Source organism: Cupriavidus sp. 05N38, from assembly GCF_056397345.1.
The window spans coordinates 1-43268 of record NZ_JBFTNF010000062.1 but is presented as its reverse complement, the minus strand read 5'-3'; the positions used below and the strand labels follow the sequence as shown (position 1 = coordinate 43268).

Here is a 43268-nt window from a genome sequence, read left to right as displayed (position 1 = left end):
AGCGTGTTGGCCATCGCCTGGACGTAGTGAATGCCGCAATGCACGCCGGAGGGGCCCAGCGGATAGAAGCCGTTGTCGGCCAGGCTGAGCGCCGTGTAGTAGAGCGCGGCGTCGCGCACCTCCTTGCCGGCCTTGTCTTTGAAGGGGAACTTGAACGAAGGCATGGTCACTCCCGTGCGCTTACGAAGCGTCCGAGAAAGACTGGGAGAACTCGCCGTCCGGCGGTCTGCCGGATGCTGGAGCGCACGCTAGCGGCGGTGAGTTACCAGCACAGGCGACGTTGAAACGCAGGGCGGAATGATTGGGCATGGCCGATCTCTTTGGAATGCCAAAGGCGATACAAGCCATGCTTCAGGTAAACAGCGCCCCCGTATATAGGCCGTTTCCCATTCATGCGGCTGAAAATTCAGAAAGCGCACGGATTTCGTCGCGGCTGGCTTCCGCGATGGCGAGATGCTGCCGCCGTCCGGCAATGGGGCCGGAGCGCGCCGGCGCGAACGTGGAGTCAGGTTCGCGCCGGCAACATGAAAAATCAAATCACCAGTTCAATCAAGAACGGCCCCGCCTTCGCATTGGCCGCCGTGAACAGCGCCGCAAACCCCTCCATGTCCACCGCGCGCGCAGCCTCCACGCCCATGCCATTGGCCAGCTTCACCCAGTCGAGATCGGGGTTGCCGATGTCGAGCATGTCGAGCGCGGTCTTGCCGGGATTGGCGCCGACACCGGCGAGTTCGCCCAGCAGGATGGCGTACTTGCGGTTGGCGAGCACCACCACCGTCACGTCGAGCTTTTCGCGCGCCATGGTCCACAGCGATTGCAGCGTGTACATGCCGGAGCCATCGGCCTGCAGCGCGACCACGCGGCGGCCGGGCGCGGCGACGGCGGCGCCGGTGGCCAGCGGCAGGCCTTCGCCGATGGCGCCGCCGGTGAGTTGCAGCCAGTCGTGCGGCGCGGCGTGCACGGTGCCGGGATAGAAGGCGCGGCCGAAGCTCACGCTTTCTTCCACCACGATGGCCTGCTCTGGCAGCAGCGCGGTCAGGGTCTGCGCCACGGCTTCGGAGGTCACGGCGCCCCTGGCGATCTCGTGCATGGAGACGGAGGCGGGCAGCGCCACGACGGGCGCGCCAAGTTCGTCGGCCAGGCGCGCCAGCGCTTCGGCGAGGTCCTGCTCGGGGCGGGCGAGCACGAAGACTTCGGCGTCTTCCGGATACGGGCGCGGCGACTTGCCGGGGTAGGCGAAGAAGGTCACGGGCGGCGGCGCGCCGACCAGGATCACGTTGCGGATGCCGGCCAGCTTGGCGCGCGCCGCGTCGCCGGAGTACGGCACGCGGTCTACGTTGAAGCGGCCACGGCCGCGCGACACGCGCGCATTGGACATCGGCGTGATCAGGCGCGCGTCGGTGGCGGCGGCGATGCGATGGGCGTCCGCCAGCGCGGCTTCGCGCAGCGCGGTGCCGGCCAGCACGATCAGCGTGGGCTGGCCGGAGCGCAGCACGCGCGCGGCCTGCTGCACGGCGTCGGGCGAGACCTTGGGCACCGGCAGCGGCGCCAGCGGGGCGGCCACCTTGCCGCCGGCGTCCCAGCACACGTCCGAGGGCAGGATCAGGCTGGCCACGCCGCCCGGCGCGGCGCAGGCCGCCTGCACGGCGGTGGCCGCATCGGCGCCGACCGAGGCAGCGTGCGTGGCGGTGCGGGTCCACACCGAAACCGGGCGCGCCCAGCCTTCGGTGTCGGCGGTCAGCGGCGCGTCGAACGGCCGGTGATAGGTAGCCTGGTCGCCGATGATGTTGATCACCGGGGTCTGCGCGCGGCGCGCGTTGTGCAGGTTGGCCAGGCCGTTGGCCAGGCCCGGGCCGCAGTGCAGCAGGGTGGCCGCGGGCTTGTCGGCCATGCGCGCGTAGCCGTCGGCCGCGCCGGTGACCACGCCTTCGAACAGGCCGAGCACGCAGCGCATGCCGGGGATACGGTCGAGGGCGGCCACGAAGTGCATTTCACTGGTGCCGGGATTGGCAAAGCAGGTGTCCACGCCGCACGCCAGCAGCGTCTTCACCAGGCTCTCGGCGCCGTTCAGTTCGCCCTGCCCGTGGTCTCCATGATTCGCCTGGTTGCGCTCGGTAGTCTGCATTTGCTTGTTTTCCGGTTGGGTTGCTGGATGGGGATGTGGATGTGAATCGGGATGCGGAATCGGGTTGCTGGCCCGCTCACGGTTGCGTGGCCGCGCGTGCCGGATAGGCCGGGGCAGCCCCCGCGCCCGGCGCGAGCAGGTCGAAATCCAGGCACACGAACTCGCTCGGGAATTCGATGCGTGCGTAGTAGACGATCACGCCGTCCACGCAGGCATGGCGGCGCAGTTCGGCCACCGGCGCGCCCACCGGCAACGCCAGCCGGGCTGCGGTTTCGGCGCCGGCGGCGATGATCGACAGGCGCTGGCGGGCGGCCGTCACCTTGAGATGCGGAAAGCGGTCCAGCACCGGCACCGAGGCGCCCTGGCGGAAGGCCTCCGGCTCGCGCGCGAACACGCTGGCCTCGATATAGACCTCGCCAAGCGCGAACGGCCGTTGCTCGATACGGTGCAGCCGGCGCAGGAAATGATAGCCCGGCGCGCGCGCGGCGCTGCATGGCAGCCCCAGTTCGTCGGGCAATGGCACCAGGCCGTCGGATTCGCTGAGCGCCTCGGTGCCGAGCCGGTCGCCTACCGCCACGGCCTGGTCCCAGCTCACGGGCAGCATCAGCGGGCGCCGCTCGCGGTAGCCGGTCTTGACGAAAGTGCCGCGCCCGCGCTCGCGGGTCAGCAGGCCCTCCTCGTCCAGCAGCGACAGCGCGTTGTGCATCGTCATGCGCGCCACGCCGAACTCGCGGCAGAGCTGTTCCAGCGAGGGGATGCGGGCGCCCGGCCGCCATTCGCCGCTCTCGATATGGCGGCGGAAGATGGTGGCAAGCTGGAGATAGACGGGCTGGCGGCTGCGCGAGAGGAGATCGCTGGCAAAGGCCGGGTTCGGCGGAGGGTTCTGCATGGGCGTCCGGGTGCGCGGGCTGGCCCGGCGGCGGCTGGCGCAGCCGTGGCTGCAAGCGAGCTACTTTAGTAAGGTCTACAAAGCTAGACTACTAGGGTTAACTAGGGGGTCGGGGCCGAGCAGGGGCCGGAAATGAAAAAAGCGCGGGATGGCTCCCGCGCTTCGCTTGCAGTCCATGTCGTGCGGCATGGCGCCGCGTGGCTCACGCCGCGAGCGCCTGCGCGTATTGCGGCGGCCTGACCTGCCTGAGGTCGGGCGCCGGGATGACCGCCGACGCCGCCACGGGCGCGGCCAGCCAGCCTTGCACCGTGGCCTGGACGCCGTCGGCCTGCGCCTGCTTGCGCCGGTAGGCCGAGCGCTTCTTGGACGGCAGTTCCATTGCATCGCGGCGCGGCAATCCGACCGGCATGCCCACGTTGCCGCCCTCAAGCACCTCGCCCCCGCACTCCATCCAGAAACTCTCGTAGTCGCACAGGATCTCGCGCGGCGTGTGGCGCTGGCGCCCGACGTGATTGGCCCGGGACACACCCACGATGCGCTGCACGTCCAGCGCGGCGGCAAAGCCCAGCAGCGCTTCCATCACTGCGTCCTTGGGGCGCAGACCGTCGCAGGCCTTGGTCGACTCGCGGATGAGGTCCCGGCTGTTCTCGCCCATCGGGCCCTGCAGGCCGCCGACGAAGATCTCCGCGCCATCCTTGCCCCGCCTGAGGTAGAAGCTGATCTGGCTCAGGCAGGTGCCGCTGGCGATGTCCTGCCAGTAGAAGGCCAGTTCGCCTTCCTTCGGATTCGGCCCGGCATCGGCCAGGCGCAGCACGTAGCGGCCCTCGCCGAAGGCACATTCCAGGCCGCCTTGCACGTAAATGCGCTCGCACAGCGCCAGCGGCACCAGCGCGTTCAAGGTCCGGTAGTGGTCCAGTACCGTGCCCATGCGCTCGCGAAAACCAAGTCCGGACACGCCCAGCGGGCGGTACGGACGCTCCAGCAGCGCCGGCTTGGCCGCGGCCACGCGCCGCATCAGCGCACACGACTCCACGGCCTGCAACCAGCCGCGCACTGCGGCGAAACGGAACGCCGAACGGCAAATCAGCTTTATCCGCTTGAAGCGCCAGCGGCCACCTTGTTGCGGATAGCAGAATGCCGCCAGCGCCGTCAGCGTAGCGAGATAGCGAAGATAGAAAAACGGCCCGAGGTTATTGAAATAACCACGGGCATGGATGGCCGACAGCCACTGAAGGCTAGACATGGGTCCCTGCACGACTTGATGCTCCCCTGTTCCTGATGCAGCTAGCCGGTATCCGGTCTTATGCTGATTGCTGCCCTTGACACGAATTTCACGAAACGGCCGGATCCGGACCAGGGGCCAGAACCGGGCAAATGTATCCATCTCGTAATAATTCGTAACGGATGGTAATACGTCTCGTTGACCGGGAGATGAAGAATCTTTGGCCGCAAGAAAAAAAGCCGGCTGATGCCGGCTGGGGGTCTCTCGGGACCTCCGGGGGGACCTTCCGGGATGCGGGGGGCTTGCTGGCCGCGACTCAGCGGTGCGCCGCCGGCCGTTGTTGCCGCTCCGTGGCGAAATACAAAACCGCCAGCACCGGCAGCCCGAACCCGATCCAGCTGGTCAGCGCCCAGCCGCCGTAGGCGAACGCCCAGGCACCCAGCGCGGAAGCAACGGCGCCACCCGTGAAGAAGATCGCCATGAAGATGCCGTTGAGCCGGCTGCGGATGGTGCCGCCGAGCGCGAAGATGGCGCGCTGGCCGACCACCAGGTTGGCGGCCACGCCGAAGTCCAGCGTGATGGCAGCCAGGGTCAGTGCCGCCAGCGCCGGCGTCGATCCCGGCGTGCCGGCCATGCCCAGCAGGAAGGCGCCAGCCGCCAGCGCCATGGCCAGCGTGGTCATGCGGCGGCCGAGTCCGCGATCGGCCGCGCGTCCGGCGAGCGGCGCCGCCACGGCGCCGGCCACGCCCGCCAGTGCGAACAGGGCGATGCCCTTCTGGCTCATGCCGAATCCGGGCCCGGCCAGCCACAGCGGCACGGTGGTCCAGAACAGGCTGAAGGCGCCGAACATGCACGCCTGATAGGCAGCCCGCCGGCGCAGCACCGGCTGGCTGCGCAGCAGTTGCCACATCGAAGCCAGCAGCGCGCCGTAGCGCACCGCCGGCGCCGGGCGGCGGTCCGGCAGCAGGCGCGCCAGCACCGTCGTCAGTACGGCCATGCCCACGGCCGAGCCGGCGAAGATGGCATGCCAGCCCCACAGGTCGGTGACCAGGCTGGACACCGGCCGCGCCAGCATGATGCCGAGCATCAGCCCGCTCATCACATTGCCCACCACCTGGCCGCGCGCATGCTCGGGGGCCAGGTGCGCGGCGAACGGCACCAGCACCTGGGCCGCCACCGAGCTGAGCCCGATGCACACGGCCGCCGCCAGGAACACGCCGGCATGGCCGGCCAGGGCCGCGGCGGCCAGCGCCACCGCGCTGGCCGCCAGCAGCGTGCAGATCAGCCGGCGGTTTTCGATGATGTCGCCCAGTGGCACGATCAGCAGCAGGCCGACGCCGTAGCCGGCCTGGATCACGGTCACGATCAGGCCGGCGGCCTGCGGCGACAGCCCCAGCGCATGGCCGATCGGGCCGACCAGCGGCTGGGCGTAGTACAGATTGGCCACGATCAGGCCGCAGGCGGTCGCCAGCAGCAGCGTCATCCAGCTCGCGCCGCCCACGGGGCCCGCCTGCGCTGTCGCCGCGCAGTCCGCTCTTGTCGTCATGATCGTATTCCTGCAGCTGACCTCGGCCGGCGCCCGATACGGGTTAACCAGAGGTCGAAGGGCGTGATCATGCCTCAGATGGCGCAAGCTTGCAGGCGGCGGTCCGGCTCACGGCAGGTAGCCCAGCAGCCGCCACCAGACATAGTCCAGCGGCATCAGCACCAGCAAGGTCGGCACGGCCAGCGCCAGGCACAGCCGGGTGCCTGCGCGCAGCCCCACCCCGCCAAGCTGCATGGCGATCACGATGGGCGGCGACTGATAGGGAAAGAACACCGTGGAAAAGACCGGCACCTGCAGCATCAGCACGGTTTCCAGCGGCAGGCCGGTGGCCTGCGCCAGTTCCCTGGCCAGCGGCGTCAGCACCGCCGGCAGGCCCGGCAGCGTGGTCACCAGCCCCAGGGCCGCGCCCACCGCGCCGAGCGCCGCCACATTCGCGGCGTTATGTCCCGGCGACAACGGCAGCCACTGCAGCAAGGCCTTGCTGATGGCCGTGCCCAGCCCGGTCGACTCCACCACCGCACCCAGGCCGAGGAAGCCGGCTACATAGATCAGCGGCGTCAGGTGCACCTGCTCGGCCAGCATGCGCGGCGACACCAGCCCCACGCCCGGCAGCAGGCACACGATGCAGGCCGCCAGCGAAATCCAGGCAGGCGAGATACCGTGCAGCGCATCGGTGGCAAACCCGGCCACGGCCAGCGCCAGGATCGCCGCCAGCACGGTCTCCTGCCGGCCCGGCGTGCCCAGGTCCTGGGGCGGCAGCGCGGCGAGCTGCCCCTTCTCCGGGAACAGCCGGCACACCAGCCACACCAGCAGCACGGTCTTGAGCGCGCCGAGGATGGGGAAATGCAGCAAGAGATAGCTGCCGTAGCTCAGGTTCACGCCGTACAGCGAACTCGCCGCGCCGAGCAGCACGCTATTGGGGATATTGGCCGGCAGGATGGTGGTCGGCGGCATATAGCTGGCCGCGGCCACCGTGAGCACCATGCCGATGCGGCCGTTGGAGCCGGGGCCATAGCCCAGGCGGTCGGCCAGCGCCAGCACGATGGGCATCAACAGCAGCACCCGCCCGGTGGTCGACGGCATCAGGAAGGCCAGCCCGACCGCGCTCAGCGCCACGGTGGCGATCACCTGCCGGTAGCTGCCCACCCGCCCACGGAAGATGATCGCCGCCAGGCGCTGCGCCAGCCCGGTCTGGCGCAAGGCCACGCCGGTCACGGCGCCGCCGAACATCAGCCACCAGGCGGTGGAGGTAAAGCCGGAGAACACCACCGGGGGCGGCGCCACGTGCAGCAGGACGGCGCACAGGAAGAACAGCAGCGTGGTGGTGGGCTCGGGCAGCACGCCGAGCGCCCAGCAGCACACCGTGGACAGCACCAGCGCCGCCGCCAGGACAAGCGGGCCGGGCGCGCCGAGGGCGTGCCCCGCCAGCCAGACCGCGGTGACGCATACGGCAATGACGGCGGCGGCGCGCGCGCTGTCGGAGAGATTGCCGGCTTGCGGCGGGCTGGGCGCGGGCTTCGGCGGGGCCGCGGCGGCTGCGCCGGCCGCGGGATAGCCTGGCTGGGGGCTGGTATGGCTCATGGGGGCGAACTCCGGGGTGCCTTGGGATGTGCGCCATGCTAGGGCGATGCGCCGTGGCCGGGTTACACTTTCCGGGCAAGTTCTTACGAATTCCAGCCACCATCGGCAATCCGGTTCCATCACTTCGCCCCGCATGCCACGTCCGACTTACCAGCCCATACCGCTGACCGAGCCCACCGCCGAACAACCGGTCATCGTGCACCTGCGCCTGCCGCCACCCAATGCGATCATTCGCCGCCACCGGCATGCTTGGGGCCAGGTCTCCCTGCCGCTGCGCGGCAGCATGCGCGTGACCGCGGCCGGCACCACCTGGGTGGTGCCGGCCATGCGCGCGGTATGGATCCCGCCGGACGTGGAGCACGAGGTGGTCACGCTGGGCGACGCCGCGCTGCATGCCTGCTATGTGCTGCCGGCGGCGTCGCCGCTGTCGTTGTCCACCTGCACGGTGCTGGAGGTGTCGGCGCTGATGCGCCAGTTGCTGGTCACGCTGGCCGATGCCGCCCGGCTCTCGCCGCGCCGGCGCCAGCTCAGCGCCGAACTTCTGCTCGAGGAACTGCGGGTGGCGCCCACCCTGTGGCCAGGGCTGGCGCTGCCCACCGACCGACGCCTCAAGGCGCTGTGCGATGCGCTGATGGAAGCCCCCGGCTCGGCCCTGAGCCTGGCGCAATGGGCGGCGCACACAGGCGCCAGCGAGCGCACGCTGGCGCGCCTGTTCCGCACCGAGCTGCACACCAGCTTCGCGGCCTGGCGCCAGCAGCTGCGCCTGGCCCACGCGGTCGACCTGATGAGCCGTGGCAAGCCGCTGGCCCATGTGGCGGCGGAAACCGGCTACGCCAATGCCGGGGCCTTCTCCACCATGTTCCGCCGCGCCCTGGGACAGGCACCGCGCGACTTCCTCGCGCACCGGGCCGAAGCGTAGACGGGACCGCCAGGGGACGGCAGCCGGGCATGGACGAGCGCCACCGAAACCGGGTAGATTCGCCTGCGTATCAACGTATGCGGCCAAGCTCGCGGAGGCAGCCTTTGGGCGAGAAAACACATCTGGGACGCGCCATCCACTGGTCCGCCGGTCCGCAGGCACATGCCGGCGAGATGCTGGCCGCCGGCCTGGGCATGGCCGCACCGCTGCTGCTGGCCGGCGCCATGGGGCACCAGCCCCTCGGCCTTGCCGCGGCGCTTGGCAGCCTGGCCATCGGTTCCGGCACCACGCCGGCCGCGCCGGGCAGCGAAGCGGAGATGGCCCGCAGCGCCGGCGCCCAGGCGCGCGAACTGGCCGCGTTGCTGGCGCCGTTCGCTGCGGCGGCGGCCGTTGCCGCGGCCTGCTCCGGCCATGGCGCGGCCAGCGACGCCATCGTCATCCTGCTTGCCGTCGCGGCCGCGGCCATCGGGGCCTATAGCCGCCCGCTCGCCGTTGCCTCGACGCGCTTGCTGCTGTTCCTGGTCATCGCCGCCAATAGCGCAGGCGCGGCGCCGTACCGCGGCGGCTTCCTGCTGCTCGCGCTGGCCGGCGCGCTCGCCGCAGCCGCCGCGCTGCGCTGGCTGTTTCCCGGCCATCACTTCGACTGGATCGCGCTGACGGTGGCCCTGCTGATCCAGCGCCAGCCCGGACTGCCTTCGCTCAAGACCACGCAGCGCGTAGGCGGCACCGTGCTGGGTGTGCTGCTGGCCGCCCTGCTGCTCGGCCACCAGCTGCCGGCCTGGGTCATCGCCGTCAACGCCGGCTGGCTGGCCGGCATGCGGCCCCTGCTGCGCAGCCGCAACTACCTCGCCTACTCGGCGGCGATGACGCCGCTGATGGTGCTGATCACGGGCGCGGGCAATGCGTCCACGGCCGGGGCCATGAGCGGCATGCTGGCCGACCGCGTGGCGGCGACCGTGATCGGCGCCGCCCTTGTCATCCTCGCCGACGGCGTTGCGCTGCGCCTGCTGGCGAAGCCGCTCAGCCGAACCTCGCCAGGTTGAGCGCGGGCAGCGAGCCGCCCGGTCCTTACTCGAAGGCGCTCTTCACCGGCGGCGCCAGCAGGGCCAGCAACTCGCGCACATCGTCCAGCTGTTCGAGGTTCATCACCATGGCTTCGATGTCGGACTGGCGCTTTGCATCGATCAGGCCGCCGGTCAGCGCGCGGTACTTCATCGCCACCTCGGCATTGGACTGCGGCGACTCGATGGCGCGCGACATCTGCCGGTTGATCTCGATGCGCTGACCGTCCGTGAAGGTGACCGCCAGGCGCACGCGCCCGCGGCCATGCTGGCCGGCGGCGTCGAACCCGGGATCGTGCCTGACCGCGATGCGCGGCAGCAGCGCCCAGACATCGTCGGCGTCGATGCGCGAAGGAGCGAACTGCGGCACCAGCGCGGCGCCGTCGAGCACCGCCACCGCCAGCGCGTAGCCGATGTTCATCTGCGCGCCGATCGGCGTGAGCGGGCGCTCCGGCACCCACCAGCCGTGGTGGTAGACGGCGTGCGACACGTCGACCTCGATGCGCGCGATCTGCTCCGCGCGCAGCGCGCGCTGCGCGCCCACGTCGAACAGCGCGTCCAGCGGCGCGTGGATGCCGCCCATGGCCGCATATGGCTTGATCACGATGYGCTCGACTTCCCAGCGCTCGCCCAGGCCATCGGTGATCTGCGACGCATCGGGCGCATGCCCTTCGCCGAAGGTGGAGAGAAAGCCGCCGTACTCCCGCTCGAACACGCGCTTGATGCCCGTGTAGCCGCCCGCCGCCAGCACCGCCGCATAGAAGCCGTTGCGCGCGGAAAAGCCGTGGTGCATGCGCTTGCACATGGCCTCGTACTGCGCAGCCATCAGCCCGGCCGACTGCGTGCCCGCCAGCCCCAGCGCATCCTCGAAGCGGGCGGCGTCCAGGCCCAGCAGCTTGCCCACCGCGGCGGCGGCCGCGTGCGTGCCGAACACCGAGCCGGAATGCCAGCCGCGCGAGAGCATCTGCCCGCCGTGCAGCGCCATGCCCACGCGCGGCCCGACCTCGTAGCCGGCCAGGGCCGCCTGCAGGAATTCGCGGCCGCTCACGCGTTGCTCGCCGGCTGCCGCCGCCCATAGCGCCGGCAACACCAGCGAGGCGCTGTGTAGCGGGCCTAGCGGATGATAGTCGTCGAGCTCGAAGCCCTGGATGAAGGTGCCGTTAAGCAGCGCCGCGCCCGGCGCGCTGGTGCCCGCGCCCCAGCCCACGATGGTGTGGCTGCCCTGGCCTTCGGTCTTGCGCACGATTTCCACCGCGGTGCGCGACCACGGCAGCCGGGCGCCGACGATGGCGCAGGCGATGCCGTCCAGCGTCAGCGCCTTGGCGCGCTCGCGGGCCTTCTCCGGTGCATGCGCCAGGTCGAAGCCGGCGAGCCAGAGCGCGAGCCGGCCGGTAGGGCCGGCCGGATCGGTGGGGGCCTGGGCCTGGGACTGCGGTTGCGGTTGTGATTGCTGTTGGGACATGGCAGGGCGGAGTGATCGCACGGAGCGGTTGGACGGAGCGGGTGACGGGAACGGACCAAGCTTGCGCTGGCCGTGTCCGCCCAGCACAGTACTGTTGTTATGTGTTTATATTCTAGGTACAACCGTTCCTGCCTTGCAAGCGATTTTTTTGCGCCGATGCCTGGGCACGGCCGCGCGCGGGCATTCCGCTCCGGCGTGGCGGAGGGAAAGGAAACGGAACGCGGAACGCGGAAGGGAGGAAAAGCCGGAAGCGGTGCGCTAACGGGACGCACCGGCACCGCGGCGTGCTTGATAGAATCGGCCAGTCAGCGCCCTGACCCCACGATACGAGGCCCCCGATGCCCATCGCAGACACCAAAGCCACGCCCTACTACGCAGTGATCTTCACCTCCATCCGCACCGATGCCGACGGCGGCTACGGCGCCATGGCCGACGCGATGGAAGCCTCCGCATCGCAGCAGCCCGGCTTTCTCGGCGTCGAGTCGGCGCGCGAGGAAATCGGCATCACGGTGTCGTACTGGGAGAGCCTCGAAGCGATCGCCGCATGGAAGCGCGACGCCGCGCACCTGATGGCGCAGAAGCTCGGCCGCGAACGCTGGTACGAGGCGTACAAGACGCGCATCTGCAAGGTCGAGCGCGACTACGAGTTCGCGCGGCCCTGAGGCGCCGCGGCCAACCCCAGGCTCAAATGCTCCCGTCCCGCCGCAGCGCGGCAACGACGCCCGCGTCCACACCCCATTCACGCAGGATCGCCTCGCTATCCGCGCCAGCCTCGACCGGCGCCCGGGGCACGCCGGCCGGCGTGCGGCTAAAGCGCGGCGCCGGCGCCGGCTGCACCACCCCCTCGATCTCCAGGAAAGTCTCGCGCGCGCGGTTGTGCGGGTGTGCGGGAGCTTCGTCCCAGTCCAGGATCGGCGCGAAGCAGGCATCGCTGCCTTCGAGCAATTCGCACCATTCGTCGCGCGTGCGCGTGAGGAACATTTCTGTCATGCGAGCCTTGAGCGCGGGCCACTGGCGTTTGTCCAGCTGCGCATCGAAGGCCGGGTCGTCCAGGCCGCAGCGCTCGCGCAACAGCGCGTAGAACTGCGGCTCGATGGCGCCCACCGCCACGTACTTGCCGTCGGCGCAGGCATAGGTGTCGTAGAAATGCGCCGCGCCATCGAGCAGGTTGTCGCCGCGCTTGTTGGTCCAGCGGCCGGCGGCCTTGAAGCCGTACATCATGGCGCCGAGCAGCGCGGTGCCGTCGGTCATGGCGGCGTCCACCACCTGCCCCTTGCCGGACTGGCGCGCCTCGTTGAGCGCGCACATCACGCCGAACGCCAGCAGCATGCCGCCGCCGCCGAAATCGCCGACATAGTTGAGCGGCACCGCGGGCGGCTCGCCCGCGCGGCCGATGGCGTGGAGCGCGCCGGCAATGGCGATGTAGTTGATATCGTGGCCGGCGGCCTGCGACAGCGGCCCGTACTGGCCCCAGCCGGTCATGCGGCCGTACACCAGCGCCGGGTTGCGCGCCAGGCAGGCCTCGGGGCCCAGGCCCAGGCGCTCCATCACGCCGGGGCGGAAGCCTTCGATCAGCACGTCGGCTTTCGCGATCAGGTCCAGCACCACCTGCGCCGCGCCGGGCTTGCGCAGGTCGATGGCCAGCGAGCGCTTGCCGCGCGCGGTCACGTCGCAGCGCGCGCGGCCGGCGCTGGTGGCGGCCGGCTCGCCCGCGGCGGCGGGCCTGGGCCGGTCGATGCGGATCACCTCGGCGCCCTGGTCGGCCAGCATCATCGCGCAGAACGGCGCCGGGCCGATCCCTACCATCTCCACCACCTTCAGTCCTGCCAAGGGTCCCGCCATATCCTGTCTCCGGTTGTCTGTGTCCGGGTGCGCCCCGGATGTGCCTTGGCGGGCAGTTTGCCACGGGCGCCGGGCGGGCGAATCGTCAATAGCGACGAATCGGGCTGCCGGTGACGTCAGATGCCGGGCACGGCGAAAGCCGGGGGGTTGGCGCGAAGCGCGTGCCGCAGCGCGTCCGCGGTCAGCTCCGGCAGCCCGGCGGGCACGGCGAGCCCGTCCTGCGCCAGCGCGCCGGCCACGCTCACCACCTTGTCGGCACGGTACTGGCGCCCGCTGCCGATGGCGGCCTCGAACGCGTTGGCGCGCTGGTTGATCTCTTCCGGGTCGGCGCTGACCAGCAGCACGGCGTGGGCCAGCACCACGTGCAGGCTCGCATCGGCCGCGCCGGCCACGCGGCGCCAGTACTGCGCCGTGCCGGCAATCTTGCGCGCGTCCGCGGCCGGGCCCCAGGCCAGGTTGAAGCGGCCGTCGCAAAAGGAGCCGTCCACGGCCTGCCAGTGCGTGCGCAGCCCGAGCTGCGACAGCGCGCCGGCCAGCACTTCGCACAGGTGCAGGTAGACCGCCTCGGCATGCGTGCCGGCGCCGCCGCGCACCGGATAGGCCAGGCTCAGGTTGAGGATGCCCGGACCCTGCGGCACCAGTCCGCCGCCGGACAGCCGCAGCCACACCGGGCAGCCGCGCGCGGCAAAGGCGCTGCGCCCGGCCTCGAGTTGCGCGTGGCGCAGGTAGCTGCGCGGCACCACCAGCGACACTGGTGCCTGCCAAAGGTGCGCCAGCCAGCGGCCGGCGGCGGCCTGCTCGAGCATGGCCTGCTCGGCGCGCAGCGGATCGGGATCGGTGGGGTCGGGAGTGAGGTAGGCGAAGGACATGGGTTGCATCGTGACGACGTTGCACAAGTACCGCCGGCCAATACTGCCACGTCCCCGCCGAGATACAAAGATGGCCAGGCGCTGCCACGGCGGCCACGCCCGGACCCAACGCCAGGCTTCACCCTCCCAGGTGCGCCTTCAGCAAGGCATTGAACTCATTGGCCCGCTCCATCTGACTCATATGCCCGGTGTCGTCGAAGACCTTGACGGTCGCCTGCGCCGGCGCGTTGCGCGCATGCGAGGCCGGCACGATGCGGTCCTGCGCCCCCCACACCACCAGCACCGGCTTGCCGCCGAGCTTGCGCCCCGGCTGCTCGGTCTGCCGGCCGCCACCGAACAGGCTCTCGCCCAGGCTCGCCAGCGCCTGCGTCACGCCGTCCAGGCGCTTGTACTTCAGGAGATCGTCCAGCATCTGGCGGCTGACCAGCCCGGTATCGGCGAACAGCTGCTCCACCACCGGCTTGAGATCGCGCCGCGACTGCGCGCTGACGAAGCCTTCGGTGTAGCCATTGTTGATCTCGTCGCCGAAGCCGACCGGCGAGATCAGCGCCAGCGAGCGCACCCGCTGCGGCGCGTCCACCGCCAGTTGCGTGGCCACGCCGCCGCCCATCGAATGGCCCACCAGGTGGGCCTGGCCGATATCCAGCGCATCCATGAACTGCGCGACAAAGCCCGCCAGCGCGGCCAGCGTGGTGCCGGGCAGCCGCGGCGTGGACTGGCCATGCGCGGGCAGGTCCAGCGCCACCACGGTATGGGTGCCGGCCACCGCATCGAGATTGAACAGCCACGCGTCGAGGTCGCCGCCGAAGCCGTGCAGGAAGAGCACGGTCTCGGCGCCCTCGCCGCGCTTCGCGTAGCGCACGCGGATGCCGTCGATATCGATGAACTGATAGGCGGCCGCCGCGGCAGCGTCATCGTCCTCATCCGCCGCCGGGGTCTCGTAGGCGGCCACGTAGGCATCGATCTCCGCGTCGCTGACCCCGGCGGGCGCCAGCACGCCGAGCAGGGCCTTCACCGGCAGCACATCGCCCACCGCCGCCACCTTGCGGCGCAGCGTGCCGGCGTCGGGCGCTTCCACCGCGTTGGCGATCTTGTCGGTCTCCACGTCGAGGATGGGCATGCCCACGGTGATCTGCGCGCCCTCTTCCACCAGCCAGTCGTTGACGGTGCCTTCTTTCATCGACAGGCCCCATTTGGGCATGACGATCGGGGTGATCTCGGCCATCAGTGTTTCCCTCCTTTCACGGTCTTGCGCGCGGCATCGGCGATCTGCGCCGCGCTGGGGATGTAGAGGTCTTCCAGCGCGGGCGAGAACGGCACCGGCGTGTGCGGCGGGCACACCATCTCGATGCCGGCCTTGAGCGCGCCGAAGGCTTGCTGCGCGACCTGGGCGGCGATGTCGGTGGCGATATTGCAGCGCGGGCTGGCTTCGTCCACCACCACCAGGCGGCCGGTGTTTTCCACGGTCTCCAGCACGGTGTCGATATCGAGCGGCGAGAGCGTGCGCAGGTCCACCACCTCGGCCTCGATGCCTTCCTTGGCCAGCGTGGCGGCGGCTTCCAGCGCGCGGTGCACCATCAGCCCGTAGGTGACGATGGACACGTCCTTGCCGTCGCGCACGATATTGGCTTCGCCGAACGGGATCGCATACGAGTTCTCCGGCACCTCGCCTTCGAAGCCGTACAGGTTCTTGTGCTCGCAGAAGATCACCGGGTCGTTGTCGCGGATGGCCTGGATCAGCAAACCCTTGGTGTCGTACGGCGTGGACGGGCACACCACCTTGAGCCCGGGGATATGCGTAAACAGCGGCGTGAGCATCTGGCTGTGCTGGGCCGCCGCGCGGAAGCCCGCGCCCACCATGGCGCGGATCACCACCGGGGTCTCGGCCTTGCCGCCGAACATATAGCGGAACTTGGCCGCCTGGTTGAAGATCTGGTCGAAGCACACACCCATGAAGTCGATGAACATCAACTCCGCGATCGGGCGCATGCCGCAGGCCGCCGCGCCGATGGCCGCGCCCACGTAGGCGGACTCGGACAGCGGCGTGTCCAGCAGGCGGTCGCCGTGCTTGGCGTAGAGGCCCTTGGTGACGCCGAGCACGCCGCCCCAGGCGTCTTTCTCGCCGTCCGCGCCGGCGCCGCCGACGATATCCTCGCCGAGCATGATCACGCTCGGGTCACGGGTCATTTCCTGGTCGATCGCCTCGTTGATCGCCAGCTTCATGCTGAGTTTGCGGGACATGGTTTGGTCTCCTGTTCGTGCTGTTCGTGCTGTTCGTTCGTGCGGTCCGGTCTGCGCCGCGCTCAGTAGCTGACGTACACGTCGGTCAGCAGGTCGGCGGCGGTCGGGAACGGCGCGGCCTTGGCCTGCTGCACCGCGTCTTCGATCAGCGCGGCGACCTGTTCGTCGATGGCCTTGAGCTCCTCCGGCGCGATCACGCCGGCCTGGGTCACGGTGGCGGAGAACTTCTTCAGGCAGTCCTTGTTGGCGCGGATGTCGTCGAGCTCGCCGCTTGCGCGGTAGGTCTGCGCATCGCCTTCGAAATGGCCGTAGAAGCGCACCATCTTGCATTCGAGCAGGGCCGGGCCGCCGCCTTCGCGGGCGCGCTTGATGACTTCGCCGGCAGCCTCGTGCACGGCGAAGAAATCGGTGCCGTCCACGGTCACGCCGGGAATGCCGAAGCCGGCGGCGCGGTCCACATAGCTGTCCACCGCGGTGCCGTAGTCGCGCGCGGTCGATTCGGCGTATCCGTTGTTCTCGATCACGAAGATGACCGGCAGGTTCCATACGGCGGCCAGGTTCAGGCTCTCCAGGAAGGTGCCCTGGTTGGAGGCGCCGTCGCCGGCGAAGGTGATGCCGATCTCGCCCTTGCCGCGGAACTTGGCCGCCAGCGCGGCGCCGCAGATCAGCGGCGCGCCCGCGCCGAGGATGCCGTTGGCGCCCATCATGCCCTTGGACAGGTCGGCGATATGCATGGAGCCGCCCTTGCCGTTGCACGAGCCGCCCTTGCGCCCGTAGATCTCCTTCATCATCGCCACCGGGTCCACGCCCTTGGCGATGCAGTGGCCGTGGCCGCGGTGCGTGCTGGCGATGCGGTCGCCGTCGCCGAGGTGATGCAGGATGCCAACGCCGGCGGCTTCCTCGCCGGCATAGAGGTGGACGAAGCCGGGGATGTCGCCGCGGCCGAAGTCCACGTGCAGCCGCTCCTCGAAATCGCGGATGGTGCGCATGCGGCGGTAGACGGCGAGCAGGTCTTCCTTGCCGAGGGGCAGCGTGTTCTGGCTGCTTGAGGTTGTCGTCATGTCTGTCTCCTTCACGGTTTTTGCAGTGGCGGTATGTGAGCGGGGTTACGACTGAGGGTGCGGATGCGGGTGCGGGTACGGCTGCGAGACTGGCCGGGACGCCAGGGGCGGCGCCGCATGCGAAGGCGGCGCCTGCGCGCTCGGCGCGCGGCCGCCGCGCATCAGCCCGGCGGCGGCGGCGTAGCGCATGCAGGCCGCCACGTCGATGCTGAGGAAGGCGCGCTCGCGCAGCGTCACGGTGACTTCGTCTTGCTCGCCGAACACCAGCTCGCGCTCGCCGTCCAGCGCGACGACGCCGCTGCGCTGGCGCACGCGGTGCGGCACGCCGTCGGTCAGGCGCTCCCAGCCTGCGATGGGCACCGCGCTGAGCAAGCCAGGCGCGATCGGCGCGCGCAGTTCGAAGCGGCCTGCGCCGGCAGCCGCCAGCTCGATGGCCAGCCCGCCGGATTCGTGCCGGCCCACCGGGTCGAGCAGGCCGCCGATGGCGGACAGGCCGATGGCCTGCGGATCGGCGAAGGCGAGGTACACGGCGCCCAGCGTCTCGGTCTTCCACAGGGCGCGCGCGCCGATGAAGTGCTCGTGGGAGATGACCGCATCCACCAGCGCAATATCGCGGCGCACCTCGTTCGTGCCGGCGATGCAGATGTCCAGCCGCTTGTTGCCGGCCAGCGAGTGCGCCGCCGGAATGCGCCCGCTGGCGAACAGGCCGGTGGCGAGCCCGGTGATGGTGGCCTCGCGCATTTCGGGATAGGCGTTGTTGGTGCCGGTGGAGATGCCGGCGATCGGCACGTCGCCGCATTCGCGCACCACGGCGCGGTGGGTGCCGTCGCCGCCGAGCACGATGATGGCGGACACCCCCGCTTCGCGCAGCATGCGCGCGGCCAGGAAGGTGTCGTCCACGCGGGCGGTGACCGGCATGTCGAGGTACTCCACCCCGGGCAGCGCTGCGTCCGGCCCCTGGCGACGCGCGAGGTGCCGCGCCAGCAGCACGCGCATGCCCTCGCGGTCCGGCATCATCAGCACGCGACCCACGCCGCAGGCGGCCAGCGCGGCCAGCAGGCGCAGCACGATATTGACGCGGTCGGCCAGTTGCAGCGTGTTGGCGTTGGCGATCACGCGGCGGATATCGCGCGCCGAGACCGGATTGGCGATGATGCCCACCAGGGGCCGTTCGGCCAGCGTCTGCTCACCCATGCGTGTCTCCTGCCGTCTTGTCTTGTGACAGGCATATCGCAATGGGCGTGCCACCCGYCGGACACGCGCGCAGGGCAGGAAAAGCGCGGGATTACCCGCAGGAAAAAGGGACTTTGGCCGGGCGTGGCGGCGCACCGCGTGACAGGTGTCACAGCATCAGGTGTACGGCCGCTGGACAGGTGTCGCGAGGCGCGGGGCGCAGCGCGGCGCCGCGCTCAGTCGTGCGCCGCGTCGCGCTGGTTGGGGGACGCGATGCCGTAGCGCGCCATGCGCCGGTACAGCGTCATGCGGCTCACGCCGATCTGGCGTGCCACCGCGCTGAGGTTCCAGCCGGCGGCGCGCAGATATTGCATCAGCAACATCGCTTCGGGCGGCAGCTGGTGCGGATCGAAGCCGGGTGCCGGCGACGCCATCGCCGGCACCTGGACCGGGACCGGCTGCGCCATGGTGGCGGCCGGCGCCGCCGGCGCGGCCGCCGTGGCAAGCAGGCCTTGCTGGCGCGCCGCCGCGCCAATGCCTTCGGGCAGGTCTTCCACCTCGATATGTCCGTCGGTGCAGATCGCGCGCGCATACTCGAGCGCGTTGCGCAGTTCGCGCAGGTTGCCGGGCCAGGCATGCGCGTGCAGGCGCGCGCGCGCCGCCGGCGACAGGCTGACGGCGCCGGCGCCGGCGCCGATGCCAGTGCCAGTGCCAGTGCCAGTGCCAGTGCCAGTGCCAAGCATCTTGCCGATCAGCCAGTCGAGGTCCGAGCGCTCGCGCAGCGGCGGCAGCATCAGGCGGGCGCCGTTGAGCCGGTAGTAGAGGTCTTCGCGGAAGCGGCCGCTGCTCACCAGCTGGTCCAGCGGATGGTGGGTGGCGGAGATCACGCGCACACTGACCGGCACCGGCCGCGCCGCGCCGATGGCCAGCACCTCGCCTTCGGCCAGCACGCGCAGCAGGCGCGATTGCAGCTCGCGCGGCATGTCGCCGATCTCGTCGAGGAACAGGGTGCCGCCGTCCGCTTCCTGGATGAGGCCGCGCTTGGGCCGCGAGCCGGCGCCCGAGAAGCTGTTGGGCAGGTGGCCGAACAGCTCGCTCTCGATCAGCGATTCGGGGATCGCCGCGCAGTTCACCGCCACGAAGGGCCCCTGGCGGCGTCCGCTGGACTGGTGCAGCGCCTTGGCGAGATATTCCTTGCCGCTGCCGGTCTCGCCGTTGATCAGCAGGTTGATCGGGGAGTCGACCAGCTTGGCGGCGCGCAGCAATTGCTGCTGCAGCGCGTCATCGCCGCCGCACAGGGCCGCCAGCGGCGCTTGCAGCGGCGGGCTGCGCACGGCGGCGGCCGGCTGCCAGCGCAGGGCCGGCGGCATCACGCTCAGGTAGAGCCGCGTGCCGCTGCGCGACAGGGCCAGCGCGCGCTGCTCGCTCGGGCGCGAATGCACGAAGCGGCCCAGTTCGTCGAGGCGCGCGTCGAACAGCGCCTCGAAGGCCATGCCAAGCAGGGGCGCCCCGCCCAGGCCGGGTTCGGCCCCCAGCATCTGCTGCGCGCGGCGGTTGTGCCCGACCACGCGGCCGCCGGCGTCGAGCGCGAGCAGGTATTCCGGGTTCACGTCGACGAATTCCGGCGCGGCATTGAGCTTGAGGATCCAGTCTTCGCGATGGCTGCGCAGGAAGCTGGCGTTCTCGATATGGCTGGCGTAGATGCGCACCATCTGCAGCGCCAGGCCCTGGCTGTCCTTGGCCTGCGGCGAGGTCAGCGCGGAGATGTCGAGGATGGCGCAGAGGCTGCCGTGCGAATCGAACAGCGGCGCGGCGGTGCAGGTCAGCGGGATATGGGTGGCGTCGAAATGGTCGGCCTGGTGCACGGTCAGCGCCTGCCCGGTGGCCAGCGCGGTGCCCACCGCGCAGGTGCCGGCGCCGGCCTCGCTCCACTGCGCGCCCAGGTACAGGCCGGCGCGGCGCAGGCGCGCATCGGCACTGGCGTCGCCGAGGTAGTCCACCGTCACGCCCTGCGCGTCGGTGAGCAGCACCACGTAGCCCATGCCGGCGACCTGGCTGTACAGCGTCTGCAGCCCGTGGCGCGCGATGCGGGCGAAATCGTCGATGCGCTGCTGGTGCTCGCGCAGGCGCGTCTGCGGCAGGATGCAGGCCTGCTGCATGCGCGCCGGGTCCAGGCCGTACTGGTGCACGCAGCGCCGCCAGGAGTTCTGGATGATGGTCTCGGGCGCGCGCGGCAACAGCGCGCCGGCGTGCGTGGTGAGCTGCACTACCGCATCGATGTGCTCGCGTTGCCGCAGGTCCATCGTCGTCTCCTTGTCGTCTCCCGGCCTGGCGCCGTCGCCGGCTCTATGTGCCTCTGGAATGACGGGCGGCCGGGAATCCTAATGTATCCGACAGGGAGCCGCTTGGGCAAACCGCTTGGGCAAACCTCTTCATGCGATGTGCGGCCTGCACTTCATGCGCCGCGCACGCGCGCGGATCTCCGCCCTGGATGTGCGCGGGCCGGCGCATGCGACGACCCGCGCGAAACGGAAAGCACGAAACCGGGCGGATCAGCAGATCCGGTCCGCCAGCTCGGTCATGCTGCTCACCACCACATCCCAGTCGGATTCGGCGGCAAGATCCCTGGACTGGTTCGGGCCATATTCGGCAGGCCGGTTGACGTAGGCGGTGCGCATGCCGTGCGAGCGCCCGTGGCGCAGGTCGTCGTTGTGCGCCGCCACCAGCATCACCTCGTGCGGGCGCAGGCCGAGAAAGCCGATCACGCCCCGGTAGATCCTCGGGTCCGGCTTGAAATGCCGCACGATATCGGCGCTGAACACCGCGTCCCAGGGCAGGCCGGCATGCCTGGCGGTATTCACCAGGCAGGACACGCTACCGTTGGAAAACGTGGAGATGATGTAGCGCTGCTTCAGGCGCGTGAGGCCCGGCACGGTGTCGGGCCAGCCCGAGAGCCGGTGCCAGGCGCGGTTGAGATAGTCCTTCTCCACTTCGTCCAGGCCTTCGATGCCGAACTCGTCGAGCAGCACGTCGAGCCGCTCGCGGTGCAGCACGTCGATATTGGCCCAGGGCCGCTCGCCCTCGCGCACGCGGTCCATGCCGGGCACGTAGCCGGCGCGCCAGGCATCGGCGAACGCCACCCAGTCCGCCTCGATGCCCTTGCGCTTGCCGAACGCGGCGAGGTCGGCGCTGACGCTGCTGCGCCAGTCCACCACCGTGCCGAACACATCGAACACCAGCGCCTTGACCTCGCCAAGCCCGTGGCCCTTGCTGTCTTCCTTCTTGCTGTCCATGTCCGCTCCAGGTTCGGCCGCGCTCAGGCGCTGGCCTTGTCGAGCAATGCGATATCGTCCGCGCCCAGTTGCAGGCGCGTGGCGGCGATCAGGTCGTCGAGCTGCGCGACCGAGGTGGCGCTGGCGATGGGCGCGGTGATGCTGGGACGCGCGATCTGCCACGCCAGCGCGACCCGCGTGGGATTGGCGCCGTGCCGCGCCGCCACATCGTCCAGTGCGGCCAGGATGCCCAGGCCGCGCGCATCCAGGTAGGCCTTGACCCGCTGGCCGCGCGCGCTGCTCTTGTCGAGATCGGCCTCGGAGCGGTACTTGCCGCTCAGGAAGCCGCTGGCCAGCGCGTAGTAGTTGAACACCCCGATCCCTTCGCGCAGTACCAGCGTTTCCAGCTCGCTCTCATACTCATTGCGGGTGTAAAGATTGTAGTGCGGCTGCAGGCTCTCGTAGCGCGGCAGGCCGAGGCGCCGGCTGGTCTCCAGCGCCTCGGCCAGGCGCGCGGCGGTGTAGTTGGAAGCACCGATGGCGCGCACCTTGCCGGCCTTGATGAGACGGTCGTAGGTGTCCAGCGTCTCCTCCAGCGGCGTGTCCTGGTCGTCGGTGTGCGATTGGTAGAGATCGATGTAGTCGGTCTGCAGGCGCTGCAGCGAGGCGTCCACCGCGCGCTCGATATAAGCGCGCGACAGGCCCTTGCGGCCTTCGCCCATGTCCATGCCGACCTTGGTCGCCAGCACGACATCGGCGCGCTTGCCGCTGCGCCTGAACCATTTGCCGAGGATGGCCTCGGATTCGCCACCCTGGTTGCCGGGTACCCAGCGGGAATAGACGTCGGCCGTGTCGATGAAATTGAGTCCGGCGCCGACGAAGGCATCCAGCAACCTGAACGAAGTGGCTTCGTCGACACTCCAGCCGAACACATTGCCGCCGAATGCCAGCGGCGAGACTTCCAGCCCGGACCTGCCCAGTTTGCGCCTGGTGATGCTGTTGGTGATGCTTGAGGTCATCCGTGTTGCTCCGCGAGTTGCATCGAACCGCCCCCGTCAGACCGCTGTCGGGCCGCTGCCCTGCCCGAACCCCATCTGGCATGACTGCCGGCGGCAAAGGTGCCGCGCCGGTCCAGGCGCGGCGAAAAGCACATTGTAGGCAGGGAACGCAAAGCTTGCCGGCGGCAGCGCGCCAGGCCGGCGCGCTGGCGGTGAATGCACCGGAGATCGCGCGGCGTGGCGGCGAGAACAGACCACCGGCATCGGGCAGGTCGGGCAGGCGGTCAACCAGATGGATGCGGTGCCGCAGCAGGACGCCGCGCTGGTGAAACAGGCCGCGGCAGCGGCCCAGGCGCTGGCGGAGCAGGCGCAGTCGATGATGCGCGCGGTCGGCGTGTTCAAGCTCGCCGCCTGGCGCGTCTTGTTCCGCGCCGGCGTGCGAGCCGGCAAGGGCGGCCCGGCCGCCCTGTCTATTTTCCGGCGCGCCTCAGATGGCGGCGCGCGCGGCGGGCTCCAGTTCCTTCATCACTTGCGCCGCGATTTCGAACGAGCGCAGCCGCGCTTGGTGATCGTGGATCTGCGCGGTAAGCATCAGCTCGTCCGGGCGCAGGTCGTCGACAAAGCGCTGCACGCCGGCGCGCACGCCCTGCGCGTCCCCCACCACCGAGCATGCCAGCGAGCGGCGGATATGGGTGGCCTCGGTCTCGCTCCACAGCGATTCGATATCGTCCACCGGCGCGCGGATCGGGCCCGGCGTGCCGCGCACCAGCGCCAGGAACTGCTGCTGCAGCGAGCTGAACAGCCGGCGCGCCCGCGCATCGCTGTCTGCGGCGAAGACGTTGAGGCCAAGCATGACGTGGGGCCTGGCCAGTTGCTCGGAGGGCCGGAAGGTCTGGCGGTAGAGATCCACCGCCTGGCGCATGAAGCCCGGCGCGAAGTGCGAGGCAAAGGCGAAGGGCAGGCCCATGGCGGCGGCCAGCTGCGCGCTGAACAGGCTCGAGCCGAGCAGCCACAGCGGCACCTTCAGGCCCGCGCCTGGCACGGCGCGCAGCCGCTGGCCGGGGCGCGGCGCATCGAAGTACGCTTGCAGCTCTTCCACGTCCTGCGGGAAGGCGTCGGCGGTATCCTGCGTGGCGCTGCGGCGCAGCGCGCGCGCGGTGGACTGGTCGGTGCCGGGCGCGCGGCCCAGGCCGAGGTCGATGCGGCCGGGAAACAAGGCTTCGAGCGTGCCAAACTGCTCGGCCACCACCAGCGGCGAGTGATTCGGCAGCATGATGCCGCCCGAACCCACGCGGATGGTGGAAGTGCCGTTGGCGACATAACCGATCAGCACGGCCGTGGCGGCGCTGGCGATGCCGGGCATATTGTGGTGCTCGGCCAGCCAGAAACGATGGTAGCCAAGACGCTCGGCGTGCTGCGCGAGCGCCAGCGAGTTGCGCATGGCCTGGCCGGCATCGCCGCCTTCCACGATGGGGGACAGGTCAAGCAGGGAATAGGGAATCATGGCGACGAAGATTGACTGCGACGGATGGCGGCAAAACGTCCCGCGGAAGGTCCGGCGGAAGAACGGCGGCCAGCCCGGCAATTTATTGAACGATCGCTATATTAATCACACGCTGGTGCGACTGGCAACGGAAAAATATAATGACCACTATGAAAAAGAGTGTTTCCGGTGCGGGCCGCGGACGGCCCAGGCAATTCGATCGCGAGACGGCGCTGGGCCAGGCCTTGTCGCTGTTCTGGCGATATGGCTATGAATCCACTTCGATCGCCACGCTGACCGAGGCGATGTCGATCACGGCGCCGAGCCTGTACGCCGCGTTCGGCAGCAAGGAGCAGTTGTTCTACGAGGCGGTGGAGCGCTATGCGCAGACGCATGGCGCGCTGCTGTACGGGCCGCTCGAGGCCGGCGGCAGCGCCCGCGACGCCGTGCACGGGCTGCTCCGCGGCGCGGCCGCGCTGTTCAGCGCCAAGGGCAATCCGGCCGGCTGCTTCCTCATGAGCGGCACCAGCCATTCGGCGGACTGCGCCTATATCGAGGACACCCTGCGCCAGCGTCGCCGCGAGAAGGAACAAGCCATGCAGGCGCGCATCGAGGCCGGCATCGCACAAGGCGAGCTTGCCGCGGACGCCGACGCCGCAGCGCTCGCGCGCTTCTTCAACGCAGTGATGCAGGGCATGTCGATGCAGGCGCGCGACGGCGCCACGCGTATCGCGCTGGAACAGATGGCGGAGATGGCGATGCAGGCGTGGCCCGGCAAGGCCGTGAAAGCGGCGCGCGCCACCAGGGCCACCAGGGCCGCCAGGGGGCGGGAGGTGCAGGCGGCCTAGCCCGGCGGCTCGGGACGGCACCACAGCCAGGCCAGCACGCACGCCATGCAGGCAATCGCGCCATAGGCCAGCCAGGGCCGGTGCATGCCGAACAGCAGCACGCCGGCGCACACCGTCATCGCGGCCGTGGCGCTCCATTTGGCGCGCCGGCTGACCATGCGGCCGTGATGCCAGTTATAGAGCATGGGCCCGAACACGCGATGGCCCAGCAACCATGCATGCAGGCGCGGCGAGCCCTTGGCCGCGGCCCACGCGGACAGCAGCACGAACTCCGTGCTCGGCAGCCCCGGCACGAACAGCCCCAGGATGGCCACGCCCAGGCTCAGCAGCGCCAGCGCCGTCAGCAGCGCGCGCGCGGTGCGCGTGCGCGCCAGCCGCAGCGGGGTGTCTTGGGAAGCCTCCGCGGCGGCGGCCCTCGTAGGCGGCACCGCGTCGCGCGCGCAGGCTGCGTCGGCATCATCCAAGGCTTGTCACCACAGTGAGGAATGGCGCCGCAGCAACGCGCCGAAGCGGTCGAAGGCATCCTGCGCGGCGGTCTCGTGCTTGAGACGCTGCGGCAGCGTAAGTCTGTCTGGAGAGGCGGCAAGGGCCGGCAGCATGTCTCGGTTTCTCTCGGTTTGGCCGGCGCGGATGCTTCGGCGACTGGACGCGCCCACTGCGCCAGCACGCGGCCGTGCCCATTGTCGCGCGCCGCCACGGCAGGGGGCAAGGTGAGACCCTGACGCCCGTGCTGGCTTTCGCACACAGGCAAGGCCGGAATCCGGCGCGAATTCCCGTACGCGGCACACCGCACGGCACGGCATATAGTAGCGCTTCGGCGGCAGTCGCCGGCGCCAGTGCCTTGGCCTGGGACAGACGCTGCCAACGAGGTCGGAATCAGGGCGAGGTTCATTCACCTAGCTGGAGGGATTGCGCGGCTACCCGCCGACGTCCGATGGTTTGCCGTCGCGCTGCCCGGCGACGCCGTGGCGGTTGTGAAATGCTGCCCGTGCGGCATCCTTGCGCTGCGTCATGCCGCGCATGCAATGCGCAGGAATGGCACGCGATAAATGCTGCCGCGCACGGTCACGGCCGGTATACTCGCAGGCACGTCTACCCCTGCCTGCAGACCGCTCATCGTGTCCTCTTCCTCCGCGCACAAGACCGCCGCGCAAGCACCCGCCGCCGCACCCTACGATTTCACCGAGCAGGTCGGCCACCTGCTGCGGCGCGCCTACCAGCGCCATGTGGCGATCTTCCAGCAGACCATTGCCGATTCGCAGCTCACCGCCGCGCAGTTCGTGGTGATGTGCGCGGTCAACGACCGCGGCTCCTGCTCGCTCAGCGAGATCGTGCGCGCCACCGCCATCGACCAGGCCACCGTGCGTGGCATCATCGAGCGGCTCAAGGCGCGGGCGCTGGTGGCGGTATCGCACGATGCCAACGACCGCCGCAAGGTGGTGGTCACCGTCACGCCGGGCGGTCTCGCGCTGATCGAGGAAACGGTGCCGTTCGCGCACCGCATCTCCGAGCAGACCTTCGGCGACCTCAACCCGGCCGAACGTGTGGCGATCCTCTACCTGCTGCGCAAGATGAGCGAGTGCGACGAACGCGGCGAACGCGACGCCGCGCCGGACGCGCAGGCGTAGCCGGCGTCAGGCCGGCTGCGCGATGCTGCCGGCCAGCGCCGCCAGCACCGCCTCCGGCGTGAAGGGCGCGCGCCGCAGCCGCACGCCGGTGGCATCGAACAAGGCATTGGCAATGGCCGGCGCGCCCGGCAGCGAAGCCGACTCACCGGCGCCCATGGGCGCTTCCTCCTGCCGTTCCAGCAACAGCACCTCGATCGGCGGCAGTTCCGGGAAGGCCAGCAGCGGATAGCTGCCCCATTCGCGGCTTGCCACGCCCGCCGCGTCGAAACGCACCTGTTCCTTGAGCACGCGGCCAAGGGCCTGCACCACGTTGCCCTGCACCTGGTGGCGCACGCCGTCGGGGTTGACCATCATGCCCGTGTCCTGCGCGACCACCAGCCGCTGCACGACGATCTCGCCGGTATCGGGCGCCACCGTGAGGTCTACCACCCAGGCCGCCCAGGCGGCGCCGAAACCGGGAAACCGGCTATGGACATAGCGGGCGTAAGCCACGCCGCGCCCGCGCAGCAGGCCGTCCGCGCCAGGCGTGCCGCGCGTGCCGCGCGCGCCTTCGCGCCAGCCGGCGTGCGTCGCCAGTTCGCGCAACAGCGCGCTGGCGCGTTCGTCGGGCAGGTGGCGCAGGCGGAAGGCGAGCGGATCGGCGCCGGCTTCGTGGGCGATCTCGTCGATCAGGCACTCGTGCGCGAACACATTGGGCAACGCCGAGACGCCGCGCAGCCAGGAGGCCCGCACGATGGCCGGCGTGTCATCGCAGGCGATGCGCGCACTGGCGTAGTGGTACGGCGGCACCGCGGTGCGGTCGCCCATCTGCAGCGTGCGCGGGGCATTGTCGACGATGCCGGTGAGCAGCAACGCCAGCGTGGGCGCGTCATTGGACGGATAGCGGCTGACGAAGTCATAGGCAAGCAGGTCGCCGGCGGCGCCGATGGCCGCGCGCACGTCCATCAGCTGCGCCGCGCCCTTGGGCTCCCACAGGTGTTCCTGTTCGCGGCTGAGCTGCACGCGCACGGGCCGCTTCACCGCGCGCGAAAGCAGCACGGCGTCGGCGCAGACGTCGTCGGCGCAGTTACGCCCGTAGCACCCGGCAGCCTCCATGCGCACGATCTCGATACAGCCTTCGTCGAGACCGGTGAGGCGCGCGAGATCGATGCGCAGGACATGCGGGTTCTGCGTGCCGGACCACACGGTGAGGCCGTCGTCGCGGTAGTCGGCCACGGCACACGAGGGGCCGATCGATGCATGCATCTGGAACGGCCATGCATAGCTGCGCGACAGCACCTTGCCGCTGCCCCGCGCGGCTTCGAGCGCGCCGGCCACGTCGCCTTCGTCCACCAGCTGGCGGCGCGTGGCGGGGTTGGCGCGCAGCGCGGCCTCCGCCTCGCCCGGGCCATTGAGCGCGGGCAGCGGCGGCACCGGCTTCCAGTCCACGCGCAGGCGGCGCGCGGCCTGCATGGCCTGCTCCTCGCGCTGCGCCACCACGCCGACGAAATCGCCCTGCACCACCACGTCGATGACGCCGCGCACGCCCTCGAGCGAGGCGCGGTCCACCCCGCGCAGGCTGGTGCCGACGAAGTCGCCGCAATCGCGGCCTGCGTAGGGCGGACGCACCACGCGGCCGTGCACCATGCCGGGTACGCGCACGTCATGCACGAAGGCCAGTTGCGCCGTGGCCTTGGCGGGAATATCGACACGCGCCGCGGCGCGGCCGACCACGCGGTATTCGGAGACCGGCTTGGTGTCGAACTGGTCGGCCAGCGGCAACTCGACATGTTCGCCCGCCAGCAGTTCGGCATACGACAGTGCCTGGTCCGGCGCGCCCTTCACGTGCAGCCGGCAGTCGTCGGCGGCCAGCGTGGCGGCGGGCACGCCCAGCCGCTGCGCGGCACGTTCGCGCAGCCAGGCCATGGCCTGCGCCGCCGCGCGCCGCAGCGGCAGCGCCGAGATCTGGATGGTGGCGCTGGCAATGGTGGGGCCCTGGTTGGGCGTGGCCTCGGTATGGCCCAGCGTCATCGCCACGCGCGCGGCCGGCACGTCGAGCTCCTCGGCCACGATCTGCGCCAGCGAGGTGCGGATGCCGGTGCCGAGGTCCACATGGCCGTTGAAGGCGAGGATCTCGCCGTTGTCGAGCAGCGCCACGAAGATGTCAGGCTGCGCCGCCACATAGTCCGATGCCGCGCCGGGCTGCCCCGGCGCCGGACGCGGCGCGGCCTGTGGCGCGCGCGTCACCAGCAAGGCGCCTTGCCTGCGCAGCAGCGCGTCGCGCAGCGCGCCGGGCGAGGTCGCGGAGGCGGCCACTGACGATGATGCGCGCGCATCGGCCTGCGCGGCGGCGGGGTCGGTTTGCATGGCTTCCCTCACTCGTCCATCCCTTGTCCATCCCTTGTTCATCACTTCGGTGCGCGCGCGGGCGCCGCGTTTGCGGCGCGCCATGCCCTGCCCGTTATACTCCCAGCCTTGATCAGCACAGCAACGCGGCTTCAGGCCCCAGACATATGAACACCCCGACCGCTAGGAAGAGCGCGGCAGCCGGAACCCGGGCCCGGCAGGCTCAGGACACCCGGGCCAAGATCCTCAAGGCAGCCATCAAGGTCTTCGCCATGGGCGGCTACGAGGGCGGGCGCGTGGAACGCATCTCGTCGCTGGCCAAGACCTACGACCGCATGATCTATTACTACTTCGGCAGYAAGGAAMAGCTSTWCGTCGARGTGCTGGAAACCATCTACACCCAGCTCAACGAGGCCGAACAGGCACTCAAGCTCGACGCCGGGGACCCCGTGCGCGCACTGACGCAACTGGTCGACTTCGTCTGGAACTACTACCTGGAGCATCCCGAGTTCGTCGCCATCCTGTCGAGCGAGAACATGAGCCAGGGCAAGCACGCCAAGAAATCCGGCCGGCTCAGGGACATTTCCAGCTATGCCTTGTCGGTGCTCGACGGCATCCTCGAGCGCGGCAAGGCCGCCGGCCTGTTTCATGCCGATGTGCGCGCCCGCGATGTCTACCTGGTGATCGCCTCGCTGGGCTACTTCTACAACTCGAACCATCATACGCTCAGCGCCTTCCTGGGCGAGCCGATGATGAGCAAGGCCGCGCTCGAGCACTGGCGCAACATGATGCAGCGCACCGTGCTGAGCACGGTCTGCGTGGTCCCGTCCGGCAGCGCGCCGGTCGCGGCGCCGACGGAGCCCGCGCCTCCCAGGAAGGCCGCGCGCGCCCGGCGCGCCTAGCCGCCCCGGCTCAGCGCGCATCGCCACCGGCGCGCGCCAGCAACGCCAGCGCCTCGTCGCGCGGCATCACGCTGGCGTATTTCTGCGCCATGTCGAACAGGTTGGCGTCGTGCGGGCCGATAGCGCGGTCGCCCACGCAATCGGACAGCACCAGCGGGCGAAAGCCCAGCGACATCGCATCGACCACGCTGGCGCGCACGCAGCCGCTGGTGACGCAGCCCGCCACCAGCAGCGTCTGCACGCCACGCTGCGTCAGCCACGCCGCCAGCGAGGTGCCGAAGAAGGCCGAGGGCACCGTCTTGCGCACCACCAGCTCGCCGGCGCGCGGCGCGAGCTGCGGCACGATGGCGCTGTCGTGGCTGGCTTCCTTCAGGCCCAGCATGCCGGGCACCTTCAGGGTGAAGATATTCTGGTCGCTGTCGTCGTCGGCGAACACGATGCGGCTGTGCGCCACCGGCCAGCCCTGCTCTCGCGCGGTGGCCAGCAACGGCACGGTGTTGGCGATGGCGGCAGGGATATTGCCGCCGCCGAACACCTCCGGATTGGCGAAGCCGTTGACGAAGTCGATGATCAGCAGGCCGTAGGGCGCCCTGGGCGCCAGCGTGGCGCCAAAGCCCTGGCGCTGGTAGGTGGTGGCTTCATCGTGCATGGGTGGCTCCGCTCTCGTGTGTTTGCCCCTGGTTCGACTGCGCCTGGCCGGCCTGGTGCCAGCCGTCCAGCACCTTGCCGCGCTCGACCACCGCCTCACCATCGAGCCGCACGGTGCAATGCCGCACCGGGATATCGATATGGCAAGCCGTGGTGCGGCTGCCGCCGGCCTCGTTGTTGGGACCGAAGGAGCACAGGAAATTGCCTTCGAAGGCGCGTGCGTCCATGCCGATGGTGGCCTCGCGGTCGTACATGGCCAGCGTGGACCAGCGCGCGCGCGGCTGCAGGCCCCAGCCGATATGCGACATGGCGTAGGCCTCCGGATCGTTGAAGGAGGCCATGTAGTCGCTCAGCAGGTCGGCGTCGAGGCCGCCTTCGATATGCGTGACATAGCCATTGCGCACGGTGATGTCGACGGGCGCCTGCACATAGGACTTCATCGGCAGCAGGATGTCGCCGCGGTCGAGCACGATGCGTCCGCTGGTGCCGCCCTCGTTCGGCCAGGTCAGCACGAAGCCACTCGGCCAGTGGTCCCAGCGCCCGGGCTTGTCGACGAAACCGTACTCGCTGATGGCCGGGAACTCGCCCAGCGCGCAGCGCAGGTCGGTGCCGGCGCCGGACGTGATGTGCATTTCCCTGGCGCGCCCGAGCCGCGCGGTGGCGGCCATGACGCGCGCGCGGTCGTCCTCGGTGGGCACCAGGCGCACCAGCACTTCGGGCGGCTCCACCGCCAGCAGGATCTTGGTGCCGCCGGACAGGATCTCGTGCTGCTCGGGCGAGAACAGCAGCGTCATCAGGTCCAGCACCAGGTCGCTGGCCTTGAGCGCGGCGATGGCGGCCGGGTTGCCGGTCAGCGGCGTGGTGCCGAGATAGGCCAGCGCGTCGCGGCTGAGCGCGCGCTCGCCGTTGACGGGCGGCAGGTCGAGCCGGTTGACGATGGCGCCCATCGACGCCGCCGCGAGTTGCGCGGTGCGCAGCGTCTGCGGGTGGGTGGCGGCGCCGGTCAGCACCGTGACGGTCTGTCCGGGCTGCAGCCTGGACAAGGTGAGCACCTGGCGCCAGGCCTGGGTCAGGTCGTGATCGCTTACGGGCATGGTTTCTCCTTGGTTGGCGGTGGCGCGCTCAGGCGGCGGTCTGGTCGCACACGAGCGGCGCGCCGAGGAAATCGCCGAACGCGCGGTAGAAGCCGGCTTCGTCGTCCCACGGGATCATGTGGCCGGCATCGGGCACGCGCGCCACCAGCACGGCGGGCAGCAGGCCGCGGATCTCCTCGATATCTTCCGCGCGGATGACATCGCCGCGGCCGGCCACCATCAGCAGCGCGGGCACGCGCAGCGCCGGCAGGTCGGCGTGGATATCGTCGCGATGGAAGTCCTCGAAGCTGGCCACCACCGCGCGTTCGTCGCAGGTATGCAGCCACTCGGCGCGCAGGCGCAACTGGTCCTGCGTCCAGGTCGGGCAGAAGCGCCGCATGCCCTCGGCATCGATGCCCTGCCGCGCCAGGCGGATCGAATCGACATACCAGGGCAGTTGCGACGGATAGGCGCGGCGGCCCGGACCGGACACCGGCGGGTCCACCATCACCAGGCGGGTCAGCCCGGCGGGATTGGCGCGCGCCGCACGGATGCCGATGCGCGCGCCCATCGAGTGGCCGACGATGGCGTAGCGCGCAAGGCCGAGTGCCCGGGCAAAGGCAAGCACATCGGCGCCCTGCGCATCGAGGCCGTAGTCAAGCGTATCGCCCGCGGCCGACAGGCCGCGGCCGCGCACATCGAGGACATAGGTATCGAAGTGCTGGCCGAACCGTTCGCCGACGAAGCCCCAGGTGACGGCCGGGCTGGTGATGCCGGGCACGATGATCACCGCGTCGCGCTGCGCGCGCGCGCCGGCGTTGCCGCCGTAGCGCAGGTAGTGCTGGCGGATGCCGTTGGCGGACACATGGCCGCCGTAGAGAAACTCGCTCATGGCTGGCTCTCTCGCGCTCAGTAGGCGCCCGACAGCAGCGCGCCCGCGCCGGGCACCACCGGTTCGAGATCGAGCTGCCTGAGGATGGCGTAGGTGGTGGCGATGGCGGCGGTGATGACAGGCTTGCCGGTCATGGCTTCCACCTTGGCCACGGCCGGCAGCGAGGGCATCTGCACGCAGGCGGACAGCACGATGGCATCCACGTCCTTCGTATTCATCTGCGCGACGATGCCCGGCAGGTTCGCAGGGTCGTGGCGGCCTACCTCCAGGTTGTCCGCGATCTCCAGCGCGCGCCAGTCCACCACCTCGTAGCCCTCATTGCGGATGTAGTCCACCACGAGCTCGGTCAGGGGCTTCATGTACGGCGCGACCACGGCGATGCGCTTCGCACCGATCACCTTGAGCGCGTCCACCAGCGCGCCGGCGCTGGTGATCACCGGCGCATCGGCGCCATTGGCCGCGGTATGGGCCTGCAGGCGCTTCTCGGAGACGCGGTGGTAGCCGTGTCCCATCGCCATGATCGCCACCAGGCAGGCGTAGCCCAGCACGTCGACGCGCGCGTCGCTCAGCTCCAGCGCGCAGCGGTCGGATTCGGCGTCCATTGCCGCCAGCTCTTCCTTGACCACTTTCTTCATGCGCATGCGGCTGGAATGGAAGGTGAAGCGTTCGGGCCGAACCAGCTGGCGCGCCGCGAGCATCGCCGGGATTTCGGTTTCCATCGTGGTGTTCGAGCTCGGCACGATCTGGCCGATACGGAAATTTTTCTGCACTGTCGACTCCATCATCCATCTGTTTTGTCCACCCGCCCAGGCGCTGCGCTTGCGTGGCCAGCTCCTTGCACGGCGGCCCGGCGGCTTGCCAGCGCCCCGGTACCTTGCGAACGATTGTAGTGTACACACTGTAATTTCACAACAAATCAATGCGCCGCGCGTGCCGCACTTATTCAGTGCTCGCTTAACGAAATGATGCCTGAAAATGGGCATATTTTCCCGTGTACAGTGCAATGCACCGCTGCAATCACATCCGGATAAGGGTTTTCCATAGGACGCGCATATCGTTCCTTTACTTCCATTTTTATGGTGTGTACACTCGATTTCACCAACTGGCCGAAAGGCCGCTCCAGACCCACATACATCGCCAGGAGAAATATCGTGCAAGGCAAACCACGGATCGCAATCATCGGGGCCGGACTGGGAGGGACCGCTGCCGCGGCGCTGCTGCAGCGCAGCGGCTTCGAGGTCAGGCTGTATGAGCAGGCTCCGGCGTTCTCGCGTCTGGGCGCGGGCATCCATGTGGGGCCCAATGTGATGAAGATCATGCGCCGCATCGGCATCGAGGATGCGCTCAACCAGATGGGCTGCCACCCGGATTTCTGGTACAGCCGCGACGGGCAGAGCGGCGAAGTGGTCGCGCAGATCCCGCTCGGCGACTACGCGCTGTCGCACTACGGGGCCAGCTACCTGACCGTGCACCGCGGCGATTTCCACGCCCTGCTGACCGAGGCGGTAGCGCCGGGCACGCTGCTGTTCGACAAGAAGCTGGACAGCGTGGAAGACCTGGGGCACGCGGTACGCCTGCGCTTTACCGACGGCACGGTGGACGAAGCCGATATCGTGATCGGCGCGGACGGCATCAATTCGCGCATCCGCGAGACCTTGYTGGGTGCCGAGCCGCCCCGCTACACCGGCTACGTGGCGCACCGCGCCGTGTTCCCGATCTCGCGCGTGAAGGGCTTCACGCACGACCGCTGCACCAAATGGTGGGCCGACGACCGTCACATGATGGTCTACTTCGACACCGGCAAGCTCGACGAGATCTACTACGTGACCGGCGTGCCCGAGCCCACCTGGGACCTGAGCAAGAGCTGGCTGCCGAGCAGCATCGAAGAGATGCGCGCTGCCTTCGACGGCTGGCACACAGGGGTGCAGTCGCTGATCGAGGGCACGGTGGAAGTCACCAAGTGGCCGCTGCTCGAGCGCGACCCGCTGCCGTTGTGGAGCCGCGGCCGCCTGGTGCTGCTGGGCGACGCCTGCCACCCGATGAAGCCGCACATGGCGCAGGGCGCGGCCATGGCGATCGAGGATGCCGCCATGCTGACGCGCTGCCTGGAGCAGACCGGACTGTCGGACTTCGGCACGGCCTTCTCGCTGTACGAGGCCAACCGCGCCGCGCGCGCCAGCAAGGTGCAGCTTGTTTCGCACAACAATACCTGGCTGCGCGCCAACGAGAACCCGGACTGGTGCTTCGGTTACGATGTGTTCAACGTGCCGCTGGCGCAAGCCGGGCAGGTGGCGATCGCCGCCTGAGCCAGATCCGGCAATACCGCCAGGCCCCCGGGGCCTCCGGCCGCACATGCCTGCCCACGTCGCAGGCATGGCGCCGGAGCCGGGGACCGGGCCTCGCAGAGTGATGTTCTGGAACGCCCCCGCCCCACTGGAATGCACACGCCCCGCCCCCTCACCCTCCGGGTCAACCGGACCACGCACCTGCTCGATGCCGAGGTCGACCCCGACACGCCGCTGCTCTATATCCTGCGCAACGACCTGGCATGCAACGGCCCCAAGTATGGCTGCGGGCTGGGCCAGTGCGGAGCATGCACGGTGCTGGTCGACGGCGTCGCGGCACGCTCGTGCGTGATCCCGGTCAAGGCCGTGGCGCAGCGCGCGGTGACCACGCTCGACGGATTGGGCACGCCGGAGCGGCCCGACCCCGTGCAGCAGGCCTTTATCGACGAGCAGGCGGCGCAATGCGGCTACTGCCTGAACGGCATGATCATGACCGCCAAGGCGCTGCTGGCGGAGAACCCGTGTCCCGATGAAGCGCAGATCCGCGAGGCGCTGCGCTTCAACCTGTGCCGCTGCGGCACGCATGTGGAAATCCTGCGCGCGGTGCAGCGCGCCGCCGTGCTGCTGCGCCAGGCTGCCGGACCGGAAGGCGCGCCATGAGCGGGCGCGACGAGATCGTCGCCGGCCAGGCCGGCGCGGCGCCCTGGATGCCACCGGAAGCAGCGGATTGCCTCGCCTGCCATATGGTGCGGCCCCCGCAGCTTGCGTGGCAGGCCGGCACCCTGCGCAGCGCCCGGCTGGTCGATTGCGATGAGGCCGCCGCGCGCGCGGTGGCCGGCGTGGCCGCGGTGGCGCGGCGCGCAAACTTTCTCGGCATTGCCGCCGGCACCGCGCAGCAGGCGGCCCAGGCTGCCAGCGCATTGCGCGCACGCTGGCGCGCGCCGGATACCGGCAAGCCGGAGCTGCGGCCCGGCGCCCGCGTGATCGCCGCGCACGGCGATGCCGCCCAGGCCACGGCGAGCGCCGCGGGCGGGAGCACGCAAGACTACCGCTGGCCGTTGGCCGGCACGCAGCCCGGTGGCTGCACCGCCATTGCCGACTGGCGCGGCGGCGCGCTGCGCGTCTGGCTGCCCAGCCGCACGCCCGGCGCCCTGCGCGCCGAACTGGCCGCGCTGCTTGGGATCGGCGCGGACCGCATCACGCTGGTCTGCTGGCAGGCCATGGACGATGGCGCGTCCGGCGAAGACCCGCTTTACGCCCACCATGCCGCCGCCGACGCAGCGCTGATGGCCCACGCCGCCGGCCGCCCGGTGCGCGTGCGGGTGCAGGCGCATGAACTCGGCGCCACGCAGGCGTGGGCCGGCATCCATCTGCAAAGTGCATGGGCGAGCGATGGCCAGATCACGGCCTATGCTGCCGATGCCACCATTGACGCGCGCCACAGCGCGGCGCTGGCAAGTGCGCCGCCGCTGGCGCTCTGGCTGACCGGCACGCCGTCGCCCGTCAGCGAGATCCGCCCCGATGCGCATGGCGGCGCTGCGCAACCCGACGCGAGCGACGCCATCCTGCCACCCTACCGTTTCGCCAGCCTGCGCGTGACACAGGCCGACGCGCCGGGCCAGCCGCCTGCCGCGGCGCCGGCGGAACAAGCGGGGCAAGCAGGACAGACGGCGCGCGCGCACGTCTTCGCGCGCGAATCGCATCTGGACGAGATCGCGGCCGCCAGTGCGCAGGATCCGGTGGCATTGCGCCTGCGTCATCTCGAAGACGCTCGCGGCGCCGCGCTGGTCGGCCGTGTCGCCGCCCAGGCCGGCTGGCAGCCGCGCGCCACGCGCGCGCAAGGCAGCGGCAATGTGCGGCGCGGGCGTGGCTTCGCCTACGCCAGCACCATCGACGCCGGCGACGCCCATGCCGGGCGGAGCTGGTCCGCATGGGTGGCGGACGTCGAAGTCGACGCGGCCACGGGCGAGGTCAGCGTGACCGGCATCACGCTGGGCCACGACGGCGAAGCTGCGGGCAAGCCTGTCCCCGCCGACGCGCCGGCACTGCAGCAGCAAGCCATGCGCGCCGCGCAGCGCCTCACCGCCGGCGGCGGCTTCGACAGCTGGGGAGAGACGCAGGCCTTGCAGCAGGAGGATCACCTGCCGGCGCTTGCCGACGCGCCCTTGCCCACCGTGCGCGTCGCCGGCACGCTCGGCCCTGCGACCCTCGGCACCGGCGCGGCGACGACACTGCCGGCCGCGCCCGCCGTGGCCAATGCCATCTTCGACGCAACCGGCGTGCGCCTGCGCGAGCCGCCCTTCAGCGGCGAACGCCTGCGCGCCGCGCTGGCCGCGCAGGCAGGCGGCACGGATGCGCGCGGCGCCAGGCGCAAGCGCAACTGGCTGCTTGCCGCCGCAACCACCGCGGCGACGACCGCCGCCGGCCTGATCGCAACCGCCATGCCCTGGCGCGCGCCGATCGCGCCGGTGGCGCCGCCCGCGCCCGGCTTCTACTCGGCGGCCACCATCGAACGCGGCCGCCTGGTGGCCGCCGCCGGCGACTGCGCGGTCTGCCACACGGCGCCCGGCGGCGTGCGCAACGCCGGCGGGCTGGCGCTCGATACGCCGTTCGGCACCATCTACAGCACCAACATCACGCCGGACCCGGAAACCGGTATCGGCAACTGGTCCTACGGCGCCTTCGAGCGCGCCATGCGCGAGGGCATCCACCGCGACGGGCGGCATCTGTACCCGGCCTTTCCGTACACCGCCTTCGCCAAGGTCAGCGACCCCGACCTGCAATCGCTCTACGCCTACCTGATGGCGGCCGAGCCGGTGCGCGCCAGGGCGCCGGAAACGGCGCTGGCCTTCCCCTACAACCTGCGCCCGCTGATGGCCGGGTGGAACCTGCTGTTCCATCGCGCCAAGCCCTTCGAAGCCGACCCCGCGCGCAGCGCGCAATGGAACCGCGGCGCCTATCTGGCCGAAGGCCTGGGGCATTGCAGCGCCTGCCATTCGCCACGCAATGCGCTGGGTGCCGAGCGTGGCGGCCGCGCTTACCTCGGCGGCGGCGAGGCCGAAGGCTGGGAGGCGCCCGCGCTGAATACGCTGTCGCGCGCGCCGGTGCCGTGGACCGAACAATCGCTGTTCGCATACCTGCGCCAGGGCTACGCGCCCCATCACGGCGCAGCGGCGGGACCGATGGCGCCCGTCGTCGAGGAGCTGGCGCTGTTGCCGGAAGAGGATGTGCGGGCTATCGCGCACTATGTCGCGTCCTTCGGCGAGAACGCGCCGGACGCGGCGCAGGCAGCCGCGCAGGCCGCGCTGCTCGAGCAGCGCAGCGCCGCTGCCGCGCGCGCGCTCGCCGGGCCGGCGCAGCGCCTGTACCAGAGCGCCTGCGCGGTGTGCCACCAGGGCGAGCAGGGCATCCGCCAGTTCGGCATCAAGCCTTCGCTGGCGCTCAATACCAATCTGCATGGCGACAAGCCCGACAACCTGATCCGCGTGCTGCTCGACGGCATCCCGGCGCCGGCGGCCAGCGCGCTGGGCTATATGCCGGCGTTCGGCGACAGCCTCGACGACGCCCAGCTGACGCAACTGGTGCACTACCTGCGCGCCCGTTTCGCCCCCGACAAACCCGCCTGGGACAACGTCGACGAGACGCTGGCCAGGGCCCGTGCCACGCCTTCGCACTGAGAAGCACTATCGAGGCGGTCCCGGCTTCGCCGCACGGCCATGGCAGGTACGGCTTGCCTGCGGCAGTTACGCCTGGCCTGGACCGCTTCGCTTGACCCTGATAGCGCCTCCAGGCGGGAAAACCCCGAGGAGAAAACCACGCCCTCGCCCTTGCACGGCTGTTTCATGTAGCTTACGCTGAATGATCATGTAGCAGGCACTACATGAGTGCGGCGTGAAGGAAAGCGGTGCCGGCCCTGCACAAGGACGGCGCCACGGCAGACGGCCAATGTGCCCTGCGGCCCGCATCAAACCATAAGAAAACGACCCAGCCATCACTGCACAGGCGCTGGCCCGCAGCTTGCATAGCAAGACGGCGGCCCGCCGCCGGCAGCACTGGCGAAGACACCCAACGGCAGACAACGGTAGAAAACAAAGGAGTGAACATGTCGTATCAGTATCAAGACGGCGCGGCGGGCGTACTGCCCGCCGCGTCCCGGCCCGACGTCTACCGCAAGGTGACGTGGCGCCTGATCCCGTTCTTCTGCGCCTGCTATCTCGCAGCCTATCTCGACCGCATCAACGTCGGGCTGGCCAAGCTGCAGATGCTCGACGACCTGCACTTCAGCGAGACGGTCTATGGCCTCGGGGCCGGCCTGTTCTTCGTCGGCTACATCCTGTTCGAGGTGCCGAGCAACCTGGTGCTGCAGAAGGTGGGCGCGCGCCTGTGGATCGCGCGCATCATGATCACGTGGGGCCTGCTGTCCGGCGCGACCATGTTCGTCACCACGCCGACCCAGTTCTACGTGCTGCGCTTCCTGCTGGGCGCGGCCGAGGCGGGCTTCCTCCCCGGCGTGCTGCTCTACCTGACCTACTGGTTTCCCACCCACAAGCGCAGCAAGATCATCGCCCTGTTCATGATGGGCCTGCCCCTGGCGAGCATGATCGGCAGCCCGCTGTCCGGCTGGATCATGACGGCGTTCGCCGGCGTGCACGGCTGGGCCGGCTGGCAATGGCTGTTCTTCCTGGAAGCCATTCCCTCGGTGCTGCTGGGCGTGATGGTGTTCATCTACCTGCCCAACGGCATTGCCGACGCCAAATGGCTGCAGCCCGACGAGAAGCGTGTCCTGCAGCGCAACCTGGAGTCCGACGTGCTCACGGAAAGCAGCCATTCGCTCAAGGCGGCCTTCACCGACCGCCGCGTGTGGATGCTGGGCCTGATCGACATGTGCCTGCTCATGGGCACCTACTCGATCGGCTTCTGGATGCCCACCATCATCCGCGACACCGGCGTGGCCAGCCCGCTGCATATCGGCCTGCTCACGGCCATCCCGCACGCGGTGGCGGTCGTGGCGATGCTGCTCAACGGCGCCCATTCGGACAAGACCCGCGAGCGCCGCTGGCATATCGTGATCCCCATCCTGGCGGGCGCGGCCGGCCTGGTGGGCAGCACCTTCGTCACCGGCTCGGCCTCCGCCACCGTGATGATGCTGACCCTGGCCAACGTGGGCATCGTGGCGACCTTCCCGGTGTTCTGGTGCCTGCCGTCGACGTTCCTGAGCGGCACCGCGGCCGCCGCCGGCATCGCGCTGGCCTGCTCCATCGCCAACCTCGGGGGCTTCGCGGCCACCTACCTGCTGGGCTGGCTGAAAGACACGTTCCACAGCCCCAGCGCCGGCCTGATCCTGTTCGCCGGCTGCCTGCTGGGCGCCTGCTTCCTGGTGCTGGCCATGCCAGCCAGGGTGGTCAACCGCTAAGCCGCGGCGACACGGGCGGCGCGCGGACATTGAGCCGCGCGCCGCTTATCCGTACCATGCTGCCCATGCAAAGCGGGAACATGGTATGACTCTCAAGACTCTGGACGGCGCGCTGGCCCTGCTGACCTACTTCACGGTGCGGCAGCCCACCTGGGGCGTGCGCGAGCTGGCCAAGCACAGCGGGGTGCACCACGCGGTGGTGCACCGCGTACTGGCGACCTTCGCCGCCAACGGCTTCCTGGTGCAGGACGCGGCCAGCGGCAAGTACTCACTGGGGCTGCGGCTGTTCGAGCTGGGCCAGGTGGTGCGCAAGACCTTCTCGCCGGCCGAGGTAGTGCAGCCGGTGCTGGAAAAGCTTGCCGCGCAAAGCGGCGAGACGGTATTCCTGTCATGGCTGGACGGCCATGAAGGCCTGTGCGTGGGCATGGTGCAAGGCCAGCACCAGCTGCGTTTCTCGATCGAGCTGGGCCAGCGGTTCCCGCTGCATGCGGGTGCCCATGCCAAGGTCATCCTGGCTTTCCAGGACGACACCTTCCGCGCCCGCGTGCTCGCGCACGCCAGCGACCCCGCGCATGCGCAGCCGGGCCTGGCCACGACGGATCCGGCCGTGATCGAGCCCCAGCTGGCGGAGATCCGCGCGCAGGGCTGGGCCCACACGCGCGGCGAGGCAGCCGCCAGCGTAGCCGGGCTCGCCTTGCCGCTGTGGTCGCGCGACCACGGCGCGGTGGTCGGCTCGCTGGCCATCGCCGGGCCGCAGCAGCGCCTGGATGAAGAGGCGGTGCCGCGCATGCTCGATGCCCTGCGCGACGCCAGCCGGCGGCTCGAGGAAGTCGTCGGTTTCGGACGCTAGGGTCTGCTCAGCGCGCCCACAGCGCGCGTGCCACCGCATCGCCCGCCGCGCCGCCGCCGAACACGCGCTGGCCGATGGCGAAGCCAAGTTCGCGGTAGCTCTCCCACTGCGCCTCGTCGAAGAACTGGTCGCTGGTGGGTTCCTGCGGAAAGGCCGGATGGCTGCCACCGTATTGCCGCACGTCCGCCGGTGCGCTGGCGACCTGGCAAGGCTTGAGCAGGACGATGCGCGTCACCGGCCTGCGTGTGGCGGCAGGCTCGTCGGCGCGATAGACATCGAGCAGCAAGGCGCATTTCTCGCAGGCCGCGGCGCGGGCCTGCGGCGTGAAATCCGCTGGCGTGCCGAACACGCTGCCGAGCACGGGATCCCCGGCGGCGGCGGTGTCGACCACGATCTCCAGCCCCATGTCGATGCGCGCCAGGCGGATCAGGTTGGCAAGGTCGCCGAACTGGTAGTTCGGATCCGCCCCGCAATCGCACAGCACGATCATCGACACCGCGCGCTCCGGCCGCAGCAGYTCATACACCGCGGTGTTCTCGAAATGGCCGCCGTCCGACAGGTACTGCCAGCCGCGGCGGGTGCCGTGAAAGCGCGCGCTCAGCTCGCAGGCCAGGTAGTAATGCGTGCGGAACAGCGAGATGAAGGCACCCAGCCAGGGCCGGTCGGGGCGGTCGTCCTGCACGCGGTCGCGCTCGGCACCGCCGGCGCGCGGTGCGCTGCCCGCATCGAGCGGATAGGACGGCCACCACGTGCCCAGGCGCAGGTTGGCCAGGCCCAGCAGCAGCGAGGTACCAAGTGTGGTGGAGCGGCCAAGGCCGGTGGAGATGGCCGCGCCCGAGGTGGCGATCCAGTCGCCAAGCGTGCGCGCCTGCGAGAGTTCGCTGCCGCCGGCCTTGTGCGTTTCCGGAAAGTAGCGCTGCCCGTCCACCGTGAAGCGCACGAAGGCGTCGGCGGGCAGCCCGCGCGCCGTGGTGGCCGGCAGCGTGAACGGCCCGGGCGCGATGCACAGCGGCTTGCCCTTGCGGTCGCGCTGCACCAGTTGTTCGGCCGGATCCACGGTCAGGTTGAGCGTGATGTTGATCAGGTGCAGCGGCGCCAGCATGGCGGGATCGTAGTAGGCGTTCAGGCTGAGCGGATCGCCATCGGCGGGCTCGGCGACGCTGAGGCGGGCGCGCTGGATGGCGTGCTGGCGCGCCGCCGTTCCCTCGCCCGCGGCAGGCGCGAAGCGCTGGCCGTTGGAGCCGCCAAGGTAGGCGCGCGTCAGCCGCGCCGAGTAGAACTGCTGCAAGGTCGACAGGTTCAGGAAGCCGGCGAAACGCCCGGCGATCAGCGTCAGCCCGAGCGCCAGGGCGCTCAGCGTGCCCAGCACAGGCGTGGTGTAGGCATTGCCGAACACCAGCCAGTCGACCGGCTCGCCGCCATTCCAGCGCACCCACAGGACCAGCCACGACCACAGCACGAAGACCAGCATCGCCACCACGGCCGCGGCGATGCCGGCCAGCAGCGATACCGGCAGCCGCGACAGCCAGCCGGTCACGCCAGCCTTGCCGTCGCCGCCCTTGCCGTCGACCAGGCCCGCGCCGTAGCGGATCAGCCAGACCACGCCGCCCAGCAGCCCGGCCGGGCCGAGTGCGCCCCAGGGATGTCCGGTGGACTGCGTGTACAGGTAGAACGTGCGCGCCACGGTATCCGCCACGCCCAGCGCCGCCAGCCATAGCACGGTGCCAACGGCGCCGCTGAGCAAGCGCGTGGCACGCACGCGGTAGGCCTGCACGGTGGCCGGCCGCACGCGGCACAGCGCAAAGCAGCAGGCTACGCCGAGCAGGGCCAGCACCGCCGCGCCCAGCAACAGGCAGGCCACCGCCAGGCCAGGCCCCATGCGGTGCAGCCATGCCGCCAGGCCCAGCATCACGACGCCCGCCAGCGCGGCCAGGCGCGTGGCCAGGCTGTCGAAGCGCAGCGCCGGGCGCGCATCGGCGGGATGCGGGTAGACCAGCCAGTACGCCACGGCAGGCGGCACCGCGAACAGCAGCAGCGCGGCCAGCGGCAGCCACATCAGTTCACTCCACCAGATCGCCAGGCCGCCTTCGTTGAAGACCTGCCGTGCGTCATGCAGCAGGTCCATCTCGTGCCGGCCCAGATCGATATAGGTGCCCACGGCCAGGTGACGCAGCAGCGCGAGTACCGCCAGCAACAGCAGCAACGCGCTGCCGATCACGTATTGCATGGCGAACCAGTTGCGCACCACCAGCGATGCCGCGTACAGCGAGTCGCCGGCGCCGGTCGGCGTCAGGTAGCGCCCGTTCTCGCGCAGCCACGCCACCGCGGCGCGGCCGGGATCGCCGGCGTACGACACCGAGGAACGGATGCGCCCGGGTGGCTCCTGCTGCAAGGTCCGGTAGGCCAGCGTCGCGGCCTCGACGCCGTTGGTGCCTGGCTTCAGGCGGCCCGGCACGAACAGGCTGCAGAAGAAGGCGCCGAGGTAGCCGCCGCCGCTGACGGTGGAGAGGTAGTCGAACTGGCCGAGCAGCGAGGCGGTGGCCGGCACGGCGGCAGGCTCGATGGCGTCGGGACCGTCGCCCTCCTGCACATCGGCGCGCGCCGCCCCGGGCGGCGGCGCGTGCGCGGCTTCGTGCCCGGCTTCGTGCCCGGCTTGGTGC

The 43268-nt window shown here is 70.1% G+C and carries 35 protein-coding genes; 11 read left to right on the top strand and 24 right to left on the bottom strand.

The genetic code is table 11. The annotated features are described in order from the left end of the window. Positions 1-532: 532 nt before the first annotated feature. The 5 genes from AC1DK4_RS32185 to AC1DK4_RS32165 form a co-directional block, all read right to left on the bottom strand. The gene (locus AC1DK4_RS32185) at positions 533-2071 is read right to left on the bottom strand and encodes an acetolactate synthase large subunit (protein ID WP_441617385.1); all 1539 of its coding nucleotides are present in this window, start codon (positions 2069-2071) and stop codon (positions 533-535) included. Positions 2072-2201: 130 nt separating this feature from the next. Beyond that, the gene (locus AC1DK4_RS32180) at positions 2202-3014 is read right to left on the bottom strand and encodes a GntR family transcriptional regulator (protein WP_441650443.1); all 813 of its coding nucleotides are present in this window, start codon (positions 3012-3014) and stop codon (positions 2202-2204) included. Between the two features lie 202 nt (positions 3015-3216). Continuing rightward, the gene (locus tag AC1DK4_RS32175; protein ID WP_477115670.1) at positions 3217-4257 is read right to left on the bottom strand and encodes a DUF535 family protein; all 1041 of its coding nucleotides are present in this window, start codon (positions 4255-4257) and stop codon (positions 3217-3219) included. 295 nt (positions 4258-4552) lie between these two features. Beyond that, the gene (locus tag AC1DK4_RS32170; protein WP_441650441.1) at positions 4553-5782 is read right to left on the bottom strand and encodes an MFS transporter; all 1230 of its coding nucleotides are present in this window, start codon (positions 5780-5782) and stop codon (positions 4553-4555) included. 108 nt (positions 5783-5890) lie between these two features. Continuing rightward, entirely contained in the window at positions 5891-7363 is a 1473-nt protein-coding gene (locus tag AC1DK4_RS32165; protein ID WP_441650440.1) for an SLC13 family permease, read from the bottom strand. A gap of 133 nt (positions 7364-7496) precedes the next feature. On the opposite strand from AC1DK4_RS32165, the gene AC1DK4_RS32160 reads away from it, so the two are divergent. Together AC1DK4_RS32160 and AC1DK4_RS32155 are read left to right on the top strand one after the other, a co-directional pair. Further along, positions 7497-8282 (top strand): AraC family transcriptional regulator, encoded by a 786-nt coding sequence (locus tag AC1DK4_RS32160; RefSeq protein WP_441617361.1) that lies wholly within the window; start codon positions 7497-7499, stop codon positions 8280-8282. Positions 8283-8386: 104 nt separating this feature from the next. Beyond that, positions 8387-9325, top strand: coding sequence for an FUSC family protein (locus AC1DK4_RS32155; RefSeq protein ID WP_441650439.1), 939 nt, complete (start codon positions 8387-8389; stop codon positions 9323-9325). A 25-nt stretch (positions 9326-9350) separates the two neighbouring features. On the opposite strand, the gene AC1DK4_RS32150 is transcribed toward AC1DK4_RS32155, so the two are convergent. After that, the gene (locus AC1DK4_RS32150) at positions 9351-10805 is read right to left on the bottom strand and encodes an MmgE/PrpD family protein (RefSeq protein ID WP_477132016.1); all 1455 of its coding nucleotides are present in this window, start codon (positions 10803-10805) and stop codon (positions 9351-9353) included. Between the two features lie 338 nt (positions 10806-11143). On the opposite strand from AC1DK4_RS32150, the gene AC1DK4_RS32145 reads away from it, so the two are divergent. Beyond that, positions 11144-11467, top strand: coding sequence for an antibiotic biosynthesis monooxygenase family protein (locus AC1DK4_RS32145; RefSeq protein ID WP_441617356.1), 324 nt, complete (start codon positions 11144-11146; stop codon positions 11465-11467). Between the two features lie 22 nt (positions 11468-11489). On the opposite strand, the gene AC1DK4_RS32140 is transcribed toward AC1DK4_RS32145, so the two are convergent. The 10 genes from AC1DK4_RS32140 to AC1DK4_RS32095 all read right to left on the bottom strand — a co-directional run bounded on the left by AC1DK4_RS32140 (position 11490) and on the right by AC1DK4_RS32095 (position 23765). Then, a complete protein-coding gene (locus tag AC1DK4_RS32140; protein WP_477115669.1) occupies positions 11490-12647 on the bottom strand; it encodes a CaiB/BaiF CoA transferase family protein in 1158 nt (385 codons plus the stop codon). A gap of 116 nt (positions 12648-12763) precedes the next feature. After that, positions 12764-13516 (bottom strand): lipoyl protein ligase domain-containing protein, encoded by a 753-nt coding sequence (locus AC1DK4_RS32135; RefSeq protein ID WP_441650290.1) that lies wholly within the window; start codon positions 13514-13516, stop codon positions 12764-12766. 118 nt (positions 13517-13634) lie between these two features. Further along, positions 13635-14741 (bottom strand): acetoin dehydrogenase dihydrolipoyllysine-residue acetyltransferase subunit, encoded by a 1107-nt coding sequence (locus AC1DK4_RS32130; protein WP_441650291.1) that lies wholly within the window; start codon positions 14739-14741, stop codon positions 13635-13637. Further along, a complete protein-coding gene (locus tag AC1DK4_RS32125) occupies positions 14741-15757 on the bottom strand; it encodes an alpha-ketoacid dehydrogenase subunit beta (protein ID WP_441617348.1) in 1017 nt (338 codons plus the stop codon). Before AC1DK4_RS32125 ends, AC1DK4_RS32130 begins: the two co-directional genes overlap by 1 nt. A gap of 62 nt (positions 15758-15819) precedes the next feature. Continuing rightward, entirely contained in the window at positions 15820-16818 is a 999-nt protein-coding gene (locus AC1DK4_RS32120) for a thiamine pyrophosphate-dependent dehydrogenase E1 component subunit alpha (RefSeq protein WP_477132015.1), read from the bottom strand. 45 nt (positions 16819-16863) lie between these two features. Beyond that, on the bottom strand, positions 16864-18012 hold the full coding sequence (locus AC1DK4_RS32115; protein WP_441617345.1) for an ATP-NAD kinase family protein: 1149 nt from the start codon (positions 18010-18012) through the stop codon (positions 16864-16866). Positions 18013-18227: 215 nt separating this feature from the next. Beyond that, entirely contained in the window at positions 18228-20294 is a 2067-nt protein-coding gene (locus AC1DK4_RS32110; RefSeq protein WP_441650293.1) for a sigma-54-dependent Fis family transcriptional regulator, read from the bottom strand. Positions 20295-20543: 249 nt separating this feature from the next. Next, complete coding sequence (locus AC1DK4_RS32105) at positions 20544-21284, bottom strand: haloacid dehalogenase type II (RefSeq protein WP_441617341.1); 741 nt, start codon at positions 21282-21284, stop codon at positions 20544-20546. A gap of 23 nt (positions 21285-21307) precedes the next feature. Beyond that, on the bottom strand, positions 21308-22282 hold the full coding sequence (locus AC1DK4_RS32100; RefSeq protein ID WP_441650294.1) for an aldo/keto reductase: 975 nt from the start codon (positions 22280-22282) through the stop codon (positions 21308-21310). A 466-nt stretch (positions 22283-22748) separates the two neighbouring features. Beyond that, the gene (locus AC1DK4_RS32095; protein WP_441650295.1) at positions 22749-23765 is read right to left on the bottom strand and encodes an LLM class flavin-dependent oxidoreductase; all 1017 of its coding nucleotides are present in this window, start codon (positions 23763-23765) and stop codon (positions 22749-22751) included. A gap of 140 nt (positions 23766-23905) precedes the next feature. Between AC1DK4_RS32095 and AC1DK4_RS32090 the strand changes: the two genes are divergently transcribed. After that, a complete protein-coding gene (locus AC1DK4_RS32090; RefSeq protein ID WP_441617335.1) occupies positions 23906-24592 on the top strand; it encodes a TetR/AcrR family transcriptional regulator in 687 nt (228 codons plus the stop codon). Here AC1DK4_RS32090 and AC1DK4_RS32085 read toward each other — a convergent pair. Together AC1DK4_RS32085 and AC1DK4_RS32080 are read right to left on the bottom strand one after the other, a co-directional pair. Further along, positions 24589-25056, bottom strand: coding sequence for a YbaN family protein (locus AC1DK4_RS32085; protein ID WP_441617333.1), 468 nt, complete (start codon positions 25054-25056; stop codon positions 24589-24591). The genes AC1DK4_RS32090 and AC1DK4_RS32085 overlap by 4 nt on opposite strands. Before the next feature lie 6 nt (positions 25057-25062). Further along, positions 25063-25191: a hypothetical protein gene (locus AC1DK4_RS32080; protein ID WP_441650296.1), complete on the bottom strand. Its 129-nt coding sequence runs from the start codon at positions 25189-25191 to the stop codon at positions 25063-25065. Positions 25192-25710: 519 nt separating this feature from the next. Here AC1DK4_RS32080 and AC1DK4_RS32075 point away from each other — a divergent pair. Then, positions 25711-26220: a MarR family winged helix-turn-helix transcriptional regulator gene (locus AC1DK4_RS32075; RefSeq protein WP_441617330.1), complete on the top strand. Its 510-nt coding sequence runs from the start codon at positions 25711-25713 to the stop codon at positions 26218-26220. A gap of 6 nt (positions 26221-26226) precedes the next feature. On the opposite strand, the gene AC1DK4_RS32070 is transcribed toward AC1DK4_RS32075, so the two are convergent. Beyond that, the gene (locus AC1DK4_RS32070; protein WP_441650297.1) at positions 26227-28566 is read right to left on the bottom strand and encodes a xanthine dehydrogenase family protein molybdopterin-binding subunit; all 2340 of its coding nucleotides are present in this window, start codon (positions 28564-28566) and stop codon (positions 26227-26229) included. Between the two features lie 146 nt (positions 28567-28712). Between AC1DK4_RS32070 and AC1DK4_RS32065 the strand changes: the two genes are divergently transcribed. After that, entirely contained in the window at positions 28713-29447 is a 735-nt protein-coding gene (locus AC1DK4_RS32065) for a TetR/AcrR family transcriptional regulator (protein ID WP_477132014.1), read from the top strand. A gap of 10 nt (positions 29448-29457) precedes the next feature. On the opposite strand, the gene AC1DK4_RS32060 is transcribed toward AC1DK4_RS32065, so the two are convergent. From AC1DK4_RS32060 to AC1DK4_RS32045, 4 genes are read right to left on the bottom strand one after another with little or no spacing between them, the layout of a single operon-like run. Next, on the bottom strand, positions 29458-30096 hold the full coding sequence (locus AC1DK4_RS32060) for an N-carbamoylsarcosine amidohydrolase (protein ID WP_441650299.1): 639 nt from the start codon (positions 30094-30096) through the stop codon (positions 29458-29460). Further along, positions 30086-31189, bottom strand: coding sequence for a 2,5-dihydroxypyridine 5,6-dioxygenase NicX family protein (locus AC1DK4_RS32055; RefSeq protein ID WP_441650300.1), 1104 nt, complete (start codon positions 31187-31189; stop codon positions 30086-30088). The genes AC1DK4_RS32060 and AC1DK4_RS32055 overlap by 11 nt, the downstream gene beginning before the upstream one ends. 28 nt (positions 31190-31217) lie before the next feature. After that, a complete protein-coding gene (locus tag AC1DK4_RS32050) occupies positions 31218-32060 on the bottom strand; it encodes an alpha/beta fold hydrolase (RefSeq protein ID WP_441650301.1) in 843 nt (280 codons plus the stop codon). A 17-nt stretch (positions 32061-32077) separates the two neighbouring features. Continuing rightward, the gene (locus tag AC1DK4_RS32045; RefSeq protein ID WP_477115665.1) at positions 32078-32830 is read right to left on the bottom strand and encodes a maleate cis-trans isomerase family protein; all 753 of its coding nucleotides are present in this window, start codon (positions 32828-32830) and stop codon (positions 32078-32080) included. Positions 32831-33211: 381 nt separating this feature from the next. Between AC1DK4_RS32045 and AC1DK4_RS32040 the strand changes: the two genes are divergently transcribed. The 5 genes from AC1DK4_RS32040 (at position 33212) to AC1DK4_RS32020 (ending at position 40608) form a co-directional block, all read left to right on the top strand. Continuing rightward, positions 33212-34366: an FAD-dependent monooxygenase gene (locus tag AC1DK4_RS32040; protein WP_441617319.1), complete on the top strand. Its 1155-nt coding sequence runs from the start codon at positions 33212-33214 to the stop codon at positions 34364-34366. A gap of 132 nt (positions 34367-34498) precedes the next feature. Continuing rightward, positions 34499-35005: a (2Fe-2S)-binding protein gene (locus tag AC1DK4_RS32035; RefSeq protein ID WP_441650302.1), complete on the top strand. Its 507-nt coding sequence runs from the start codon at positions 34499-34501 to the stop codon at positions 35003-35005. Next, the gene (locus AC1DK4_RS32030; protein WP_477132013.1) at positions 35002-38022 is read left to right on the top strand and encodes a c-type cytochrome; all 3021 of its coding nucleotides are present in this window, start codon (positions 35002-35004) and stop codon (positions 38020-38022) included. The genes AC1DK4_RS32035 and AC1DK4_RS32030 overlap by 4 nt, the downstream gene beginning before the upstream one ends. Before the next feature lie 425 nt (positions 38023-38447). After that, a complete protein-coding gene (locus AC1DK4_RS32025) occupies positions 38448-39758 on the top strand; it encodes an MFS transporter (protein ID WP_441617313.1) in 1311 nt (436 codons plus the stop codon). An 85-nt stretch (positions 39759-39843) separates the two neighbouring features. Then, complete coding sequence (locus AC1DK4_RS32020; protein WP_441617311.1) at positions 39844-40608, top strand: IclR family transcriptional regulator; 765 nt, start codon at positions 39844-39846, stop codon at positions 40606-40608. Positions 40609-40615: 7 nt separating this feature from the next. Here AC1DK4_RS32020 and AC1DK4_RS32015 read toward each other — a convergent pair. Continuing rightward, positions 40616-43268, bottom strand: a 2653-nt coding sequence (locus tag AC1DK4_RS32015; RefSeq protein ID WP_477132012.1) for a hypothetical protein, incomplete at its 5' end; no start/stop codon positions are given.

Excerpts from the sequence above, each read along its gene's own strand:
- AC1DK4_RS32030 (WP_477132013.1), top strand. The coding sequence starts at position 35,002 with ATGAGCGGGCGCGACGAGATCGTCGCCGGCCAGGCCGGCGCGGCGCCC.
- AC1DK4_RS32035 (WP_441650302.1), top strand. The coding sequence starts at position 34,499 with ATGCACACGCCCCGCCCCCTCACCCTCCGGGTCAACCGGACCACGCAC.
- AC1DK4_RS32140 (WP_477115669.1), bottom strand. The coding sequence starts at position 12,647 with ATGGCGGGACCCTTGGCAGGACTGAAGGTGGTGGAGATGGTAGGGATC.
- AC1DK4_RS32105 (WP_441617341.1), bottom strand. The coding sequence starts at position 21,284 with ATGGACAGCAAGAAGGAAGACAGCAAGGGCCACGGGCTTGGCGAGGTC.
- AC1DK4_RS32135 (WP_441650290.1), bottom strand. The coding sequence starts at position 13,516 with ATGTCCTTCGCCTACCTCACTCCCGACCCCACCGATCCCGATCCGCTG.
- AC1DK4_RS32080 (WP_441650296.1), bottom strand. The coding sequence starts at position 25,191 with ATGCTGCCGGCCCTTGCCGCCTCTCCAGACAGACTTACGCTGCCGCAG.
- AC1DK4_RS32110 (WP_441650293.1), bottom strand. The coding sequence starts at position 20,294 with ATGGACCTGCGGCAACGCGAGCACATCGATGCGGTAGTGCAGCTCACC.
- AC1DK4_RS32025 (WP_441617313.1), top strand. The coding sequence starts at position 38,448 with ATGTCGTATCAGTATCAAGACGGCGCGGCGGGCGTACTGCCCGCCGCG.
- AC1DK4_RS32130 (WP_441650291.1), bottom strand. The coding sequence starts at position 14,741 with ATGGCCGAGATCACCCCGATCGTCATGCCCAAATGGGGCCTGTCGATG.
- AC1DK4_RS32020 (WP_441617311.1), top strand. The coding sequence starts at position 39,844 with ATGACTCTCAAGACTCTGGACGGCGCGCTGGCCCTGCTGACCTACTTC.
- AC1DK4_RS32170 (WP_441650441.1), bottom strand. The coding sequence starts at position 5,782 with ATGACGACAAGAGCGGACTGCGCGGCGACAGCGCAGGCGGGCCCCGTG.
- AC1DK4_RS32180 (WP_441650443.1), bottom strand. The coding sequence starts at position 3,014 with ATGCAGAACCCTCCGCCGAACCCGGCCTTTGCCAGCGATCTCCTCTCG.
- AC1DK4_RS32055 (WP_441650300.1), bottom strand. The coding sequence starts at position 31,189 with ATGCCCGTAAGCGATCACGACCTGACCCAGGCCTGGCGCCAGGTGCTC.
- AC1DK4_RS32165 (WP_441650440.1), bottom strand. The coding sequence starts at position 7,363 with ATGAGCCATACCAGCCCCCAGCCAGGCTATCCCGCGGCCGGCGCAGCC.
- AC1DK4_RS32125 (WP_441617348.1), bottom strand. The coding sequence starts at position 15,757 with ATGTCCCGCAAACTCAGCATGAAGCTGGCGATCAACGAGGCGATCGAC.
- AC1DK4_RS32095 (WP_441650295.1), bottom strand. The coding sequence starts at position 23,765 with ATGATTCCCTATTCCCTGCTTGACCTGTCCCCCATCGTGGAAGGCGGC.
- AC1DK4_RS32070 (WP_441650297.1), bottom strand. The coding sequence starts at position 28,566 with ATGCAAACCGACCCCGCCGCCGCGCAGGCCGATGCGCGCGCATCATCG.
- AC1DK4_RS32050 (WP_441650301.1), bottom strand. The coding sequence starts at position 32,060 with ATGAGCGAGTTTCTCTACGGCGGCCATGTGTCCGCCAACGGCATCCGC.
- AC1DK4_RS32120 (WP_477132015.1), bottom strand. The coding sequence starts at position 16,818 with ATGACGACAACCTCAAGCAGCCAGAACACGCTGCCCCTCGGCAAGGAA.
- AC1DK4_RS32060 (WP_441650299.1), bottom strand. The coding sequence starts at position 30,096 with ATGCACGATGAAGCCACCACCTACCAGCGCCAGGGCTTTGGCGCCACG.
- AC1DK4_RS32090 (WP_441617335.1), top strand. The coding sequence starts at position 23,906 with ATGACCACTATGAAAAAGAGTGTTTCCGGTGCGGGCCGCGGACGGCCC.
- AC1DK4_RS32160 (WP_441617361.1), top strand. The coding sequence starts at position 7,497 with ATGCCACGTCCGACTTACCAGCCCATACCGCTGACCGAGCCCACCGCC.
- AC1DK4_RS32145 (WP_441617356.1), top strand. The coding sequence starts at position 11,144 with ATGCCCATCGCAGACACCAAAGCCACGCCCTACTACGCAGTGATCTTC.
- AC1DK4_RS32100 (WP_441650294.1), bottom strand. The coding sequence starts at position 22,282 with ATGACCTCAAGCATCACCAACAGCATCACCAGGCGCAAACTGGGCAGG.
- AC1DK4_RS32175 (WP_477115670.1), bottom strand. The coding sequence starts at position 4,257 with ATGTCTAGCCTTCAGTGGCTGTCGGCCATCCATGCCCGTGGTTATTTC.
- AC1DK4_RS32115 (WP_441617345.1), bottom strand. The coding sequence starts at position 18,012 with ATGGGTGAGCAGACGCTGGCCGAACGGCCCCTGGTGGGCATCATCGCC.